A 57,225-nucleotide genomic window follows, 5' to 3' on the forward strand; every position below is an offset into this window, starting at 1 on the left:
GAATCCATCAGCGAGATGGCATCACGGCCCGAACCACCGTTCAATGTTTCGATCTGGGAAAGAAAAAGGGTTATGCCACTGGCGCTGACTGTGACGACATCGACGCCCACACCACCAACCAGTGTTTCAAGCGCCGAGATCAATACCGTGCTGCCGGCCGACCCGAAGGTCACGACATCCGTGCCGGTGGCACCGATGACGCTTTCCACGGCGGAGAACAGCACTGTGTTGCCGGCGGTACCGAACGTCACGACGTCGGTGCCGGCCCCGCCGACCATGGTCTCGATGCCTTGCACCTTCACCGATACGCCGGTGGTGCCCACCGTTACGACGTCGGTGCCGCTGTCTCCCGTCACCGTTTCAATGCGGGAGATCTGAAGCGTGTTGCCGCCGGTGCCGAGAATGACGACATCGGTGTTGACACCGCCGGTCAACGTCTCGATGACGGAAACCAGTGTCGTGTTGCCGCCGGAGGCGAACGTCACGAGGTCGGTGCCGGCACCGCCGACCAGGGTCTCCAGCAGCTTCACCGTCATGGTGCTGCCGATGGTGCCGATGGTGATGACATCGGTGCCGGTGCCGCCGGTCAGGGTTTCCAGCCGGGAGACCAGCATGGTCGTGCCGGCGGTTCCGATGGTGACGGCGTCGGTGCCGACGCCGCCGGTCAGCGTCTCCAGATCCGACACCTTCGTGGTGACGCCGGCCGATCCCAGGGTGATCAGGTCGGTGCCGGTCCCGCCGACGATGGTCGTTATCAGCGACACCGTGGTGGTGTTGCCCTGCGCCCCCAAGTTCAAAGACGTCGTGCCGCCCGCGCCGCCCGCAGTGACGAATTCCAGGCCCCACGCTGCGACCTGCACGCCATTGGAGCCAAGCGTGACGGTGTCCGTTCCGGCACCGCCGATGACGGTTTCAGTGCTATAGACCGCTATCGTGTTGCCGACATCGCCCAGGGTGACGATGTCGACACCAATACCGCCCAACAGGGATTCCAGTCCGGACACCAGCACGGTGTTGCCCGCCGAACCCAGCGTGATGATGTCGGTTCCAACCCCGCCGGTCAGGGTTTCCAACTTTACCATCGTCGTGGTGTTGCCCGCCGAACCCAGCGTGACGACGTCGGTTCCAACCCCGCCGGTCAGGGTTCTCAGCCACGACACCATCATGGTGGTGCCGGCCGTGTCACCCAACGTGATCACATTGGTGCCGCCGGTGCCGGTCAGCGTTTCGATTGCCGCGACCGTCAGAGTGTTGCCCGCGGTGCCGAGCGTGATGATGTCGGTGCCGAGGCCGCCGGTCAGCGTTTCGATGCGCGAAGCCAGCATCGTGTTGCCAGCGGTGCCGAGTATCACGACATCAGTGCCGGTACCGCCGGTCAATGTCTCGATGCCGGTGACGCTCAGCGTATTGCCGCTGGTGCCGAGTGTCACGACATCGGTGCCGGCCCCGCCCGTCAGCGTCTCCACTGTCGAGAGCAGCAGGGTATTGCCCGTTGTGTCGAGCGTGACGACGTCGATGCCGCTGCTGCCGAGCACGGTTTCCAGCCCGGAAACCAGCATCGTGTTGCCGGAGGTGCCCAGCGTAGCGACGTCGGTGCCGGCGCCTCCCGTCAGCGTTTCGACGCCGGCGACGCTGAAGGTCGCACCGATATTGCCCAGCGTGATGACGTCGGTGCCGGTGCCACCCGTCAGCGTGTTGATCTGCGACAGTGTCAGCGTGTTGCCGGAATCGGCCAAGGTCCTGACGACCGGCGCGATGTCCCGGAGATACAACAGGGAGCCGACTTGGATACCGTAAATCGCGTCAAGGTCGCCGTCGCCGTCGAGGTCGGCCAAGGCCGGCATCGGATAGGCTCCGGTGTTGAGGCCGTAGACAGCCGTCCCGACGAGCGAGAATGTGGGGGAGGACGTCGTCCCGATGTTGATGGAAACGACATCCTTGTTCACGAGGTCGAGATCGCCATCGCCGTCGAGATCGACAAGGACCGGAGCATTGTGACTGACACCCGCCGTCATGCCGAAGAGGTTCGTTCCCTCCAGCGAAAAGGTCGGTGACGACGACGTTCCATTGTTGCGGTAGAAAAGCAGGCCGTTGTTGGTGGTCCCCATCAGCAGATCGGCATCGCCGTCGCCGTCCAGATCGGCGAAGGTCGGAACGACATAGCTGCCGGTGACGATGCCGAAGAGGTTGGTCCCCTCAAGGGAGAAGGATGGAGAGGCCGACGTTCCGGTGTTGCGGAAGAACCGCGTGCCGCCGTCCTTGCTGCCGATGAACAGATCGAGGTCGCCGTCTCCGTCGATATCGACGAAGCTCGGTGTCGCATAGGTGTCGGCACTGGAAAGGCCGAACGGGTTCGTGCCTTGAAGCGAATAGGTCGGTGCCAGCGTCGTCCCGACATTGGCGAAATACACCGTCTCGCCAAGCTTGTTGCCAACCAGAAGATCCAGGTCGCCGTCGCCGTCGAGGTCAGCGAACGTGGGTGCGGCATAATTGCCGACGCCGCTGAGACCGAAAGAATTGGTACCGACCAGAGTAAAGGTTGGAGTAGCCACGATCTGTCAGCCCCTCGGATATATCTGTCGACGTCGCACCCGTTCACCGTCCGCCATGTGGCGTCCGGTCAATTCGGAACGTCTGTTGGAGTGGTCACCGCTTCGGCCAGCGCCCGCGCGTCGAGCAGCCCCACCGCCTCCGCACGGCGCACACCGGGAAGGATGGCGACGTCGTACAACTCGTTGACGGTGTGATGGAGCCACAGCATGTGCGCCACGGTTCCGCTGTCGGTGTCCACCACGGCCAAGCCGCATTGAGCGGAGACTCCGGCCCGGTTCAGGGCCGCCTCAAGCGGCAGCGCGCTCAGCGTTCCGTGATCGCCGCGTGGACGCGACAGCCCGACAACCGCCCATTTCCCATGAAAGGCCAATCCGCGCGCAAAACCGGGGCAGAAGCAGGCCGGCTCGAAGCGGCCGTTCCGGTCCACCGTTCCAAGCTCGCCGGTGCCGGAATTGAGCAGCCAAAGCCGGCCGCGGTGCCAGCGGGGGGAATGGGGCATCGACAGTCCGGTGCAGGCGACCTCACCCGACGGGACGTCGATCAGTACGCCGCCGTCGGTCCGGCGCTCGCGCCAGCCTTCGATGACGTCGCAGCGGCCCAATGCGGTCGTGAACATCGGTCGGCCGTCCTCACCGAGCGCCAATCCGTTCAGATGGCAGCGATCCTCGTTGCGCAGGGCAGAAATGAAGGCGGGCTTCCAAACGGGACGGAAGCCCTGGTCGGCGTCAGGGACGGAAAGACAACTGAAGCGCGTATTGACGAAGATCGGGACACCGTCATGTCCGACGGCGATGTCATGGATATCCACATCGCCGATCATATAACCGAGTCGCGGCACATAAAGACGGTCTGCGCCCGACGGCGTGCGGTCGGACGGTCGCAGTGTGTTGGCGAAGCGCCAGAGGTGCGACTGTCCGCCGACCCATAACGCGGCTCGGTCGACACACAACCCCTGACAACGCTGCACGATCCGTTCATGGGCCTTCAAACGCCCGTCTTCCCCCAACCCCAGGAAAAAAAGCCGGTGCGCCTCATAGGTCGAAAAAGCGATTGCGCAGCCGGCGGTCTCCAGCCAATCAGCCAAATGCGGCGTGCCTTCCAGCATGGGACGGGATCGTTCTTCGGCTGCCATCCGACCGCTCTCCATCGCGCTTCTTGACCATCATCCCGGATGCTTCGTTAACATTAGCTGCTATATAATTTGAAATCACCGCAAAGAATGGAAAAATTCTCGAAATGGACGCGCATTGCATCTAAAAATAGAAAACACGCAAAGGAGGAAGCGCAGAAAAATGGTTCAATATTACAGTTCTTAGGACGTGACACGGACCTCGGTTGGTCAAATCGAATGGAAGCCCGGCGGCACGCACCAGAATCCACTCCACAGCCACACCGCGCGGGTCCGCTGCCATCCGAAGAAAGCTTTTTTCATGTGCGCACTGACCACTGGTTTCTCCGATCAAGCCGTCGCGCTTACCCATCGAGGCGCAGCAGCCCTGGCTGACGGGCAGGAAGCGCTTGCTGACTGCTGTTTCACGGCGGCAGCCATACTTGCGCCGCATCGGGCCAGCATCTGGCACAATCTTGGTGAGGCGCGACGCATCCAGGGCCGGGTGGAGGATGCGGAACAGGCTTACAAACACGCCTTGCGATTGCGTCCGGCCTATCCGAAGGCCTGGGCCGGATTGGCCTCGCTCCTGCATAAAACCCGGCGCTTCAAGGCTGCGGCACGGGCGGCGATGCGGGCATTGGCTCTCGATCCGGGCTTTGCCGAAGGCTGGTCGATTGCCGGTTCGATTCTGCATGAGCGACGGGCGATGGAGCGCCTGCCGATGATCTTCCTTCGCGCGGTGCGGCTGGCCCCTACCAGCCCGTCTGCGTGGCTCGCACTGGCCGGTGGCCTCGGTGAAGCGGCGGAATTGGCGCTTGCCTGCACACAGCGTTCGGTTGCGTTGTCGCCCGACCGACCAGGCGGCTATGTGAGTCATGCGGGACTCCTGATCCGGCATGGCAAGCTCGACGCAGCCCAGGCAATGCATGATCGGCTGCGTCAGCTGGCTCCGCTGGAGGGCCATGCGGAAGCCGGCGACAGTCTGGTGGCGAGCTTGCGCGGCGACTTTGCGACGGCGGTATCGCTGGGCCGCCGATCTCTCGCTCTGCAACCGGCGTCCCTTTCGGCCCTCATCAACCTATCCCTGGCCGAACACGACAGCGGGCAGATGGAGCGGGCGCGCCGCGGCAACGAGCGCGCCCTTGCGCTCCATCCCGAAAGCGATGTCGCACGCTTCAACCTGTCCATGGTGCTTCTGGCACAGGGTGACTTCGCCAACGGATGGCGTCTCTACGAATCGCGCTGGCGGATGGAAAATAGGGCCTATCCGGCCCATGCCCCGCGTTGGCGTGGCGGCGACCCGGCCGGACGCTCGTTCCTTCTGGTGGCCGAGCAGGGACAGGGCGATACGCTGCACTTCGTCCGCTATGCTCCGATGCTGGCCGCGCTCGGCGCCCACGTTCATCTGATGGTGCAGCCGTCACTGGTCCGGCTGCTGTCGACGCTCCCGGGCATCGCCTCCGTCCGGTCGCTCGCGGACCCGCCGCCGGTATGCGACGCCTGCATTCCGCTGCTAAGCCTGCCGCTGGCGTTCGGCACCACGTTGGCAACCATCCCGGCAGCGGTCCCCTATCTGCACACGTCCGAACAGGATCGCGCCACCTGGAAACGGAGGCTTGGCGGTGAGCGCCGCCGAAGGGTCGGCCTGGTCTGGGCTGGTTCGGCGCATGACGAGCAGTTCATTGCGCATATGGTCGACCGGCGGCGGAGCTTCCCGCTGGCTGCGCTGGCTCCGCTGGCCGATGTTCCGGGCGTGACCTTCTACAGTCTGCAGAAAGGGCCACCGGCGAATGAGGTGCGGCCGCCCGGTCTGGATCTTGTCGACTGGATGGAGATGGTTGGCGATTTCGCCGACACCGCGGCTTTTGTCGCGGAACTTGACCTCGTCATCAGCGTCGACACCTCGGTGTGCCATCTGGTCGGAGCACTGGGCCGGCCGATCTGGATGCTATCGCGTTACGACTCCTGCTGGCGTTGGCTGTGCAACCGATCGGACAGCCCCTGGTATCCGACCATGCGCCTGTTCCGCCAGGGCCGGCCGGGCGACTGGACACCCGTCATCGATCGCGTCCGTATCGCCCTGGAGCGTTGGGCGATGCGGGGGCCATGCTCGACATATGAGGCGTAACGGCGCCAAGAATGATCTTGCCCCACCGAACCGGGGCAAGATCACTACTCGTCTCCTCACTTCTTCGACCGCTCGCTGATGGCGGCGTGGCGGCGGCGGATGTCTTCCGGCCAGGAGCTTTTGATGAAGGCGAGAACCGCCCAGATGTCGGCGTCGCTCAACTTGCCGCCGAACGCAGGCATGTCGCTGCTGTAGCCGGGCGGTGCGAACGCCGCGATGCCCTGCTTGGTGATCCTGAAGAGATCCTCGTCCGGATGGTGCCACGTATGGCCGGTGGCATCGTGAGGCGGCGCGGGCAGACGGCCGTCGGCCTTGCGGCTCTGCCAGTTCGTCTGGCCCTCGAGCCGGCTCCCGTGGCATGACGCGCACTGCTCGGCGTACACCATTTTCCCTCGGGCGACCTGTGCGGCATCGGTCGGGTCGGCACTCACCGTCGGACCGGCGACCATGACCGCGCCGGCCAGCGCGACCGTGGCGGCCAAGGCCAAGCCGATGCCGACCTTCAACGCCTTTTTCACGACCATTTTCCCCGGCGCGTCATGACTGGAACGGCCTCCAGGCGTCGAGCCGGGATCAGCCAAGCCGCCGCCGGCGTTGCGGGTTTCCTCCTGGCGCTCATCGCGCGTCTCCTTGTTCGGGACGGCATGAGGATCACCGCCTCATGCCGCCCATACGGGTTCAGTGGCCGGCGTGGCCCAGTTCGAAACGGGCCTGGACCGGTTTCTGGCCGGGCATGGTCAGGGCGGTGACGACCTTCACGCTGTCGTGGGCCTCGCCCAGGCTGGCCTTTCCCTTGAGCGCATTGGCGCCCGCGGGTTCCAGCGCGACCTTCTGGGTCTGCCTGTTGGCCAGGATGGTGGCCTCGGCCTTGGCGCCGGTCACGTCGACCGGCTTGTCCGCGCCGTCGGTCACGTACAGGACGACGTCATTGCCCTGCAGCACGAGTTCGGCGTGATACGGGCCGGCGTCGGTGCGGGGGCCGCCATGGCTGCCGGTCTTGGCACCGTCGGCGAAGGCCGTCGCCGGGGCGGCGAACAGGGTGGCGGCAACGAGGAGGGTCGAGACCTTCACGATAGGCATTCCTTCTGAATTGAACAGGGTGAACGGTTGGATCAGTAGGCTTCGGCCGGACGCGGCGAGCCGGCTTGGGCGTCGACCAGATGCCTGAGCGGCTTCTCGCCGAGCCTGAGGAAGAGGACGGGGGTCAGGAGCGTGTCGAGCAGGGTGGCGCTGACCAGACCGCCGAAGATGGTGACGGCGACCGGATGCAGGATCTCCTTGCCCGGCGCGTCGGCGCCGATCATCAGCGGCACCAGGGCGACGCCGGCCGACAAGGCGGTCATCAGCACCGGGGTCAGCCGCTCCTGGCTGCCACGGATCACCATGGCCCGGCCGAAGCTCTCGCCCTCATGCAGGACGAGGTTGATGTAATGGCTGACCTTCAGGATGCCGTTGCGCGCGCTGATGCCTGTCAGGGTGATGAAGCCGATCATCGAGGCGACCGACAGCGGCTGTCCGGCGATCCATAGGGCGGCCACGCTGCCGATCAGGGCCAGCGGCACGTTGCCCATGATGATCAGCGTCAGCACCGCCGAGCGGTAGCGGCTGTAGAGCACCAGGAAGATCATCGCCAGCGACACCATCGACAGCACCGCGATGGTCTTGGACGCCTCCTCCTGCGCCTGGAAGGTGCCCTCCAGGCTGGTGAAGTAGCCGGGCGGCAGCGACGAGCGGCCGACCACGTCGCGAATGCCCGCCACGATCCGCGCCATGTCCGTCTTGCCGTCGCTGTTGCCGAGGATGACGATGCGGCGCTTGCCGTTCTCCCGCAGGATCTGGTTCGGCCCGTCGGTCTCCTCGATCGTGGCGAACAGGCTGAGCGGCACCCGCCCGGCCGGGGTCTCGACCAGCAGGTTGGCCAAGCCGCTGGTGGTGCGATCCTCGTCGGACAGGCGCAGCACGACGTCGAAGCGCCGCGTGCCGTCGACGATCTCCGACACCACCCGCCCGTTGGACAGGCTTTCCAGCGCGTCCGTCGCCATCGCCGGGGTGACGCCGTAGAGCGAAGCCCGCTCGTAGTCGATCACGACCTGCACCTGCGGGATGCGGACCTGCTTCTCGATCTGCAGGTCGACCAGCCCGGGGATCGCCGTCAGCGTCTGTTGCAACTGTCCGGCAAGGCTGCGCAGGGTGTCGAGATCCTCGCCATAGATCTTCAGGGCGATCTGGGCGCGGACGCCCGACAGCATGTGGTCGAGCCGGTGCGAGATCGGCTGGCCGATGTTCACCGACACCGGCAGGGCAGCCAGCCGCGCCCGCACGTCGGCCAGAACCTCGGCGCGGCTGCGGGCGGAGGGCATCAGGTCGACGTCGATCTCGCTGGAATGCACGCCTTCCGCGTGTTCGTCCAGTTCGGCACGGCCGGTGCGGCGGCCGACAGACGCCACCTCCGGCACCTGCATGATCAGCTTCTCGGCAGCCAGGCCGACCCGGTTGGACTCGGCGAGCGAGATGCCGGGGTTGAGGGCCATGGAGATGGTCAGCGTGCCCTCGTTGAAGGGCGGCAGGAAGGCGCGCGGCAGGCTCGGCACCGTGGCCGCGGCGATCACCACGGCGGAGCCGACGACGGCGAAGAGGGTGCCGGGGTTGGCGAAGGCCCAACCGAGCAGCCGCGCGTTGCCGGCCTTCAACCGCCGCACCAGCCGGCTGTCATGCTCGTCGAGCCGCTTCAGCTTGGGCAGCAGGTAGTAGGACAGCACCGGCGTGACGGTGATGGCGGTGAGCAGGCTGGCGAGGATGGAGACGATGTAGGCCACGCCCAGCGGCGCGAACAGCCGCCCCTCGATGCCGGACAGGGCGAACAGCGGCACGAACACCAGGATGATGATGATCGTGGCGTAGACGATGCCGGAGCGCACCTCCTGCGAGGCCGCCGCCACCACCTCCAGGATTGGACGCGGGTTGCCGGCCCGGCGGTTCTCGCCGAGGCGGCGGTAGATGTTCTCCACGTCCACCACGGCGTCGTCGACCAGTTCGCCGATGGCGATGGCGAGGCCGCCCAGCGTCATGGTGTTGATCGACATGCCGAACGCCTTGAACACCAGAACGGTGATCAGGATCGAGATCGGAATGGCGGTCAGCGAGATCAGCGTCGTGCGGACGTTGAGCAGGAACAGGAACAGGATGACGGCGACGACCACCACCGCCTCCTGCAGCACCGTCATGACGTTGTGGATCGAGGTGTCGATGAAGTTGGCCTGCTTGAACAGGATCTCGTTCGCCTTCACCCCCTTCGGCAGGAACTGCGCCAGATCGGCCAGTGCCTTCTCGACGTCGGCCGTCAGCCTCGTCGTATCGCTGCCCGGCTGCTTCTGCACGGACAGGATGACGGCGGGCTTGCCGTCGACGCCGGCGTCGCCGCGCTTTACACGGGCGGCGAAGTCGACGTCGGCAACCTGGCGCAGATGGATGGGCTGCCCGGCCTTGTAGGCGACCACCAGGGTGCGCAGGTCCTCCAGCCGGGTCGTCCGGCCGATGTTGCGGATCAGGTACTCCTCGCTGTGCTGGTCGATGAAGCCGCCGCCGGTGTTGGCCGAGAACTGCCGGAGCGCGTTCACAAGCTGGTCGGTGGTGATCTCCAGGTCGTGCAGGCGCGCCGGATCGGGGGCGATGCGGTACTGGCGGATCTCCCCGCCGATGGGAATGACCTGGCTGACGCCGGGAATGGCGAGCAGGCGGGGACGGACCACCCAGTCCGCGAGTTCGCGGACCTCCATCGGCCCGACGCCGCTTCCCGGTTCGGCGGACATGGCGAGCAGCATGATCTCGCCCATGATGGAGGAGATCGGCCCCATCTGCGGGCGGACGTTCGGCGGCAGCTGGCCCTGGACGATGGCCAGACGCTCGGCCACCTGCTGGCGGTTGCGGTAGATGTCGGTGCCCCAGTCGAACTCGACGAAGACGATGGACAGGCCGACGCCGGACACCGAGCGCACGCGCGTGATGCCCGGCATGCCGTTCATTGAGGTCTCGAGCGGGAAGGTGACCAGCTGCTCGACCTCCTCGGGCGCCAGCCCCTCGGCCTCGGTCATCAGCGTGACGGTGGGCTTGTTGAGGTCGGGGAAGACGTCGACCGGCAGTCCCTTGAGGACGAAGGAGCCGTAGACGACCAGCAGCACGGCGGCGGCCAGCACGAACAGGCGGTTGCGCAGGCTGGTGTTGACGAGGACGTTGAACATGGCCGCCTCACCGGACCTGGTTCAGCAGGCCGGCGCCGTCGGTGACGATGCGCGCCTCGGGCTCGATGCCTGCCAGGACCAGAACCGTGTTGCCATCGACCGGCTGCGTGCGCACGGGCCGGGCGACGAAACGCTGCGGGGACTCGTGCTGCCAGACGATCGGCTGGCCGCCGGCGCTGCGCACCACGCTGTGGCGCGGCAGGACGATGCCCGACGCGGTGCCCTGCACCTGGGCGACGAGCCGGACCGGCTGGCCGACACCGAGTCCCGACGGCGGATTGCCGATGCGGAAGAGCAGCGGGATCGCCTGCTGACGCAACGCCAGGCTGGAGCCGAGCAGTTCCAGCGACAGGCTGGTGCCGTCGGCGGTCGTCGCCGTGGCCGCCTTGATGGCGTTCGCCACCCGGGGATCGAAGGCGACCGCCTCGACCATCAGCCGCGACGGATCGACGATCTCGAACAGGACCTGATCGCGGGCCTCGATGACCTGACCGGCCTTGACGTTGTTGGCGGTGACGACCCCGGCGATGGGCGCGCGCAGGGCCTCCTTGGTGGTCAGGGTCGGCGACAGGGCGGCGCGGCGCTTGCGCAGGCCGTTGAGGTTGGCCTCCGCCTCCTCGATGTCGCGTTGCGGCACGCTGCCTTCCAGCTTGCGGAGACGCTGGACGCGGGACTCTGCGATGACCAGTTCCTGCTCGACCATGGCGATCTGCTGCTGGATGCCGCTGCGGTCCACGACGTTCACGGCGGGCGTGATGGTGGCCAGGATCTGCCCTGCCTCGACCCGCTGGCCGACATAGGGCAGCCCCTGCTCGCCCGGCTCGATGCGGCCGCTCTGTGTCGCCTGGACGTGGCCGCCGCCGTTCGGATCGGCCACGACCTGACCGATCAGCTGGACCGTCTGCGCCGCCTGCTGCGTCTTCGCGACCATGGTGCGGACCGACAGCAGGCGCTGCGACGTCTTGGGCACATACAGGCTGCCGTCCGGCAACCTGCGCGGGCCCTCCACCGCGCCGGTCACCGCCATCGGCATGGCCGCCGCTCCCGGAGTCCCGTCCTTCGCCTCGTCGCCGTGGCTGTGGTCCTCGCCGCCATGGGCGAAGGCGGCGCCGCCTGCCAGCAATAGACCGAGGCCGAACAGAGCCGCCCCGGCAACCGTGCGCGCCCGGCCCCGCCGGGTCAGCACCACCGCGGTCAGCATGCCGAGCAGGAAGACCATGACGGCCCCCAGCATCAGGCCGGGGTCATGTCGCACCTGACCGAGGATGGCGGACACGCCGCTCCCATCCTCCGGCTCGGCGGGCCGGGCGGTCGCCGGGATCTCCAGCGTGCCGATCAGCAGGTCGGCGGCATCGGCCGCCGTCACCGACACGGTCAGCTCGTGCGGCCCCGGCTTCGACAGCCACGCGGCGTCGAGGCGGTAGATGCCCTCCTCCCCGGAAACGGGGGAGGCGGTCACGGCTTCCCCGCCGGCGCCGACCTCGACTGTCGCGCCGGTCACCGGTTCGTTGGTGGCGAAACGGTCCAGGGTGACGAGCAGGCTTTTCCCCTGGACGACCGCCACCAGTTCGAAGTCCGGCGAGGCCGTCTCCATGGTCGGCATCGCGGCAGCGACCACCGGCTTGGAAGCGTCGCCGTGCCCGTGCCCTTCATGGGCCAGCGCCGGAAGGGCGACCGGCGCGGCAAGGCTCGCCGCGATCGAGGCCGCGGCGAGAAGGCGTCGGTGGATTGGTCCTGTCCTCACATCATCCCCATCGGGCTGGCCAACAGCTGGTCGGCGGTCTTCTTCTGTTCGTCGGTCAACACGGCGTAGAGCGGCTTGGCGGCAGCCTCCAGGGCCTTCATGGCGTCGAGCCGGGTGGACAGGACCTTCTGCTGGGCGGCCAGACGGTCCGGCCATGCGGACGGCATTCCGCCCTTGGTCATCTGCTCGTGCATGGCCTGATGGGCCTTGGCGTTCGACCGCAGGGTGTCGGCAAAGGCGTTCCACTGCGGCGCCTGGGCATCGGTGATCTTCAGCTCCGCCTTCAGGAAGGCGATGCGGCCCTCGACGTGCTCGAACGGCAGGCCCATGGCGCCCATTGCGCCCATGCCGCCCTGCTGGCCCATCATCATCTGGCGCATCATGGGCATCATCTGGCCCATCATGCCGGATTGGCCGCCCTGCTGGCCCATCATGCCGCCCATCATCGGGCGCATCTGGTCCATGTTCATCATCATGCCGCCGCCCATGCCTTGCCCCATCATGGGCGCAGTGCCGGGCATCGCGGGCTGGACGCCCTGGGACGGCTGGGCGGGCGTCGGGGCCGGAGCGGGCTGGACCTGGGTGGTCGTGGCGCCGCCGGGGTGGTGGGCTTGGTGATCCTGGCTTTGGTCCGGCGTGGCGGCGGTCTGGGCCTGGGCAGCCGACATCATGGCGACGAGCGCGAAGACCGGGAGAATTCTGCGGGTGAGAGACGACATGGCGTCCTCCATCTGATCATCTGGTTCAAGCCATCCCGGACGGACTCCACGCGGGAGCGCCGGGAACAGAAAGGCCGAGCGCACGAGGACTGGAACCGGCAGCCGTTGCCGAGCCGAAGCTCAAGCCGGATGCGGACAGACTCGTGGCGTCAGAGGATCAGAGAGGGGGACGCAGTGCGGGGTCGCTGTCGATGCCTTCGGGCGTCGCCAGGGCAGGCAGGTAGGCCGCCCGGTCGAGGGGCGGAACGAAGGCCGCGACGGCACCGGCGGGAAGGCCGCCATGCATGGTCGCGCACTGGGCGACGCTGCAGCAGGCATCGTCACCGAGCACACCAAGATCCCCGCAGGAATCCTGCCCGTGCTCATGGTCGGCCACGGCAGCGACGGCATCGTCCTGCGTGGCGGCCAGGGCATGCTCATGAGGCGCCGGGGAATGCTGGTGAGGCAGCAGACTGGCGTGGCTCGGCACGGCATAGACGAGCAGCGTGGCCAGCATCAGCAGGCTCACCACCACCCTCCTCACCGTCGACCAAGCCCCACGCCACATGGCGATTGCCTTCCTTGTCCGAGACCGGGCGGCACCTGCGTGCCTATCGGCCTCTCTCATGAGCCTAGGACCATTCCCCGGCCCCTGCAACAGCACGATCATCTTGAAAGTCGGCCGCGCCAGGCGAGCATCGACCCTCCAGCGGTGGGAAGGTCAATACGGAAAATGTCCGACGGCGATGCCGGTTGACGGACATCAATGGCCACGCCCATCGGGGGGACTATGGTTGTGCCGGCCCGGACAGACCCGGGTCGTTCAAAGCAATGGCTGGCATGAAGCGGTTGGGCCACATCTTCGCCATTCTGGCGTTCGCCTTCGCGCTCCTGATGAGCGCGGCGGGCGGAGCCATGGCGCATGTGGAAATGCCGGCCGGCTCGATGGGCCATCACGGCTCACATCACGCGCCGTCGCCCCCATCCCAGACCGACCACCACAAGGCCGCCCTCGCCGTCGCCGCGACCTGCTGTCCGGCGGCCGAGGCCCCGGCCCGGCACGGCGTCGCCATCCCGGTGACCATGGTCGAAACGTCCTGGCACCCGCGGGCCGGTTTCGTCCCGAACGCGCGGGACATCACACCGGACACACCCCCTCCGAAGACCAGCCTCTGATCGGCCGCGCGCTCTGACGCCTGCGTCGGACGCCCGGCCACGCGCCGCCTGACCGGCGGCGTGCGCGAGCGATTCCGACCACGCGATCAGAGGACTCTCAATCATGCCCGAGAGGCATTTCACGACCCGCCGCGGCTTCGTCGCCGCGCTGGGCTTCGGCGCCGTCTCCCTGTACGGCGCCTGGGCAGCCTATGGCGCCGCCCCGCTTCCCTTCGGCGGACATTCCGGACACAAGGACGCCGCCCCTGAAGCCGACGCACACGGTCATGGCGGCCATGACGCGGCGGAGGGCATGGCGCCCGAGGAGTTCCGCTTCGAGCATGACTTCTTCGTCCGGAAATACGCGCAGAAGGACGGCAGCGTGAATCCACACGCCGACGCGGACGCCCACGGCCATGAGGGCGATGCGCATGGCGGGCATGGGCACGCCGACGCCGGTCACGGCCCCGGTGCGGCGACGGCGTCCGGCGAGTCGGTGGAACTCTACCTGATGGCGCAGAAGTTCGCCTACAGCCCGGATGTCCTCCGGCTCAAGGCCGGCCAAGCCTACCGGTTCCGCATGATGGCGGACGACATCACGCATGGCGCGTCGATTCAGCTGGGATCCGCCAGCCGCATCATCCGCCTGCGGCCGAACGTCGTGACCGAGCAGACGATCACCTTCACCAAGCCGGGCGAGTACCTCGTGTACTGCACCGTCTACTGCGGTCAGGCGCATGACGCCATGCACGGCCGCATCGTCGTCGGCTGAGCCGGGGAGGACTCAACGCATGGATACCCTCTCGACCTCCTTCGCCCCGGCCGGCGCGACCTCGCGCCTGACCGCGCGCGTCGCCTCCCTGCCGTCTGCCGACAAGGCCCTCCTCGCGCTGCTGTTCGGCGCCGCCCTGCTGGCGCTCGTGCTGGGGCTGGTTGGCGGCGCCGTGACCGCGCTCGCCCGCGCCGGGGCGCTCACCTTCTTTCCGGATGACGCCTACCGCATCCTGACCCTGCACGGCGTGTCCGTGTTCTTCTACTGGCTCTACCTGATCCAGGCGGCCCTGCTGCTGGTGCTGGCGGCGGCCGAGAACGGCCAGGGCCTCGCCCTGCGCCCCCTCGCCTGGACCGGTGCCGCCCTGATGCTGGCGGGCTTCGGCGTCAGCGAGTGGATCTCCGCCACCGGCACGCCGCTGCTCTATGACGGCAGCCCCGAACTGGCCGCGGACGACCCGCGCTCCGTTGGGGTCTTCGCCCTCGGCTACCTGCTGCTCTCGGCAGGTCTGGCGGCGTCCGCCGTCTGCGGCATCGCCACCGTGCTCCAGCCCCGGCTGTGCGGCGAGGCCGGCGAGTTCACCTCCATCGGCTTCGCCCTGTTCGCCTGGGCCGGCTTCCTGGTGGTCAGCGCGATCGCCGCGACGAACGCCTTCCTGCCCGGCCTGCTGTGGGCGCTCGGCACCGGTCCGTTCCCGGCCGACCACGGCACCGAATGGCACATCCTGTTCCACAACCTGCATTACCTGCCGCTGATGGCGACCGTGCTGGTGTGGTACGTGCTGAGCGAACACCTGACCGGGGTGACGTCGATCCATGGCGCGCGCCTGTCGAAGATCGTCTTCGCCGCCTATCTGGTCTTCGTTCCGCCGACCAGCCTCTACCACATGTTCCTTGAGCCGAACCTGTCGGAGAGCGTCCGGGTCGTCGGCTCGCTGCTGTCGCTGTTCGTCTCGGTGCCGACCCTGGCGGCCTTCGCGATCATCGTCTCCTCGCTGGAAGCCAGCGCCCGGGCGCGCGGCGCCACCGGCTTCTTCGGCTGGATGCGGGGGCTGCCCTGGCGGAACCCGGCGATGGCAAACATGGGTTGGGCGGTGGTGAACATGATGATCGGCATCACCTTCGCCTTCGTCCTGATCCAGGAGAAGCTGGCGCCGATGTTGTCCGACACCTTCTTCGTGCCCGGCTATTTCCACTTCTTCGCGGTCGGCGTGCTGACCCAGACCTTCCTGGCGGCGCTGATGGTGATCCTGCCGGCACTCGGCGGAGGCAGCCTGTGGCGCCCGGACCTGCTGCGGCGCATGCCGGCCGTCGTCACCATCGGCCTGCTGATCTTCGGCGCGGCCGGCATCACCGCCGGCTTTATGGGCGTGCCGCGGCGCGTCTTCGACGTCAGCTACGGCGGCATGGCCCCGGCGGCATGGCCGGTGCTGATGGCCCTGGTCGGCGTCGGCGCCACGATCTTCGCCATCGCCATCTCGGTCAGCGTCTACGGCGTCGTCCGCACGCTGCTGTCGCTGCGCCCGTCAGGCGGGCAGGCGCCGGTGGTCGATTGGCGGACCGGGTCGCGCGGCGTCGGCGCGGTTCCGGCCTGGACCGGGCCGCTGTCGGTCGCGGCGCTGATCGCCGCCATGTACGTCTTCACCATCGTCGCGTTCCAGCTGATCCAGTCGCTGCCGATCATCGCCATCGGCGGCGGGCACGGCCACTGAGCGACGGCCACTGAGCGCAGGAGAACCGTCATGAGAATGAATGAAGAGCTTTGGCTCGTGGTCGCCATCGCCGCCGTGTGGGCGGCGCTCGCCGCCGTCTACGCGCTGGTCCCCGGTCTTGGCATGCCCGGTTACGTCCGGGTCTGGGGCGGCGGCGCGGTGCTGTTCCTGGGGCTCGCCGGAGTGCTGGTCGCCGTCAGCCGGAAGGCGCCCACGGGCTGAACCGCTGCACAACGGTGCGACAAGGCGGCGCCATGGGGGCATGAGCATCGCTCCGCCCCCATGGCACCCCGATGTCACTTCTTGATGCCGAGGATGGTTTCGGCCTGGGCGAGCGTCGCCTCCGACTCGGCATGCTTGCCCTGCTTATGGAACGCCTCGCCATCGGCGCGGAGCTTCTTCACCTGCGTCATCTGGTCGGCGCTCAGCTTCGGATTGGCCGCCAGGGCCTGGTCGATGGCGGCCATGTGTTTGGGACAGCTGTTGGCGAGTGCCGGACCGGTCAGAGCGACGGCGAAGACGGCAGCCAAAGCGACGTTCCTGAGCATGGTGTTCCTCCCGTTTTGCAGCCCGCGAGAGCGCGGGCTGCTCGATGGACGCCGGGACGGCGCCCAGTATTCCAACACGGGCGGTCCCGGCTGGCGACTGGGCAAACGGTGACGGTGCCATCCGTGCCGCCTGTGCGAACGAAGCAGGGCGACGAGGTCATCGCGGCGCTCGGTTCGTCATCGATCCTTTCGGGCGGCATCCTCGATTGCTTCCGAACCGGGGGAGAGCGTCACCACCCCGTTCTCCCGGACAAGCCGCCCCGTGCGCTCCAAGACGGCCAAGGCCCGGTAGATGGCCTCGTGCGTCAGTCCGATCTCGGCGGCGATCTCCGTCCAAGGCCGGTCGAGCCGCAGCATCGGCGGATCGCCCGATATCAGGGGACTTGGGTTCATCGGCATCATGGCCCAGGGAGGTCACCACCAGATGCACCATCTCGCCATGGCGAGAGGCGAGTTCAGTCACTGACGGCCGAGGGCGCGCTGGTTGTCCGGACTCTCGCAGATGTCCGGATGCGCGGCCTGGGCTTCCATAGGAAATTATAATGAAACCAGAAAATGATCCTATAAAATCCCCGGCAAAAATACCCTTGTTTCCGATTGGGCAGGCTGGGAAGCTCACAATCTATTTGAAATATTCATTGCAAATTTCCCAGCGGATCACCATTTGAAATTCAGTGAAGCCGCTCCAGCCTTGCTTCCTCTTTGCCGATGATCGTGCATCCGAAGCGTTTTCCTGGCGTGACTCCATCCGGACGGCATGACCACCGATCCTGCCGATCATCCGGCCATCGTCGGAAAATACCGTCGGAGAGCCCCCATGAACGCCGGGACACGCATTGCCTTCTTCCTTCTGACATCCCGGCCGGGGTAACGGCCATGACATCCCCGCTCCACTCCATCGAGGGGCAATGCCCCCATGGCGCCGATCTGCTGCGCGAGCAGCTGCGCTGGACCAATGCCGAGCGCCGCTGGCATCCGCTGCATCAGGGCGCGTCGGACGGACGGCTTCTTCCCCCCGCTTTTCCGCCGCCGGGCCACGCCAGCCTGCTGCGGGGCGCCGTGCTGACCCGTCTCACCATGGCCCGTGCCGCCGGCGCGACCGCCTTCAAGGAGCAATGACCTCATGAGCCTTTCAGCCCATTACATCGTGTCGTGCCGAACGGACGGCTGGTTCATCCGGTTTGAGGGGGAGCGCTATGGCCCCTTCGTCAACGGACAGGCCGGCGCGCTGATCGCCGCGGTTCAGGCCGCCAACCAGGCCGGGAAGGACGGGCATGACGCCCGCGTGCTGCTGCGCAAGCCGGATGGCGCCGTCGATGCCGTCTGGGTCTTCGGCACCGACAGCTACCCGTCGCCCTGGGTGGAGGATCTGCATCGGATTGCACAGCTGCCGCGCCGTGAACGGGTCCGTACGCCCGTCCCGCCGTCCTCCCCGGCACTGGACGCCACGGCGGGCCAAGCGGCGGTGGGCCAAGCGGTGACGGGCCGGGCATAACCCGAAAGGCGGAAGGCCGGACGCGGATCAGGCGGTCACCTCGTCCGTCCAGACCTGGAATTCCGTCAGGGTGTTGGGGCCGAAGGTGTGGGTGAGCGGCACGTCGGCCGCATCGCGCCCCTGCGCGATCAGAATGCGCCCGATCCGCGGAGCATTGTTCCGCGGGTCGAAGACATGCCAGCGGCCGCCCAGATACACCTCCATCCAGGCGGCGAAATCCATCGGCGCATAGGGCGGCGGCTGGCCGATGTCGCTGATGTAGCCGGTGCAGTAGCGCGCGGGGATGTTCATGGCGCGGCAGAAGGTGATGGCGAGATGGGCATAGTCGCGGCAGACCCCACGCTTCTCGGCATAGGTCTGGGCCGCGGTCCGCGTCGGCCGCGAATGCTCGTAGCCGAACGTCACATGGCCGTGGACGAAGTCGCAGATCGCCTGCACCCGCGCCCAGCCCGGCGGGGTGCCCGCGAACAGCCGCCACGCCTCGTCTGACAGGACGTCGGTCTCGCAATAGCGGCTTCCCAGAAGGAACAACAGGGTGTCGGCCGGCAACTCGTCCACGCGGTGCTGCACGGCGCCGTGGTCCGCCGGATCATGCGCGCCGCTGTCGCGGATGATGCTGTCGGCACTGATGGTGAGGGGGCCGGCGGGCGCGACCAGCCGACTGCACCAGTTGCCGAAGCTGTCGCGATAGCCCTGGATCGGCGCCGGCACGCTGGTGATGATGTGGTCGGGCCGCTCCAGGTCGCCGACGCGCGTGTAATGCACGTTCAGCATCACGATCATCGGTGTCGGGGCGGGAAAGCTGAAATTCAGCCGGTAACCCAGGTGAATGCGCATGAAGGCCCTCCGATGAAAAAGCATGCCGGTGACGGCGCGTGCCGATGTCGATCCGCGGCAGCAAGGGATCGGGGGAAAGATGGATGTATGGCGCATGGACCGCGCTGTAAATCCTCTGAAAAAGCCTAACAGACTTTGCGCGGACTCATACAGCTTTTCGCGATTTCGCTTCACATCGGATCGCGGCGCGAATGGATTACGCCGGCAACCTTCTGACTGCTCCTTCTATTTCTCTGCCTACTTTTTCAGCAGCAGCGGCCCATGAAAAAGGCGGCGCCATACCGGCGCCGCCTTTTCTACTTTGCGACAGGCTCGCGTGGCCCGGGCGACAGTCCGGTCAGATGATCACGCCATGGTCCTTGGCGAAGGTCTTCAGCTTGTCGCGCAGGCTGTGGTCGGCCCCGGTGTAGAGGCCGCTCATGTAATCCCGCAGCGCCGCGACCTCGAGCGAGCGCAGCATCGTCTTCACCGGACCGACCGACGGCGGCGACATCGACAAAGTGCGGAAGCCGACGCCGATCAGCGCCATGGCGTCGAGCGGCCGGCCGGCCATCTCGCCGCAGATGCTGAGCGACACCTTGTGCCGGGTGCATTCGTCGACCAGCCGGCGCAGCACGCACAGCATCGACGGCGACAGCGGGTCGTAGCGGGTCGAGGTGCGCGGGTTGCCGCGGTCGGCGGCGAACAGATACTGGGTCAGGTCGTTGGAGCCGACCGACAGGAAATCCAGCTTGGGCAGCAGAGCCGGAAGTTGCCACAACAGAGACGGCACCTCCAGCATCGTGCCGACACGCAGGGTGCTGGGCGGCTCGATGCCCTGGGCGGCCAGCCGCTTCAGCTCCAGCTCCAGCAGGCGGCGGGCGCCGTCGAACTCCGCCACCTCGGCGATCATCGGGAACATCACCGACAGCGGCCGGCCGCCGGCGGCCTGCAACAGGGCGCGCAACTGCTGGCGCAGCAGCGACGGGTGGTCGAGCCCGATGCGCACGGCCCGCCAGCCCAGCGCCGGGTTCTCCTCCTCGCCGCCGGTCATGTAGGGCAGCATCTTGTCGCCGCCGACATCCAGCGTGCGGAAGACGATCGGCTTCTCGCCGACTTCGTCCATGATGCGGGAATAGAGGTCGGTCTGCGCCTTCACGTCGGGGTAGGAGGCACGGACCATGAAGGGGATTTCGGTGCGGTAGAGACCGACGCCCTCCGCCCCGCTGGCGGTCAGGTGCGGCAGGTCGATCAGCAGGCCGCAGTTCAGCTGGATGGAGATCGGCACCCCGTCGCGCGTCACCGACGGGAATTTGCGGATCTCCGCATACATCTGCTCCTTGCGGTGCTGCAACGCCACCGCCTCGCCGAAGGCCATCTGGATGTCTTCGGCCGGGCGGATGAAGACCTGCCCATGGTCGCCGTCGACGATCAGCTGGTCCAGCGGCTCGATCCGGTTCAGCGCGTCGGCCGCCTGCACCACCGGGATGTTCAGCGCGCGGGCGACGATGCAGACATGGCTGGCCGGCGAGCCTTCCTCCAGCAGCAGGCCGCGCAGGCGCGAGCGGTCGTAATCCAGCAGTTCCGCCGGCCCCATGGAGCGGGCGACCAGGATCATGTCGTCCGGCAAGGTCGCGCTGTCGGTGCCGGTGGTCTTGCCGGCCAGATGTTGCAGCAACCGGTTGGTCAGATCCTCGAAATCCATCAGCCGTTCCCGGATGTAGGGATCGGTCAGATGGCTCATGCGGGCGCGGGTGTCGTTCTGCACCTGCTGCACCGCGGCCTCGGCGGTCAGGCCGACGCGGATCGCCTCGCGGATGCGCGACAGCCAGCCGCGGTCCTCGGCGAACATCCGGTAGGTCTCCAGGATGTCGCGCGGTTCGCTGAGGCCCGCCAGCGACGCCGCTTCCAGCAAATCGTCGATGGCGCTGTGCATGGTCTGCAGCGCGGTGTTGAAGCGCTCCAGCTCGGCATCGGCATCCTCCGCCACCATCTGGCGGACGGTCAGCTGCGGCCGGTGAATGACGGCGAGGCCCATGGCCAGCCCGGCGCTCATCGCCGTGCCCGACAGGCGGGCCGGCAGCAGCACGGGGTCGCCGGTGGTGGTGACCTCCACCGGGTTGACCAGCTCGCTCTGCGCCACCAGCTCGGCGACGACCATGGCGATGGTCTGGAGGGTTTCCACCTCCTCCTCGACGTAGCGGCGGCGGTCCTTGTGCTGGATCACCAGCACGCCGCGCACCTTGCTGCCGCGCAGGATCGGCACGCCGGCCATCGACTGGAACGGGTCCTCCCCCGTCTCCGGGCGGTAGGCGAAGCTGGGGTGGGAGGGCGCATTGTCCAGCGCCACCGGACGGGCGTGGCCGGCGATGTAGCCGACGATGCCCTCGCCCACGCGCAGGCGGGTGTTGTGGACGGCGGTCTTGTTCAGGCCCTCGGTGGAGAACAGCTCCAGCACCTCGCCGGCGCGCATGACGTAGCAGGAGCAGACGTCGGCCTTCATCTCCGCCGCGATCAGCGTGACGATCTTGTCCAGCCGGTCCTGCCCCGACCCCGACCCGGCCATGATGTCGCGCAGCCGGGCGAGCAGCCGGCGCGACGAGGTTCCGTCGAAACGGACGTCCATTCCCCCCTCCATACCGCCGCCACCGGTTGCCGTGTCGAGGGTGTCGGTCATCGCTACAGCGCTCCCACGGGCGGTTCCGCCATCAGGCTCCCCACTCCCGTCAACGATGCCTCATCCATCGCCCGGCGGGCCAGAGCCGATTCGGCCTGGGCGATCAATTCGGCCAGGATGTCGGCCACCGGCTGTTCGCGGGTGACCAGCCCGACGCTCTGCCCGGCCATCAGGGAGCCGTTCTCCACGTCGCCCTCGATCACCGCGCGGCGCAGCGCCCCGGCCCAGAAATGCTCGATCTCCAGCATGCCCTCGTCGCGGCTCATGACGCCGGAATCGACCCTGGCGATGACGTCGCGCTGGAATTCCATGAAGCGCTTGGACGCCTCGTTCGCCAGCGCCCGCACCGGGATGACGGGAAAGCGCGGGTCGATCTGCACCGACGGCTGGGCGTCGCGGGCCGACGCCCGGATGAAGGCCTGCTTGAAGTTGGGATGGGCCACGCATTCGGTGGCGCAGACGAAGCGGGTGCCGACCTGCACGCCGGCCGCCCCCAGTTCCAGATAGGAAAGGATCGTCTCGCCCCGGCCGACGCCGCCGGCGACGAACACCGGCACCTCGCGCAGCTCGGGCAGGATTTCCTGCGCCAGAACGGTGGTGGAAACCGGGCCGATATGGCCGCCCGCCTCGGTTCCCTCGATCACCAGAGCGTCGGCGCCGTGCTTCGCCAGCCGCCGGCCGGCGGTCAGCGTCGGTGCGAAGGCCATCGCCTTGGCCCCGCCGTCCTTGATGCGGCGCAGGGTGGCGCTGGACGGCAGGCCGCCGGCGATGACCACATGGCCGACGCGCTGCTCGCGGCAGACGTCGATCAGCTGGTCCAGCGCCGGGTGCATGTTGATGAGGTTGACGCCGAACGGCTTGTCGGTCCGCGCCCGGGTGCCGGCGATCTCCACCGCCAGCTGGTCCGGGGCCATGGAGCCGCAGGCCAGCACGCCGAAACCGCCGGCGTTGGAGATGGCGGAGACCAGATGCCGTTCGGACACCCAGCTCATGGCTCCGCCCATCACGGCGGTGCGGGTGCCGAGGAACTCCCGGCCCCGCTTCCAGAGCCGGTCGAGCCGGGCCGATGCTGCCGCCGCGTATGATGTGGCGTCGGTCATGGCCGGCCCTCCCCTGCTGTTGCGGTCCCCGGCGCCCGGGTCGCCACCTGCAATCAGGCGGCGTCCAGGCCGTAGGCGGTGTGCAGGGCGCGCAGCGCCAGCTCCGCATACTCCTCGGCGATCAGGACCGAGATCTTGATCTCCGAGGTCGAGATGACCTGGATGTTGATGCCCTTGTCGGCCAGCGCCTTGAACATGCGCTGGGCGACGCCGGCATGGCTGCGCATGCCGACGCCGATGACCGACACCTTGACCACGTTGGCATCGGAAATGATGCGCTTGTAGTTCAGGGTGGACTGCGCGTCCTCCAGCACCTTCACGGCGCGGGCGATGTCCGCCTTGCCGACGGTGAAGGTCATGTCGGTGGACTTGCCGTCTTCCGACACGTTCTGGACGATCATGTCGACGTTGACGGCGTTGTCGGTCAGCGGACCGAAGATGGCGGCGGCGACGCCCGGCTGGTCGGCGACGCCCACCAGGGTGATCTTCGCCTCGTCGCGGCTGTAGGCGATGCCGCTAACAACTTCCTTTTCCACGATCTCGTCCTCGTCAACAACCAGGGTTCCGGGAAGCGAACTGCCCGCAGCGGCTTCGAAGCTCGACAGCACCTGCACGCGCACGCGGTGGTTCATCGCCATCTCGACCGAGCGGGTCTGAAGCACCTTGGCCCCCTGCGAGGCCATCTCCAGCATTTCCTCGTAGGTGATCTTGTCGAGCTTGCGCGCCTTGGCGACGATGCGCGGGTCGGTGGTGTAGACGCCGTCGACGTCGGTGTAGATGTCGCAACGGTCGGCCTTCACCGCCGCCGCCAGCGCCACCGCCGAGGTGTCCGAGCCGCCGCGGCCCAGCGTGGCGATGCGGCCCTGTTCCGACACGCCCTGGAAGCCCGCGACCACGGCGACTTCGCCGGTCTGCAGAGACTTTTCCATCTCGGTGGTGTCGATGGAGACGATGCGCGCCTTGCCGTGCGTGTCGTCGGTGCGGATCGGCACCTGCCAGCCGGCCCAGGAGCGGGCGGGAATGCCGAGCGACTGCAGGGCGATGGCCAGGAGACCGGAGGTCACCTGCTCGCCCGATGCGACGACCGCGTCATATTCGCGCGCGTCGTGCAGCTTGTCGATGTCGTTGCAGTATTTGACGAGCTGGTTGGTCACGCCGGACATCGCCGACACGACGACGGCGACCTGATGCCCCGCCTTCACCTCTTGCTCGACCTTCCGGGCCACGTTCTTGATGCGGTCGATGTCGCCGACCGACGTGCCTCCGAACTTCAGGACGATCCGCGCCATACCTCACACCATGTCTGGCCGCCCGGTCATGCCATCAGGATCATGCCATCAGGATCATACGGGTCGGCTGAGCGCACCCCCGCTCCACCGTTGCCGGCGCGGGGCGGCGTATCCATACTCCGTCGGTGGAAGCGAGGCAAGTTGCCCGCACCCGTCCCGCCTCACAGTTTACGGATTTTCACCATGACCGCCTCATCCTCCGCCTTCCCGCACGCGTCCGCAACCGCTCCGGCCGGTGGACCCAGTGGCGGAACCGTGGACCCGGAGGATGTCGCCCGCTTCTCCGCGATCGCCGCCGAATGGTGGGATCCGACCGGCAAGTTCAAGCCGCTGCACCGGCTGAACCCGCTGCGCCTGACCTACATCCGCGACAGCGTCTGCAAGCGGCTGGGCCGCGACCCGCTGGTGCCCAACGCGCTGGCGGGGCTGCGGGTGGTCGACATCGGCTGCGGCGGCGGCCTGCTGGCCGAACCGATCGCGCGGATGGGCGCCGACGTGGTCGGCGTCGATGCGTCGGAGAAGAACATCAAGACCGCCGCCACCCACGCCGCCGAGACCGGCACGACCGTCGACTACCGCGCCACCACCGCCGAGGCTCTGGCCGCCAGCGGCGAGACGTTCGACGTGGTGCTGGCGATGGAGGTGATCGAGCATGTCGCCGACGTGAACCTGTTCGTGAAGTCGCTGTCCGACCTGCTGGCGCCGGGCGGCGTGCTGTTCCTGGCGACGCTGAACCGCACGCCGAAATCCTTCGCGCTGGCCATCGTCGGGGCGGAGTACATCCTGCGCTGGCTGCCGCGCGGCACCCACAACTGGCGCCAGTTCCTGCGCCCGTCCGAACTGAACGCCGCCGTACGCACGTACGGCCTGAGCGTACGCGACCTGACCGGCATCACGTACAACCCGCTGAGCGACGAGTTCCGGCTGAACGCGCGGGATCTGGACGTGAACTACATGGGCTGGGCGGAGCGGGTGTGAAGTCGCATAGCCTACGTCATATTGTAGGCATTTCCAGAAAGCGCCAGGAAAACGGTTGTCGTCTCCTGGCGCATAGTATTAAATAAGGAGAAATTTACCTCACATTCTCCCTGTGGCTTCATATATGGAAAATTCAACTCATATCAAAAATCGGGCAGCCTTGAGGATATGGCTGAACAATAAGTCTGCCGCATGGTCGCGCGCTATCGCATTGCGCGCATCCATCCGTGTTCTTCCTGTGCTTGCTAGAATGGCGGAAGCATCAGAAAGGAACATTAGGCAAAAGAGATATGAACGCACTTTACTTTCGGCACTGCGCATAACTCTTCTTACTTGCACGTCAGAATCAAAGGAATTGCCCCTATTATTTGGCAGAGAAATACGAGGTTCATATCCAGCAGCCTTAAGAGACTCTCTTGAATCATTTGGCCTTGCCGTCGACACGGCTAATTCAAAAGACGATATACTGGCCGCATCTAACGCAGCTGCAACTGTTGATGCAGCTTCGAAAGCACTAGGGCCAGCATTAACTTCTAATAATTTATGGCTAGCAGTTCAGAGTGATATTAATTTTTTAGAAACTGATTTATCCGTCTCTCCTGATAAACAGGCGAAAAAATTAATTCTCCAACCTATCTGGCATGATGCCCAGCCTGCCAGGCTAAAATATGCTTGGAATATTTTTTCGCGCAGCGACACTGCAAAGAATGCATTGTTTTCTCCATGGATTACTTGGTACAACGCATTAGCATTTCCGAAGGAACACAATGATCCCATAAATATATTTGGTGAAGAAATAGCTGATTACATCAATTCCCAGGAAAACTCTTGGTGGAGTCGGCCAGTATTTGATATTAATGAAGAAATAAATCTTTTGATTGCAGCTCGACCTGATTATTTCGATAAAAACGAATTCATTCAGAATGATATTCTGTATGCATTAGATAGCCTACCCCCACAACAAGCTGCCCCCTATCTGTTCGACTGGCGCGACGGGCGCATGGAGGTTCTTCCGCCCGACGTTCTGCCCGAGGATGGCGGGATTGCCCAGGATTACCTCGACGAGACGCGGGAGAAGGCCAACGACCTGCTCGATGCCCTGGCCCGTAGCAACACCGATCCCAACATTGCCCGTAAGGTCGGTAGGCTGCGGGAGGTTCTGACCGAACGCGCCGCCGATCTGCGCCCGGCGCTGGTGGACTCACGCAGCATTTCCGTCGAACGGCTCGCCAAGGCGCTCGACAACCCGCAGGACGCAGCGGAAATGCCGGCCCGCATCTTGGCGGATTTGGGCGACCTCGCCGACACAGCGCGCCGCCTGTGCAACTGTCTGCCCGCTCTGTGGCAGCGCGATGTCGAGCGGTTGGCGAACAGCCTGTCACCAGACAGCGCATCCACCCTGCTCCATCACCTCGACGCACTACGCGACGGGATTAAGGACGCGGATATCATCGGGCCGGACGTGCAGGCGGCCTTCGCTAGCCTCTCGGAAGATAGCGCCGAGCCGGATGCCGACGATATGCGTCGGCGACGCATCGCGATGTTCGGCCTTACAGCCCGTAACCTACTGACCACTCTGCTTCGCGCCAGCAAGGACGCGGCGGACAAATTGGTGGGCTTCGCAACAGGAGCAGGAGACAAGATAACCGGCTTTTCAAAAGAAGCTTTAGAAAAGCCGGTGGACTTTGCAAAGGATGTCCGCAAAGAGATTTACCCTGAGCTGGTCAAGGGAACTGCAAAGTTCATAATCGGTTCAGGTATCAGTATCGCAGCAGCGTACCTAATTATCACCGTCCTTGGACCGGCCACCGGTATCGCGAAATTCTTCCCGGAGATTGACAGAATCATCCGAATCCTCGAAGCCCTGAAGGCCGGCGAAGGCAAGCCCCCCACGCCGTCGGCAGGTACCGAACCGCCGCTCAGTCCTCGTACACCGCGTCCAACGGCAGAGAGAGGTCCAACGCGGCCAGCATGACCGGACCCTCGCGCGCCATATCGACGGTCCAGCCGGCACCGTCGCGGCGGTACACCTCGACCAGACGTTCGGTCTGGGAAACCAGCACGATCTCGCAGAGGGATGGGATTTTCTGGTAGTTGGTCCGCTTCTCCCGCCGGTCGATGGCCTCGGTGCTGTCGGACAGCACCTCCACCACCAGGACCGGATCCTTGACGACATAGGGATCGTCGTCGTCGCCGGCGCAGGTCGCGACGAGATCGGGGTAGTAGAAGGCATTCGCCGCCTCGACCCGGACCTTCACATCATTGGCGTAAGCTTGGCATCCGCGGGCGCGGGCAGCCTGCCGCAGGGCGACGAACAGGTTGCCGACGATGGTCGCGTGACGGCGGCTCGCCCCGACCATGGCGAAGATCTCGCCATCGACATACTCATGGCGCACTTCGGCCGTCCGCTCGGCGGCGAGATAGTCCTGCGGCGTAATCCACGGCTTGCGCTGTGCGTTCCCCATGGCCTTGGCCCCCGTCGGTCGTGTCGGCTTGCCGGTATCCTACCAGCCCGTCCGGCCCCAAACCACTTGGTGCATCCGCCGCCAAAGAAAAAGGGCCGCGCACGATCCCGTGCGGCGGCCCTTTCGGCATGCTGTGCCCCTCACCGGCGGCCCGTCAGTTGGACGGCGTCGGCTCGTGCTGGGTCAGGAGCGCGTACATCGCGTCGCCGGATTCGGCTCCGCGCAGCTTCTCGCACATGGACTGGTCGCGCAGAAGGCGCGACACGCGGGCGAGCGCCTTCAGATGGTCGGCTCCCGCCTGCTCCGGGGCGAGGAGGAGGAAGATCAGATCGACCGGCTGCTCATCGATCGCGTCGAAATCGATGGGCCGCTCCAGGCGGGCGAAGACGCCATGGACGCGGTCCAGGCTGGACAGCTTGCCGTGCGGGATGGCGATGCCATGGCCCACGCCGGTCGTGCCCAGCCTTTCGCGCTCCAGAAGCACGTCGAAGATCGCCCGCTCGTGCTGACCGGTCAGCTCGGACGCTTTGCGCGCCATCTCCTGCAGGGCCTGCTTCTTGTTGCCGGCCTTCAGGTTCGGGAGGATGGCGTGCGGAGAGATGAGGTCGAGCATGACGCTTCTTGACCAGCGAGACGGGTCGGCGCCGTCAGGCGCCGGCCTTCTCCGCCGGATCGACCCAGCCGATGTTCCCGTCGGCGCGGCGATAGACCATGTTCAGGCGGCCATGCGCACCGTTGTGGAACATCAGGGCGGGGGCCTGCGCCAGTTCCAGGCGCATCACCGCCTCGCTGACCGACAGGGTGGCGATGCTCGTCTCCATCTCGGCCACGACCATCGGGTTGGCGACGCCGTCGGCGGCAGCCTCGACCTCGTCGTGATGCTCCTCGGCCTCGGCTTCCAGCACGCGGTAGCTGGCCGGGACGGCGGCGCCGTTCTCGGCGGCGTGGTGGTCGCGCAGGCGGCGCTTGTAGCGGCGCAGGCGCTTGGCCAGCTTCTCGCAGGCGATGTCGAAGGCCGGGTAGGGTTCGGTGGCGTCGCCGGCACTCTGCAGGACGATGCCGCGGCCCACATGGACCTGGATATCGGCCTTGTAGAGATGCGCGTCCTTGGTCAGGACGACGTTCGCCTCGATCGGCTTGTCGAAGTACTTGCCGACGACGGCGTTCAGGCTATCGGCCACATGGGTGCGCAGAGCGTCGCCCACATCGAGCTGCTTGCCTTTGACGGAGAGTTGCATGGTGGAACGTTTCCAAAAATTGGTCCGCTGGGGACGGTGTAGACACGACGTTCTAAGATGCCCGCATTCTTAAGATGCTGATCCGCCGCTTGCGGGCCGGGACGATAGGCAAGGGTCACCGGACTGTCAATCGAGCCCTCCCCCGTCCGACCCACCTACATGCGTGACATCTTGGCACGTCGTCGCTGCACCGATGACGGTATTTTCATCGCTTCACGATACTTCGCGACCGTCCGCCGCGCAATGTCGATCCCTTCCGCACGGAGAATCTCCACCAGTTTGTCGTCCGAAAGCACGTCGTCCGGCTTTTCCGCATCGATCATGGTCTTGATGCGGTGCCGAACCGCTTCCGCGGAATGGGAGGCCTGGCCGTCCGCACCCTGGATGGCGGAGGTGAAGAAGTATTTCAGCTCGAAGACGCCGCGCGGGGTCGCCATGAACTTGTTGGTGGTGACGCGGCTGACGGTGCTCTCATGCATGCCGATGGCCTCGGCGATGTCGCGCAGGATCAGCGGCCGAAGATGCGAGACGCCGTGGATGAAGAAGGCGTCCTGCTGGCGGATGATCTCGCTCGCCACCTTCAGGATGGTGGTGGCGCGCTGGTGCAGCGACTTGACCAGCCAGTTCGCCGACTGGAACCGCTCGGAGATGTATTCCTTGTCGGCCTTGTTGCGGGCGCTGTCGGAGATGCGGGCGAAATAGCGGTGGTTGACCAGCACCCGCGGCAGCGTGTCCGGGTTCAGGTCGATCAGCCAGCCGCCGCCGGGATTGGCGCGCATCAGGATGTCGGGGGTGACCAGCTGGGCCGGCGTGTGGTCGAAGGCCAGCGCCGGCTTCGGGTTCAGCTTGCGGATGTCGACGACCATGTCGGCGACGTCCTCGGCATCGACGCCGCAGACCTTCATGATGGCCGGCAGGTTGCGCGCGGCCAGAAGCTCCAGATTGTCGAGCAGCGCCGCCATCGCCGGGTCGAGCCGGTTCTTCTCGCGCAGCTGGATCGCCAGGCATTCCTTCAGCGACCGCGCGAAGATGCCGGGCGGATCGAAGCGCTGGCAGGCGGCCAGCACCCGCTCCACCCGCTCCACTTCGCAGCCCAGCTGTTCGGCCATCGCCCGGGCGTCGAATCCGACCAGCCAGCCGGCCTCGTCCAGCATGTCGATCAGGGCCAGCCCGATCAGCTGGTCGCCGAGGTCGGGCAGGTCGATCTTCAGCTGTTCGGTCAGGTGGTCGCGCAGGTTCTTTTCGCTGGTCAGCGTCGCTTCGAGGTTGCTGTCGTCATCGTCGAAGCCGCTGCGGCCGCCGCGCTCGCCATAGGAGCCGTAGACCTCGCTGCCGCCGTCCGAGCCGTCGGAAAAGCGGTCGTCGCCATAGACATTTTCGAAATCGGTGTCGAGCGGCGCCTCCGACGAGGAAGCCATCGTGTCCGACGAGGTCATCTCCACGGTGTCGCGGGTGCGCCCGTCGGTCGGCGCCAGGGCCGGGCCGTCGTCGCGGCCGTTCAGCCCGTCGATGCTGAGGCCGTTCGCCTCCATGCCGCCGGGGCCGTCCAGCCCGCCCGGCGCCTCGCCGCCGGCACCGTCGCCGACAACGGGGTCGCTGCCGCCGTCGCTGGGGCCGCTGTCGCGCTCCAGCAGCGGGTTCTGCTCGATCTCGCGGTCGACGAAGTCCGACAGTTCGATGTTCGACAGCTGCAGCAGCTTGATCGCCTGCTGCAGCTGCGGCGTCATCACCAGTGTCTGGGCTTGTCGAAGGTCGAGACGTTGAGCAAGCGCCATGGCTGTTGAACCGGGACCAGTGGGAACGGAGGGCTACAGACTGAACCGGTCGCCGAGATAGACCCGACGCACGCCCTCGTGCGCCACGATCTCGTCCGGCCGTCCCTCCATTAGTACCACACCATCGTGCAAAATGTATGCCCGATCGACGAGGTCGAGCGTTTCACGCACGTTGTGGTCGGTGATCAGCACGCCGATGCCGCGGTCGCGCAGGTGGCCGACCAGCTCGCGGATGTCGTTCACGGCGATGGGATCGATGCCGGCCAGCGGCTCGTCCAGCAGGATGAAGTGCGGCTGCCCGGCGAGCGCGCGGGCGATCTCCACGCGCCGCCGCTCGCCGCCCGACAGCGCCAGGGCGGGGGAGCGGCGGAGATGCGTGACCGAGAATTCGGCCAGCAGCTCGTCCAGCATCGCCTCGCGCGCGTCGCGGTCGCTTTCCACCACCTCCAGCACGGAGCGGATGTTGTTCTCCACCGTCATGCCGCGGAAGATCGAGGCCTCCTGCGGCAGATAGCCGATGCCGAGCCGGGCGCGGCGGTACATCGGCAATGCCGTGATGTCCTGCCCGTCCAGCGTGATCGTGCCGGAATCGGCGGCGATCAGGCCGGTGATCATGTAGAAGCAGGTGGTCTTGCCGGCGCCGTTGGGGCCGAGCAGCCCGACCGCCTCGCCGCGCTGGACGCTGATGGAGACGTCGCGCACCACCGGCCGCTTCTTGAACGACTTGCCGAGATGCTGGGCCACCAGCCCTTCGGTCGGGACGGATGCCGTGGGGCTGCTGCCGGCGGGCGCGGCGCCGGGTCCGTTCGCGGTCAGCACGGTCACGGCTTCTTGCCCGCGGCGGCGGCGCTCTTGCCGCCCTCGGTCTTCTCACCGGGAATCAGCAGGCCGCTGACCCGGCCGCCGGCATCGCGGCCGGCGATGACGCGGTTGATCTTGGTGTTCATGTTCATCTCGGCGGCTTCGCCGTTCAGCTGGTTGTCGCCGCGGGTGATCTTGACGTTGCCCATCAGCACCGCGACGTTGTCGGCGACGGAATAGACCAGCTTGTCGGCCAGCGCCACGTCGGTGGGGGTGGTGACGACGATGTTGCCGGATCCGTCGATCCGCTCCATCTGGGTGGTGCCGTCCGGCATCTTCTTCAGCCGGCCGATCAGCACGTCGGCGCGCAGCCGGTCGTTGCCGCGCACCGCCACCGCGTCGCCGCGCGCCACGGTCAGGTCCTGCGCCTCGTAATATTCCAGGCTGTCGCGGGCGGTGACCACGTCCTTGGTCGTGACCAGCTTCAGGTCCTTGCCGGTGACGACGGCCACCTGCTTGTCGACGTCATAGACGCCATGGTCGCCGAACACCTGCTGGGTCGGGCTGACGATGCGGACATTGCCGTCGGCCACCAGCTGGAACACCTCGTTCCCCTTGCCGGGAACCTCGCGGTAATAGGCGGTCAGCACGTCGGCGAAGACGGTCGAGTCGTTGCGCTTGGCCGACGCGTTGCCGCGCGCCACATAGGCGCGGACGTCCTGGTGCCATTCGATCGCCTGATCGGCGTTGATCTCCACCGGCTGCTTGCCGCCCATGCCGGGCAGCCCCTGGGCGAAGGCCGAGGTGGAAAGCGGAGATGCGAAAGAGAAAAACCCGCCGGCCAGGATGGCCGACAGGGTCAGGGCAATACGGAGTGTGGGGGGACGGAATGGCGACCGTTTGGACGTCACGGCTTCTTGCTCCCGGGGCGCTCGGCGGCCTGGACCTCGGCCTTCGACTGGTTGAGGAAGACGACGTTCTTGCCGCGGTCCGTCATGCGGAAGCCCTTGGCGTTGATCTCGCCCTGCGGACCCTGGCCGGTCACCGCCTGCTCGCCCCAGGCGTTGCCCTTGCGGATGTCGGCCTCGGCCTCGCTGGTGGTGAACTCGTTGCCGTCGTCGCGCAGGACATGGACGTTGCCGCGCATCAGCAGGATGCCGGTGCTCTGGTTGTACCAGCCCTTGTCGGAGCGCATGGTCACCCAGGTGCCGGTGCTCTCGGTCATTTCCGCCTGCGGGTCGTCCAGCAGGACGATGTCGGGCTGGTCGGCCGACTTGTCGGCCTTGGCCGCCACCAGCGAGAAGGGCTGGTTGTGTTCGTCCAGGCTGAAATAGCGCGGCTTCAGCATCTCGCTCTGCCCGGCGTCGGCGGAGACGCGCGGGGTCGGCGGGCTGTTCAGCGACGGCCAGGCGGCCAGCAGCGCCACCATCGCCAGCGCCGCCGCCGGCAGCACGAACTTCATGGCCGAGACGAAGCGGCTGTAGAACCGGCCGACCGGCCGCGTGCTCCGCCGCCGGTGCGCCCTGAGCGCGGTCGGCGGCTCCGCCGGCGCCGGGACGCGGGCGTCCCGGCCGACGGCGGTCGGGGCGGGTGCGGTGCGGCCGGCTGCCGTACGGTCGGGGCTGCGCAGGTCGTCCAGGCTCAACTCTTCGTCCCTCCGGCTCGGCGCTTGGCTTCCATGATGGGCGGGAACGGCGTCAGGCGGCGCCGGCGCGCAGGACATCGTGGATGTGCACGATGCCGAGCGGCCGATCCGCCTCGATCACGAACAGGGTGGTGATCTTCTTGTCGTTCATCTCGCGCAGCGCCTCGACGATCAACGCCTTCGGGCGGATGGTCTTGGGCCGCGGCGACATGATGCTGTCCGCGCGTTCCGCCAGAAGCTCCGGCGTCAGATGACGGCGCAGGTCGCCGTCGGTGATGATCCCGACCAGCGCCCCGGCTTCGTCGGTCACCCCGACGCAGCCCAGCCGCTTGGCCGTCATCTCGAAGATGACGTCGGACAGCGGCGAGTCAAGGCGGCACAGGGGCAAATCATCGCCCTTGTGCATGATGTCGGTGACCTTCAGCAATGCGCGGCCCAACTGGCCGCCGGGGTGGAACTCGCGGAAATCGGCGGCGGAGAAGCCGCGCCGCTCCAGCAGGGCCACCGCCAGCGCATCGCCCAGCGCCAGCATCATCGTGGTGGAGGTGGTGGGCGCCAGCCCCAGCGGGCAGGCTTCCGGCTCCGGCGGGACCACCAGCGCCACGTCCGACTGTTCGGCCAGCGAGGAGGCGGCACGCCGAGTCATGCCGATCAGCGGGATGCCGAAGCGGCGGGTGTAGGCGATGATGTCCGCCAGTTCGTGCGTCTCGCCGGAGTTGGACAGGGCCACCACCGCGTCGATCCTGGCGATCATGCCGAGGTCGCCGTGGCTCGCCTCGCCCGGATGGACGAAGAGGGCCGGCGTGCCGGTGGAGGCCATGGTCGCGGCGATCTTGCGGGCGACATGTCCCGACTTGCCCATACCGGTGACGACGACGCGGCCTTCGATGCCCTGGAGGATGTCGAGCGCCCGCAGGAACTCGCCGTCGAGGCTGCCGGCCAGCGCGACCAGCGCATCGGCCTCGGTCCGCAGGACGCGGGTGGCGCAGGCGAGATCGCGGTTCTCCACGGCGGTCGACCCGGTGGGGCTCGACTCCATCGAAGCGGTGGAGCTGTCGGTCAGGCTGGACGTGATAACGCTGGTCAAGGCTGTCATGCCTTCCATTCAAGAGGCCCGTCCGCGGGCCGTTCACACCACAGGCCCCGCAAGGGGCCGTTCGCACCATAGGCCCCGCATGGGGCCGTTCACAAACACGGCGCCTGCCCGGAGGGCTCCCGGCAGGCGCGTCGTGCAGTATGCCCCCCGGCGGACGCCGGGTCAAATCCACGGCCGGTCAGGGGAAGAGGTGTCGCAGGTGGCCGCCTCTCCCGCGGCGCCGAGCGACACACCCCCTTCCGGGTTCCCGTACCGCATCCGGACCAACATCCCTCTTCGGCCGTCATTCCCGCGAAGGCGGGAATCCAGCCGGCTCAGCGGCACGACCGCGGAGTTTCCTGGATCCCCGCCTTCGCGGGGATGACGCGAAGTCTCATTGGTCCCAGAGATTCCGCAGCGTGGGACGTGGTCGTACGCAACCACACAGGGCGGGAGAGGGCTTGATCGTGCGATCAGTGCGCCAGAATGTCCGGGGTTTCCCAGCCGCCGAGGTCCAGCTCGCCGCGGGCGGGCAGGAAGTCGAAGCAGGCCTGGGCCAGATGGGTGCGGCCCTCGCGCGCCAGCATGACGTCCAGCTTCGCCTTCAGGTCGTGCAGGTGCAGCACGTCGGATGCCGCATACTTCATCTGGTCGGTGGTCAGCTCGGGCGCGCCCCAGTCGGAGGACTGCTGCTGCTTGGAGATCTCGACGCCGAGCAGATCCTTGCACAGGTCCTTCAGGCCATGGCGGTCGGTGAAGGTGCGGACCAGCTTGGAGGCCACCTTGGTGCAATAGACCGGCTGGCAGCTGACGCCGAGATAGGCCTTCATCACCGCCACGTCGAAACGGGCGAAGTGGAACAGCTTGGTCACGTCGGGGCGGGTCAGCAGGCGCTTCAGGTTCGGCGCCTCGTACTGGCCGGGGCGGAACTGGACCAGATGGACGGCACCGTCGCCGGCCGACAGCTGCACGAGACAGAGGCGGTCGCGATGGGGGTTCAGCCCCATGGTCTCGGTGTCGATGGCCACGCAGTTGTCGCGGGCGCCGGCGGCGAGGTCGAGGCCGTCGGGGAGGTCGCCGTCATGAAGGTCGATGGGCATGGTCGCGTCCCGGGGTGGTCAGGCCCCCGGCCACGGACCCTAGAAACGACGAACGCCGCTCTGCACTTTCCCCTTCTCGATCGAAGGAGCTGTGCATGCGGCGCAGCCGGGTAGAAAGAAATGGTGCCCAGGAGAAGACTCGAACTTCCACGACATTTCTGCCACAGGTACCTGAAACCTGCGCGTCTACCAATTCCGCCACCTGGGCTCGGTGCTCGGTGTGTGGGCGGTTGTTTAATGATCCGGCCGGGGGGCGTCAACAGCTTTTTTCCGACCCCTTCATTTTTTTGTCGCACGACACCCGGCGCGGCGATGCAGCCCCTGGCTTGGCGGCGGTCCATTCGCTATAAGCATGCCCGCAGTTCCAGCAGTCATCCAGGCGACACACAGTCGGACGACGCGCGGGGGGGCGCGAGGCGGGCCATGGAAAGGCCGCAGCGCGGAAACCCCGGTTCCCCCCTGGATTTGGCGCGCAACGACACGGGAGACGGTCGATGTCCTATCGCACTCAGGTTATCACGGTGTTCGGCGGTTCGGGCTTCATCGGCCGCCACCTGATCCGGCGCCTCGCCAAGTCGGGCGCCCTCATCCGCATCGCCACCCGCAATCCGGGCAAGGCCACCTTCCTGAAGACGGCCGGCGCCGTCGGCCAGATCGTGCCCTTCGCCACCGACTGCACCGACGACGTGTCGGTCGCCCGCGCCCTGCAGGGGGCGGACGTCGCCATCAACCTGCTGGGCGTGCTGTACGAGCGCGGGAGCCAGAGCTTCCAGGGCGTGCATGTCGATGCCGCCTCGCGCATCGCCCGGCTGGCAGCATCGGCCGGCGTCAGCCGCCTGGTCCATGTCTCCGCCATCGGCGCCGACGCCGCCTCGCCGTCGGTCTATGCCCGTTCCAAGGCGGCGGGCGAGCAGGCGGTGCTGTCCGCCTTCCCGGCGGCGACGATCCTGCGCCCCAGCATCGTCTTCGGGCCGGAGGACAACTTCTTCAACAAGTTCGCGGCGATGGCGCAGAAGGCCCCCGCCCTGCCGCTGATCGGCGGCGGCAAGACCCTGTTCCAGCCGGTCTATGTCGGCGATCTGGCCGACGCCATCGTCGCCGCGCTGGCGACCGACGGCGCCCGCGGCAAGACCTATGAGCTGGGCGGCCCGCGCGTCTACACCTTCCGCGAACTGCTGGAGCTGACCCAGAAGGACATCCAGCGCCACCGTCCGCTGGTGACCATCCCCTGGAACTTCGCCGACTCGCTGGCCGGCATCCTGGAGAAGGTGCCGGTGCTGGCCCCGGCGCTGACCCGCGATCAGGTCGCGCTGCTGAAGCAGGACAACGTCGTCTCGCCGACCGCGCTGGGCTTCAAGGACCTCGGCATCACCGAACTGGCGACCTGCGAGGTGATCCTGCCGACCTACCTGTCGCGCTTCATCGTCGGCGGCAAGTACAGCGGCCTGACCAACAACGCCCATTAAAGGCGGGTCCGGTTCCGTGACTCCCGAAAGCCCCGGCCCCCGCGCCGGGGCTTTTGCGTTCTCCAGGCTGCGCGCGCCGGCTGCCTTCGCCTGCGGCGCGGTCATCGGCACGCTGGGCGGCCTGATCGGTCTGGGCGGGGCGGAGTTCCGCCTGCCGCTGCTGATCGGCGCTTTCCGCTTCGCAGCACTGGACGCCGTCATCCTGAACAAGGCGATGAGCCTCGTCGTCGTCGCCGCCGCCCTGCCGTTGCGCGCCGGGACGGTCCCGCTGGGCCTCGTCGCCGCCAATGGCGGGGTGGTCGCCACCCTGCTGGCCGGCAGCCTGCCGGGTGCCTGGATCGGCGCGGGATGGGCGATGCGGATGGATGCCGCCCGGTTGCAGCGGGTGATGGCCGCGCTGCTGGTGCTGATCGCCGCCGTGCTGCTGTTCGGGCATGGCCTGACGGGAGGGGCGGGGCCGCTGCTGGAAGGGCCGGCGCTGACCGTCGCCGGGACGGTGGCCGGCTTCGCCATCGGGGTCGTCGCCTCGCTGCTGGGCGTGGCCGGGGGCGAACTGCTGATCCCGACCCTGGTCCTGCTGTTCGGGGTGGACGTGAAGCTGGCCGGCAGCCTGTCGCTGGCGATCAGCCTGCCGACCATGATCGTCGGCTTCTCCCGCTACGCCCGCGACCGCAGCCTGGTCCTGCTGGTCCGGCAGCGCGGCTTCGTCCTGCTGATGGCGGCGGGGTCGCTCGCCGGCGCCTTCATCGGCGGGCTGCTGCTGGGCGTGGTGCCGGACTGGCTGCTGCTGCCGGGGCTGGCGACGATCCTGCTGCTGTCGGCCGTCCGGATGTGGCGGCATTGACGTCGTTTCAGTCTCTTTTGCTCGTGAGCGTCGAGCCCTCCGAGAAGAGAACTGAAAAAGAAAACGCCTCCGGCCATAAGACCGGAGGCGCTGTCCCGACGTTTCCGTCTGGCACCAAAGTCGCCAACAGGAAGCAGCTACTCACCATCGATCAGGGTCGCACCACCCCATCTCACCGAGCTTCGCCTTATCGGCTGAGCAACAACTGAATGAGCATGTAAGCAGACAACACAATCAAGGCGTTGAGCTTCCAAAGGAGGATCTTTCGGAAATTTTCGATGACCAGTTCTTCAAGATCATCAATGAATTTCCTTATGATCAACCACTTGGTCCAGTTCTCCCCATACCACTTCCGCACTGCGTATATCGCAGCGCAGAGCGGAAAAGTGGCATAGTAGAGCCACGAGTAGAAATTGGTGGTCACGCTCCAGCTCCGTGCCTGTTCGGCGCGAAGTTGGATTGCTTCGAACACCATATCTCCCCCCATGGTGACGACCTCAGCCTGTGCCTCTCCAGTCATTGCCAATACTAAGATGGAGAGAAGCGCGATACTCTGGGGGACTGCTCGATCTATCAAGATTGGCCTCCATGAGTAAGGTGGCTTTCGGTGTCACCCCTCGAACATAAGGGGCAGAAAGACTATGCATTTTGATAGAAATGCTTACGAGTCATATTTTAATATGCGTACATCTCTGCCAAACCTTTTTACCGCATACATTTATATTATATCTTCTTTAGCTCAATATATAAGTCAATGATTTTTATATGGTTTTCCTCCACGCGACTTTGTGAAAGTCAAAGAGCATACGAGACATCACAATCTTGCATAAGTGCATCAACGATTTTTTCCCGTTAGTCAGATGGCTTCGGGAAGACAGCCATCATTTCGAACTTGGCTGGATAGGGTTCAGCGGATCCGAGACTTGGCTTGGTCCTCCTCTCCTCCCACCTGCGCTATCCCTCACAATCGGGTCGAACCTTCTGGGGAATTGATGTCCGACGTCACAAAAGACCGCGAAGCCGGCTATTCGGCCACAGCTGATGCCGCCGCGCGCTGGGCCACCGTCGCCGCCTTCTTCCTGAACGGCACCGTCTTCGGCGTGTGGGCGACGCAGATTCCGCTGCTGAAGAACCGGTTGGATCTCAGTCCGGCGGTGCTGGGCGTTGCTCTGCTCTGCCTTGCCGTCGGCGCCCTGACGGCGATGATCGCCAGCGGCCCGTTGTTGGGGCGGATCGGCAGTGCACCGGTGACGCGGGTGACCGCCCTGCTGTTCGCCGGGTTGCTGCCGCTGCCGGCGCTGGTGCCGGACGTGGTGATGCTGTGCATCGTGCTGGCGGCGTTCGGCGCGTCGGGCGGCACCATGGACGTCGCCATGAACGCGCAGGGCGCCCTGGTGGAGCGGCGGCTCGGCCGGCCGATCATGTCGTCGCTGCACGGGATGTGGAGCCTGGGCGGGCTGGCCGGGGCTGGCCTAGGCGGTCTGCTGCTGCCGCTGATGCCGGCGGCGGCACAGGCGGGGCTGGTGTCGGCCGGTTTGCTCGTGCCCTTCCTGCTGCTGCAGGGGCGCTTCCTGCCCGACCGCAATGCCGGCGGCGGCGGGCTGGTTCTGCCCGACCGCAAGACCCTGCTGCTGGGGCTGCTGGCCGCCCTGTCCTTCATGAGCGAGGGCGCCATCCTGGATTGGAGCGCCATCCACCTGCGCGACGACCTCGGCGCGCCGGCCTCGGTCGCCGGCATGGGGTTCGGCGTGTTCTGCGCCGCCATGGCGGTCGGACGGTTCAGCGGCGACCGGCTGCGCCACCGGTTCGGCGGGGCGACGCTGATGCGCGGCGGCGGGCTGTTGGCCGCGGCCGGGCTGGGACTCGTGCTGGCTGGGGGAGCGGTCGGGGACGGGCTGCCGCTGCTGGCGATAACCGGATTCGGGCTGACCGGGATCGGCCTGTCGAACGTCGTGCCCGTGCTGTTCAGCACGGCCGGCGCGACGGAGACCGGCCATGCCGGCCATGCGGTCGCCGCGGTGTCCACCATGGGCTATGCCGGCGTGCTGACCGGTCCGCCGCTGGTCGGCTTCATCGCCGAAGCGACCAGCCTCGCCACCGCCTTCGCGCTGATCGCGCTGCTGGCGCTGGGGATGGCCGCCGCCGCGGCCCGTGCGGTGCCGCGGCCGCGCTGATCCGAAGGGCTGAGGCCGCGACAAAAGTAAAGTAGTAGCGTTGCCTATTTGACAGGCGCCGATACCATTTCCTATTGTTTGAGAATCATCCGCTTTTCGGAGCGGCCCGACCGACGACGATCATCGCCCCTCGGGTATCCGTAACGCATGGAGGAGTTGGCTGTGGTTTGGAACAAGCAGCGCGACGATGTGGTGCTTTGCTTCCAGGGAAGCCCGGCCGGCCATGAAAGCTCAAGCACTCGGGATGCCTTTGGGTCTTCGGCGTCGACGCTTGTCCGCCCTTCGAAGCCGCTGAAGGGTCAACCCGTCGTTCTGGGCAAACGCAGCCTGCGTCAGGCGCAGGACAATTCTCCCGCCATTCCCTCCGGCTACCGCTTGGCAACGCGGGATGAGCTTTACGACACCGGTCGCGGTCACTTCGACCTGAGCGAGGTTACTGTTTGTCCACCGGAAAGCCGCGAGGAGATGGAGGCGCTTGACTGTGTCGTCGCCATGCTTGAGGCGCGGCACCGTTGACGATGACGTGAGAGGCTCGACCTCTCAGCTTCGCCTTTCGGTTCTGGCAGCACGTTGGACGTGCAGAACAAGGCCCTGATGCGGCCGTTCGTCGCCAACATTGATGCCCATTGCAATTCGCTGGAACTTTCGGGAGAGTCGTTGCAAATCTCCCGCTATCCGCATGCGTGATGATCAGACCTGTCCTTGTCGACTACAACGGCATCGCGTTTCCGGCGGACGATGACGACGCGGCGGCCCTGCATGCGGTTCTGCTGAAGACGATCCGCAATCCGTTCAAGCCGGACCATGTGCAGCCACTTGCCGGAGAGCCGGTATTGGTCATGTCGATCAATCATGGCCGACGCGCGGCCGGGGTGGCCTATCGCTTCGATGTCAGATCGCCACCTCCGGGAACGGTTTACCGTGTCGGAAACCGCCTGACCGATGAACCTTACGTTCTCCTGTCGATACGGCACATGGTGGTCGGGACACGCTGAACCCGGCGGCCTTCCGCCGCCGGGCAGCATCACGGACATATGCGCGATTTCACAGATACAGAAAGGCCAGCATGCCGGTGCCGATGGCGATGCGGTACCAGCCGAAGGGGGTGAAGCCGTAGCGGCCGACGAAATCGACCAGCGTCTTCACCACCAGGGCCGCGGCGATGAAGGCGGTGACGAAGCCGACCAGGATCAGCAGGCCGCTGTCCAGGCTCATCACCGACCAGTTCTTGTAGAGGTCGTAGGCGGTGGCGCCGGCCATGGTCGGCACTGCGAGGAAGAAGGAGAATTCGGCCGCCGTCTTGCGGTCGACGCCCATCAGCAGGGCGCCCAGGATGCTGGCGCCCGAGCGCGACACGCCCGGCACCAGCGCCAGGCACTGGCAGAAGCCGATCTTCAGCGCCAGCGGGGCCGGAAAATTCTCGATCTGGTGATAGCGGGCGACCGGAATCAGGCGCTCCACCAACAGGATGGCCACACCGCCCAGGATCAGCGCGATGCTGACGACGGTGGGGTTGAACAGCACCGCCTTGATGACTCCGTGCAGCCCGGCGCCGAGCACCATCGCCGGCAGGAAGGCGATCAGCACGGCCATGACGAAACGCCGCGCCGCCGGATCGTCCTTCAGCCCTGTGGCAACACGCCACAGCCGGTGGAAATAGACGACGCAGATCGCCAGAATGGCGCCAAGCTGGATCACCACCTCGAACACCTTGCCGGGCGGTCCCTGGAAGCCCAGAAGCTCGTCCAGCATGATGAGGTGGCCGGTCGAGGAGACGGGCAGGAACTCGGTCAGCCCCTCCACCAGCCCCATGAGTGTGGCGTCCAGATATTGATCGATCATCATCGCGGCACGCAGCCTTCGGCAGGTTGGATGTTGCAGCGCTTATAGCAGGGCGCGGCCGGGCTTGGCGATGGCGAGGGTTCGGTACTCCTATTCGAGCGATAGTCCTGTTTCGAGACTAATTTTCTGTCTCGTTTTTGTGACACCCTACCGCCACGCCTACGCATTCCAGCCTTGCGAAGGAAAAGGTCAACAAACCGGACCTATCGGCGCTTTTGTGCTTCCGCAGGCCCGTCTCATGCGTTATATGACGAGCGTCCGCCACTTTGCGGACGTTCGATTTCAACCCAGCCGGTCGGTGTAGGCCAACGCCGCAGCCCCCGGTCAGGCCCAGCAAGGCGATGTCCCCGGAACAGACGGCGGGGCCGCGAAGCGAAGGAGCAGACGTCATGGCGAACCAGAAAATGTTGGGCTTCGTGCACACCGCGCAGAAGATGCCCGACAAGCGGTCTGCCGCCGACCGCCGCCAGGACTTCGCGGAGATCTACGCCCGCTTCAGCGACGAGCGCGCCGGCGAGCAGGCCAATCGCTGCTCGCAGTGCGGCGTTCCCTTCTGCCAGGTGCATTGCCCGGTCTCCAACAACATCCCGGACTGGCTGAAGCTGACCGCCGAGGGGCGTCTGGAGGAGGCTTACGAGGTCTCCCAGGCCACCAACAACTTCCCCGAAATCTGCGGCCGCATCTGCCCGCAGGACCGCCTGTGCGAGGGCAACTGCGTCATCGAGCAGTCGACCCACGGCGCCGTCACCATCGGCTCGGTCGAGAAGTACATCAACGACACCGCCTGGGAGAACGGCTGGGTCAAGCCGCGCAAGCCGGCCCGCGAGCTTGGCCTGTCGGTCGGCGTGATCGGCGCCGGCCCGGCCGGCCTCGCCGCCGCCGAGGAGCTGCGCGCCAAGGGCTACGAGGTCCATGTCTACGACCGCTACGACCGCATGGGCGGCCTGCTGGTCTACGGCATTCCCGGCTTCAAGCTGGAGAAGGACGTCGTCGCCCGCCGCGTCCAGCGTCTGGCCGATGCCGGCGTCATCTTCCATTCGAATTTCGAGGTCGGCCGCGACGCCACCCTGGCCGAGCTGCGCGAACGCCATGTGACGATCCTGGTCGCCACCGGCGTCTACAAGGCCCGCGACATCAAGGCTCCCGGCTCGGGTCTGAAGAACATCGTCCCGGCGCTGGAATACCTGACCACCTCCAACCGCGTCGGCCTTGGCGACTCCGTCGAGGCTTACGAGGACGGCTCGCTGAACGCCGCCGGCAAGAAGGTGGTGGTTCTGGGCGGCGGCGACACCGCGATGGACTGCGTGCGCACGGCGATCCGCCAGGGTGCGACGTCCGTCAAGTGCCTGTACCGCCGCGACCGCAAGAACATGCCGGGCTCGCAGCGCGAAGTGGCGCATGCCGAGGAAGAGGGCGTCGAGTTCGTCTGGCAGGCAGCGCCGGAAGCCTTCACCGGCGACGACGTGGTGACCGGCGTCCGCGCCGTCCGCATCCATCTGGGTGTCGCCGACGCCACCGGCCGCCAGACCCCGCAGGTGATCGAGGGCTCCGAGTTCACCGAGCCGGCCGACCTCGTCATCAAGGCGCTCGGCTTCGAGCCGGAGGATCTGCCGGGCATGTTCGGCTCGCCGGACCTGACCGTCACCCGCTGGGGCACGCTGCTGGTCGACCACCGCACCAAGATGACCAGCCTGGACGGCGTCTTCGCCGCCGGCGACATCGTCCGCGGCGCCTCGCTGGTGGTGTGGGCCATCCGCGACGGCCGCGACGCCGCCGACGCGATGCACGCCTACGCCCAGACCGTCGGCGCGCCCAGGCTGGCCGTCGCGGCGGAGTAAGGCGCTTACGTCGCCAAGCCGCTTGCCCCCTCCCCGCCCCTCCCCCGCTTCGCGGGAGAGGGTGCCTTACGGGAAGGCGGCGGCAGTCCCCTCTCCCACCGCAGGTGGGGGAGGGTTAGGGAGGGGGCAATACGCCTTCTCCACATCAGAACCACCGTCTACCCCAGGGGGCCTTCCCTTCGGCCCCCCAGGTCAACGTCCAGACTGTGAAAGGGTCGTTCCATGACCACCGAGTTGAACCAGGGTGAGCAGTTCGTCGCCGATTTCCGCGCCAACGCCGCGGCGCTGACCACTGCGCACGCCTACAATCCGGCCGACGAGCACGACGCCTGCGGCGTCGGCTTCATCGCCGCGATCGACGGCAAGCCCCGCCGTTCGGTGGTCGAGAAAGGCATCGAGGCCCTGAAGGCGGTCTGGCACCGCGGCGCGGTGGACGCCGACGGCAAGACCGGCGACGGCGCCGGCATCCATGTCCAGGTGCCGCAGAAGTTCTTCAAGGACCACGTCAAGGTCATCGGCCACACCCCGCCGGAGAACAACCTGGCGGTCGGTCAGGTCTTCCTGCCGCGCATCAGCCTGGACGCCCAGGAAGCCTGCCGCTGCATCGTCGAGACCGAGATCCTGGCCTTCGGCTACTACATCTATGGCTGGCGTCAGGTGCCGATCAACGTCGACATCATCGGCGAGAAGGCCAACGCGACCCGGCCCGAGATCGAGCAGATCATCATCGGCAATTCGAAGGGCGTGTCGGACGAGCAGTTCGAACTCGACCTCTACATCATCCGCCGCCGGATCGAGAAGGCGGTGCATGGCGAGCAGATCAGCGACTTCTACATCTGCTCGCTGTCGGCGCGCTCGATCATCTACAAGGGCATGTTCCTGGCCGAGCAGCTGTCCACCTTCTATCCGGACCTGACCGACGAGCGTTTCGAGTCGTCCTTCGCCATCTACCACCAGCGCTATTCGACCAACACCTTCCCGACCTGGCCGCTGGCCCAGCCCTTCCGCATGCTCGCCCACAACGGCGAGATCAACACGCTGAAGGGCAACGTCAACTGGATGAAGGCGCACGAGACGCGGATGGAGCATCCGGTGTTCGGCGCCAACATGGGCGACCTGAAGCCGGTGATCGGCGTCGGCCTGTCCGACTCCGGCGCGCTCGACACCGTGTTCGAGGTGATGGTCCGCGCCGGCCGCAGCGCGCCGATGGTCAAGATGATGCTGGTGCCGCAGGCGCTGACCAGCTCGCAGACCACGCCGGAGAACCACAAGGCGCTGATCGCCTACTGCAACTCGGTGATGGAGCCGTGGGACGGCCCGGCCGCGCTCGCCATGACCGACGGCCGCTGGGTCGTCGGCGGCATGGACCGCAACGGCCTGCGCCCGATGCGCTACACCATCACCACCGACGGCCTGATCATCGGCGGCTCCGAGACCGGCATGGTCAAGATCGAGGAGAACCAGGTTGTCGAGAAGGGCCGCCTCGGCCCGGGCGAGATGATCGCCGTCGACCTGCAGGCCGGCAAGCTGTTCAACGACCGTGAGCTGAAGGACCATCTGGCCGCCCAGAAGCCCTGGGGCCAGTGGGTCAAGAACACCACGCACCTGGACGAGCTGGTGAAGTCCGCCGCGCTGAAGGGCGAGGCGTCGGAGATGGAGAAGGAGGAGCTGCGCCGTCGCCAGATGGCCTTCGGCCTCGCCATGGAGGACATGGAGCTGATCCTCCACCCGATGGCGGAGGACGGCAAGGAAGCCGTCGGCTCGATGGGCGACGACAGCCCGATCGCCGTGCTGTCGGACAAGTACCGCGGCCTGCACCACTTCTTCCGCCAGAACTTCTCCCAGGTCACCAATCCGCCGATCGACTCGCTTCGCGAGCGCCGGGTGATGAGCCTGAAGACGCGCCTGGGCAACCTCGGCAACATCCTGGACGAGGATGAGAGCCAGACCCGGTTGCTGCAACTCGACAGCCCGGTGCTGACGACCGCCGAATTCCGCGCCATGCGCGCCTATATGGGCGAGACGGCGGCGGAGATCGACGCGACCTTCCCGGTGGATGCCAATGGTGGGGGCGGCCCCGACGCGCTCCGCGACGCCCTGCGCCGCATCCGCCAGGAGGCGGAGGACGCCGTGCGCGGCGGTGCCAACCACGTCATCCTGACCGACGAGGCGATGGGTCCGGCCCGCGCCGCCATCCCGGCCATCCTGGCGACCGGTGCGGTCCACACCCACCTGATCCGCTCCAACCTGCGCACCTTCACCTCGCTGAACCTGCGCACGGCGGAATGCCTGGACACCCATTACTTCGCGGTGCTGATCGGCGTCGGCGCCACCACCGTCAACGCCTATCTGGCCCAGGAAGCGGTGGCCGAGCGCCAGCGCCGCGGCCTGCTCGGCTCGCTGTCGCTGGAAAAGGCGATGACGAACTACAAGAAGGCGATCGACGACGGCCTGCTGAAGATCATGTCCAAGATGGGCATCTCGGTCATCAGCAGCTACCGCGGCGGTGGCAACTTCGAGGCGATCGGCCTCAGCCGCGCCCTGGTCGCCGAGCATTTCCCGGCGATGGTCAGCCGCATCTCCGGCATCGGCCTGAACGGCATCCAGAAGAAGGTTCTGGAGCAGCACGCGCTGGCCTATGCCGGCGAGGCGCTGCCGCTGCCGGTCGGCGGCTTCTACCGCTTCCGCAAGTCGGGCGACCGCCACGGCTGGGAGGGTGGGATCATCCACACCCTGCAGCAGGCCGTCACCAACGACAGCTACACCACCTTCAAGAAGTATTCGGAGCAGGTGAACAAGCGGCCGCCGATGCAGCTGCGCGACCTGCTGGAGTTCCGCACCACCAAGGCCGCCGTTCCGGTGGACGAGGTGGAGAGCATCACCGCCATCCGCAAGCGCTTCATCACGCCGGGCATGTCGATGGGCGCCCTGTCGCCCGAGGCGCACGGCACGCTGAACGTCGCCATGAACCGCATCGGCGCCAAGTCCGACTCGGGCGAGGGCGGTGAGGATCCGGCGCGCTTCCGCCCGGACAAGAACGGCGACAACTGGAACTCCGCCATCAAGCAGGTGGCATCGGGCCGCTTCGGCGTCACCGCCGAGTACCTGAACCAGTGCCGCGAGCTGGAGATCAAGGTCGCCCAGGGCGCCAAGCCCGGCGAAGGCGGCCAGCTCCCCGGCTTCAAGGTGACGGAGATGATCGCGCGGCTGCGTCACTCGACGCCGGGCGTCATGCTGATCAGCCCGCCGCCGCACCACGATATCTACTCGATCGAGGATCTGGCCCAGCTCATCTATGACCTGAAGCAGATCAACCCGGACGCCAAGGTCACGGTGAAGCTGGTCAGCCGGTCGGGCATCGGCACCATCGCCGCCGGCGTGGCGAAGGCCAACGCCGACATCATCCTGATCTCCGGCAACTCCGGCGGCACCGGTGCCAGCCCGCAGACTTCGATCAAGTTCGCCGGCCTGCCCTGGGAGATGGGCCTGTCGGAGGTGCATCAGGTCCTGACGCTGAACAAGCTGCGCCACCGCGTGCGGCTGCGCACCGACGGCGGCCTGAAGACCGGCCGCGACATCGTCATCGCCGCCATGCTGGGCGCGGAAGAGTTCGGCATCGGCACCGCCAGCCTGATCGCCATGGGCTGCATCATGGTCCGGCAGTGCCATTCCAACACCTGCCCGGTCGGCGTCTGCGTCCAGGACGAGAAGCTGCGCGAGAAGTTCGTCGGCACGCCGGAGAAGGTCGTCAACCTCTTCACCTTCCTGGCCGAAGAGGTCCGCGAGATCCTGGCCCGCCTGGGCTTCCGCTCGCTGACCGAGGTGATCGGCCGCACCGATCTGCTGCATCAGGTCAGCCGCGGCGGCGCCCATCTGGACGACCTCGACCTCAACCCGCTGCTGGCCCAGGTCGATCCCGGCGAGAACGCGCGCTACTGCACGCTGCAGGGCCGCAACGAGGTGCCGGACACGCTGGACGCCCGCATCGTCGCCGACGCCCGCCCGCTGTTCGAGGAAGGCGAGAAGATGCAGCTCGCCTACAACGCCCGCAACACGCAGCGCGCCATCGGTACGCGGCTGTCGTCGATGGTCACGCGGAAGTTCGGGATGTTCGGGCTGCAGCCCGGCCACATCACCGTCCGCCTGCGCGGCACCGCCGGCCAGTCGCTGGGCGCTTTCGCCGTCCAGGGCATCAAGCTGGAAGTGATGGGCGACGCCAACGACTATGTCGGCAAGGGGCTGTCGGGCGGCACCATCGTCGTCCGTCCGGCCACCAGCAGCCCGCTGGAGTCGAACAAGAACACCATCATCGGCAACACGGTGCTGTACGGCGCCACCGCCGGCAAGCTGTTCGCCGCCGGCCAGGCCGGTGAGCGGTTCGCGGTGCGCAACTCCGGCGCCACCGTGGTGGTGGAGGGCTGCGGCTCCAACGGCTGCGAATACATGACGGGCGGCACGGCGGTGATCCTGGGCAAGGTCGGCGACAACTTCGCCGCCGGCATGACCGGGGGCATGGCCTACCTCTACGACCCGGAAGACTCGCTGCCGCTGCACATCAACGAGGAAAGCGTCATCTTCCAGCGGATCGAGGTGCCCCATTACGAGGCCCAGCTCCGCGCCCTGATCGAGGAACATGTCGCCGAGACGCAGAGCCGTTTCGCCGCCGAGATCCTCAACGACTGGCAGCGCGAACTCGGCCACTTCTGGCAGGTGGTTCCGAAGGAGATGCTGCACCGTCTGGCCGTGCCGGTGACCCTGCCGCGCGCCATCCCGGCGGAGTGATAACTTCCGCGTGGAGCGGATAATCCCCTCTCCCCCCGCTCACGCGCAAACTTCGTTTGCGCTGACGCGACAGGCGGACCAAAGGTCCGCCGAAAGCGGGGAGAGGGAGTATTAAAGACCAGACATGAAAAAGGCGCGCCATCCGGCAGGACGGCGCGCCGTTTTTCATTTGCCGTAGCGTCAACCGGCGGTCGGGGGCAGCTCCAGCGCCATGACGATGCTGTCGAACTGCACGCCCGGCGCCAGGATCACCGAGCGGCGGCCGACGGGACGGAAGCCGGCAGACGCATAGAAGCGCTCGGCGACGAGGCTCGACAGGCACTCCAGCCGGCGGACACCGGCAACCCTGGCCTCCTCGATGCAGCGGCCGAGCAGGGCGGTGCCGACGCCACGGCGCAGGTAGCCGGGATGGGTGGCGAAATGCCGGATGTGGCCGACCGTCGGGTCGACCGGCTGGCAGGGCGGCCCCGGCGGCTCGCGGGTCCAGCCGCCGCAGCCGACAATGGCGCTGTCCGCGGCACCGTCGGCGGTGACCGCCAGATGGTAGGTGCCCGACCGCAGCAGCAGCGGGTTGGCCTTCATCATCGCCGGCAGGGCGCGGTCCAGCACGTCGGCCGGATAGCCTGCGGCCATCAGCGGCGGGTAGGACGCCCGGAGCAATTCGCTGACCGCCTCGGCATCCTCCGGCTGCGCCGGCCTGATTGTGAAGCCTGCATCCCTCATGGCTCGAATTCCCACGGCTCCGCCTTGGCCGCCGCGATCCACTCCCGCATCGCCGGCAGGGCCAGAACCGCGTCCATATAGGCGCGCGACTCGGGCGATACCGCGACGCCGTAGGTCTCCAGCCGCGTCACCACCGGGGCGAACATGGCGTCGGCGATGGTGAAGGCGCCGAACAGGAACGGCCCGCCCGCCGGTTTGCCGAAGCGGGTGCGGGCGTCGGCCCACAGCGCCTCGATCCGGGCGATGTCGGCGGCGGTCGCCTCGGTCATGCCCTCGCCCTTGCGGTCGCGCTTGAGGTCCATCGACATGGTGCTGCGCAGCGAGACGAAGCCGGAATGCATCTCCGCCGACACCGCCCGCGCCACCGCCCGCGCAGCCCGATCCGCCGGCCACAGTTGGGCCTCGGGCGTCAATTCCGCCACATATTCGCAGATCGCCAGCGAATCCCAGACGGTCAGGCCATCATGGATCAGGGACGGCACGCGGCCCGACGGCGAATGCGCCGCGATGCGTGCGGCGGTGTCGGGCTGGCGCAGGGGGATGACGGTCTCGGCAAAGCTCAGCCCGGCCTGCTTGAGCGCCAGCCAGGGACGTAGCGACCAGGACGAATAGGTCTTGTTCCCAATCACCAGGGTCAGGTCGGACATCGCTGAAAAATCCTATCGGGCGTAAAGTTCGGCGAATGAGGATGCTGCTCCGGCTACCCGGACACAAGCATGGTTTTCTCGCCGGACGAGAACATCACCGGCCCTGCCACGCGGTCGAACCCGCGCTATTCTGACCGTAAGCCGGCATCGGGCGGTTGGGGCGCTTAGCGCCGTTACCGCTGATAGCGACGCTGGGGCGTTGCCGAAAACCCGAAGCGAGCGTATATCTAGGGAGCTTCGTTAGTCGGTCAGTGAATGCTGGCCTCCAAAGCCAGAGGCCCGCTGTCCACCACCGGCGGGCCTCATTCCTTTTCCGGAGGTGGAAGGGCGCCTTCCCTCGAAAGCGCCCTTCCGGCCTAGATCACCGTTTCGCCGCCCAGATAGCGACGACGATCTGGACGATCATCAGCACAACGACCACAGCTTCGTTAGTCGTCATTCCCGGCCTCCTTTCCGCCGCCGGGTGTGGATTTCCGGAGCACGGCCACCACGCCGACACACCGGTTCCCTCCGACATGGCGTACCAGTCGCGGATCGAGGGCTCAGCGAAGGTCGGTTGTCCATATCGGCTGCGGCGTTACGCAGGGTGGCAAGGCTCCACCCACAAGACAAGCAATTTGGCTCTTCACAATTTGCAGATGTTGCCTGCTTGACACCCGCCCATGCCTGCCCGGCGCATGCCACCCCTTTCCAGCCGGCGCCCGGCGCGCCATCCTTGGGGGATGGGCATCCGTTCCGGATGCGTGACGTGATCTCGTGAGAAGGATCCCCAGTCTTGCTCGCCACCCTGCTTGCCGTTGACGGTCCGGACACCGTCGCCCTCACCCCCGTGACCAAGGCCGGGCTGGCCGACTGGCTGGCCGGGCAGCCGCCGGCCGTCGCCTCCTGGGTCAAGGCGGTGGGCTTCACCGGCGAGGCCGGATCGACCGTCTTCCTGCCGGGACCGGACGGCGCCGTCACCCATGTGCTGGCCGGCGTATCGGCCATCGACGACCTGTGGGCCTTCGCCGGCCTGCCCGCCTCGCTGCCGGCCGGTTCCTACCGGATCGACACGGCGCTGGACGCGCGGGCGGCGACGCGGGCGGCTCTGGGCTGGGCGCTCGGCAGCTATCGCTTCAGCCGCTACAAAAAGCCGCCGGAGAAGGGCTTCGCCAACCTGGTCTGGCCGGCGGAGGCCGACCGCGGCGAGGTGGAGCGGGCGGCGACCGCCACCTGGCTGGTGCGCGATCTGGTCAACACCCCGGCCTGCGACATGGGACCGGCCGAACTGGCCCAGGCAGCGCAGGATCTGGCGGCGGAGTTCGACGCGGCGGTCGAGGTGATCGTCGGGCAGGACCTGCTCGACCGCGACTATCCCGCCATCCATGCCGTCGGCCGTGCCAGCCCGCGGGAACCGCGGCTGATCGACCTGCGCTGGGGCAACCCGGAACACCCCAAGGTCACCATCGTCGGCAAGGGCGTGTGCTTCGACACCGGCGGTCTGGATCTGAAGCCGTCGTCCGCCATGCTGATCATGAAGAAGGACATGGGCGGGGCGGCGCATGCGCTGGCGCTCGGCCGGATGATCATGATGGCCGGTCTGCCCGTGCGGCTGCGCGTGCTGGTGCCGGCGGTGGAGAATGTCGTGTCCGGCGACAGCTTCAAGCCGCAGGACGTGCTGAAGACCCGCAAGGGCCTGACGGTGGAGGTCGGCAACACCGACGCCGAGGGGCGCCTGATCCTGTGCGATGCGCTGGCCGAGGCGGATGCGGAGAAGCCGGAGTTGCTGATCGACTTCGCCACCCTGACCGGCGCGGCGCGCGTGGCGCTCGGCCCCGACCTGCCGGCGCTGATGTGCAACGACGACGCGTTGGCCAACGACCTGACGGAGGCCGGGACCGCTGTCGACGACCCGATGTGGCGGCTGCCGCTGTGGGCGCCCTACCGCAAGGGCCTGGACAGCAAGGTGGCGGACATCAACAACGTCACCACCAACGGCTTCGCAGGCGCCATCACCGCCGGGCTGTTCCTGCAGGAATTCGTGTCGAAGGGCACGCCCTGGGCGCATCTCGACACCTATGCCTGGAACGGTTCGGCTCGCCCCGGCCGTCCGGAGGGCGGTGAGGCGCTTGGGCTGCGCGCCGCCTATGCGGTGATCGCCAAGCGGTTCGGCTGACGGTACAGCCGGCGGAGGCGGAGTATGGGATGAAGGGCGGGGAATCGGCTGAATTTGTCCCCGCCCTTCGCCCCCGAAGGGATGGAATGCACAAGCGGATCATATTAAAACGGAAGAACAGCAAACCAAACGTGTAAGAATGAACCGCCCGCCCCGACGCGAGGTGGGCGGCGACGTGGCGGAGGCGGACAGATGGCGTTGAAGGTTCGCGAGGATTACCGGACCCTCACCGGCCCGGAAAAGGCCGCCATCATGATGCTCGCTCTGGGTGAAGAACATGCCACCAGGCTGTTCTCGCTGATGGACGACGAGGAGATCAAGGAGCTGTCCCAGGTGATGGCCAACCTGGGCACGGTGTCGGCCAACCTGATCGAGCGCCTGTTCGTCGAGTTCGCCGAGCAGATGTCGGCCACCGGCTCCCTCGTCGGTTCCTTCGACTCGACCGAGCGGCTGCTGCTGAAGACCCTGCCGAAGGACAAGGTCGACCAGATCATGGAGGAAATCCGTGGTCCGGCCGGCCGCACCATGTGGGACAAGCTGGCGAATGTGAACGAGTCGGTGCTGTCCAACTACCTGAAGAACGAGTATCCGCAGACCGTCGCGGTCGTCCTGTCCAAGATCCGTCCCGAACATGCCGGCCGCGTGCTGACCCAGCTGCCGGAAAGCTTCGCGATGGAGGTCATCATGCGCATGCTGCGCATGGAGGCGGTGCAGAAGGAGGTTCTGGACGACGTCGAGCGCACGCTGCGCACCGAGTTCATGACCAACCTCGCCCGCACCAGCCGGCGCGACAGCCACGAGATGCTGGCGGAGATCTTCAACGGACTGGACCGCACCACCGAGCACCGCTTCATGGCGGCGCTGGAGGAACGCAACCGCGACAGCGCCGAGCGCATCAAGTCGCTGATGTTCACCTTCGAGGACCTGTCGAAGCTCGACCCCAGCGGCGTCCAGACCCTGCTGCGCACGGTCGACAAGCAGAAGCTGGGCACCGCGCTGAAGGGCGCGTCGGAAACGCTGAAGGACCTGTTCTTCTCCAACATGTCCGAACGCGCCGCGAAGATCCTGCGCGAGGACATGGCCGCCATGGGTCCGGTGCGCGTCCGCGACGTGGACGAGGCGCAGATGTACATGGTGCAGCTGGCGAAGGACCTCGCCGCCCGCGGCGAGCTGGTCCTGGCCGAAGGCAGCGGCGAGAACGAGTTGATCTACTGATCGGGAGGATGGGGTGCCCGGCGGAAAGGACGACTGGGTGGCGGTGCGCCGCGATGCGGAGACCGGCATCGAAACCATCCGCGCCCATTTCCGCGGCCATGCCTATGACCTGCACGACCATGACGAACTGCTGGTCGGGGTCACCGAGCAGGGGGTGCAGGCCTTCCGCTGCCGGCGGCGGCTGCACACCAGCGTTCCCGGCCGCGTCATCCTGATCGAACCCGGCGAGGCCCATGACGGCCACAGCCCGGGCGAGGATGGCTTCACCTATGCCATGCTCTATCTGCCGGTGCCGCTGCTTTCCGCCCGCAGCGATGCCTTGAACGATATGGTGCCGCGCGCCGCAGGCTCTTTGGGATTCCGCGACACGCTGGCCGACGATCCGGGCCTTGCGGCGGCGATCCGCTCCGCCTTCCTGGCCCTGCACCAGCGCGAGGGGCGGCTGGCCCGCGACCTGTCGGTAGACCGGCTGGCGGCGAGGCTGGCCGGCCATCTCGCCCCACCGCCGGACCGCCAACGCCTACGCCCCGACCGTGCCGCCGCCCTGGCGCGCGAGCTGCTGCATGCGCGGATGGCCGAGGATGTCGGGCTTGACGAGCTGGCGGCGGCCACCGGCGTCGACCGCTTCCGGCTGAACCGCGCCTTCCGCGCCGCCTTCGGCCTGTCGCCGCACGCCTATCTGGTCCGGTTGCGCCTGCGCGCCGCCCGGCGCCGGCTGGCCGACGGCGAGGCGCCGGCCCTGGTCGCGGCGGAGGTCGGGTTCGCCGACCAGAGCCATCTCGGCCGCTGGTTCCGCCGCGCCTATGGCCTGACGCCGGCCGCCTATCGCGATCTGTGCACGAACGTTCCAGACTGAGACGCGATCATCCGGCATCTGGTCGGGCAAAGGAGACAACCGCCATGCCCGATAGCCCGATGCCCAGCAGCCCGACGAACGAAACCCTGCCCGCCGACGCCCCCGTCCGCTTCGAGACCCCCATTCGTTTCGACACCAAGGTCGCGCTGGTCATCCGCGCCGATTTGGCCGTATGGCAGAAGTTGAACGTCGCGGCCTTCCTCGCCACCGGGATCGCCGCCGCGGCGCCGGACGCGCTGGGGGAGGAGTATGTCGACGGCGCCGGCCGCCGCTATGGCCGGATGCTGGGCCAACCAATGCTGATCTTCGCCGCCGACGGCGGGCAGCTGCGCGCCGTCCGCGATGCCGCGCTGGAACGGGGGCTGACGCTGGTGCCCTATGTCGCCGCAATGTTCGGCACCGGCCATGACGCCGCCAACCGCGCCGCCTTCCGGGCCGAAGACCCGGACGCCCCCGATCTGGTCGGTCTGGCCCTGCGCGGACCGAAGAAGGCGATCGACAAGACGGTGAAGGGCCTGACCCTGCACGGCTGAGGAGGTCCCCCTCCTGCCCGTCACAGCTCCTGCGGCACCGTGATCGTCACGGCGGTGCCGGCACCCGGCTTGCTGTCGAAGGCGAGCCGGCCGCCGAGCGGCCCGGTCACCGTGTTGAACACCACCGCCAGCCCCAACCCCTTGTGGCCGCGGCCGCGGGCGGTGGTGAAGAAGGCGTCGGTGAGGGTCGGCAGGTTGCTGGCCGGGATGCCGGCGCCGCGGTCACGGACGGTCAGGCTCCAGGCCGGCACGGCATCCAGCGTCGCCGGCTGGATCGTCACCTCGACGTCGCCCGGACCGCCGCCATAGCCATGGGCGGCGGCGTTGGCGAACAGGTGGTGCAGCACCCGCTCCAGATGCGGGGCACAGCCGATCCAGGGGCAGGCGGGACCCGGTGCGACCCGGATGACCAGCGGCAGGTCGGGATGCTGGACGGCGAACAGGGCCGCCGAGTCCTCCGCCATGCGGCGCAGCTCCAGCGCCTCCAGCGGTTCGGAGTTCTGGCAGGCGGCGATGGCCGAAAACGCCTCCACCAGTTCCACCGCGCGGGCGAGATTGGCGTCGAGCAATGCTGCCGGTTCCCGCAATTCCTCGGACGACAGCGGGCCGTTGCCGGGCCGGGCCAGATCCTGCAGGTGGCTGGCGGTGGTGACGCAGACGCCGAGCGGCGTGTTCAGCTCATGCGCCAGCCCGGTCACCGCCTGGGTGATGGCACGCTGGCGGGCCAGCGCCGATTCGGCGATGCGGGCGCGGCGTTCCAGATCCTCGCGCACCACCCGTTCCGACACCTCGCGGATCATGCGGCTGAGTTCGCGCAGCAGTTTCGCCAGCAGGTCGGGCGATGGGGAGATCAGCGCCAGGAACAGCTCGCGCTCCAGTTCGAACACCGTCACCGGCGTGGCGGCGATGACGGAGGCGGAGCGGGCGCCGCCGTCGATCAGCGCCATCTCGCCGAAACAGTCTCCGGCGCGGCGGAAGCCGACCTCCACCTGACCGCCGAAGGGATCGTTGCGCACCACCCGCACCGTGCCGTCGAGCAGGACATAGAGCGAGTTGGCGATGTCGCCCTCGCGCATCAGCACGGTGCCGGCCGGGGCGTCGAACACCCGCCCGCGCGAGGCCACGGCGGCGCGCTCCTCCGGCGTGAACGCCTCGAACAGGACGATGCCGTCGAGGATCCCGCCGGGCGTGGTGATGCCGGTGGCTGCGCTGGTCATGGCGGACGGATGCTCCGAATGGGCTTTGTCCCGGCAGCATAGACCAAGCGGCCGGGGAACGGGGAGACGTTAACCGATGCTTTCGCGAATCGGGAACCTGCTTTCCCGCGACAGGCGGTCCAGCAGGCCGCGCGATCCGGCCTCGCACAGGTCCAGCACCTGTTCGAACCCGTCGGGACCGCCGTAATAGGGATCGGGCACCTCCCGCCCTTCCAGACCCGGCGCGTCGTCGAGGAACAGGCGCAGCGCCGCAGTGGCGCCCGGCGGGGCGATGCGGCGCAGCTGGGCCAGATGGCCGTGGTCCATCGCCAGGATGTGGTCGAAGCGGGTGAAGTCGGCCGCCACCACCTTGCGGGCGCGCAAGGCTGAAAGATCGACGCCGCGGGCCAGCGCCGCGCTTTGCGTGCGCGGGTCGGGCGGCTCGCCGACGTGATAGCTGTGGGTGCCGGCGGAGTCGGCGACCACATGGCCGCCGAGGCCGGCGCGTTCGGCCAGATGACGGAACACCCCCTCGGCGGTGGGCGAGCGGCAGATGTTGCCCGTGCAGACGAACAGGACCTTGACCACCTGCGGTATCCCCCTTCTTTCTTTTCAGCGGCTTTACTTCCGGGCGCGACGAGCGTACGCCGCAGCAGTTTTCCACATGACCGGTTTCCGAACCGCTAAGGGAATGCCATGCCCTCACCCGCGCTGACCAACCGACTGCGTCCGACCGACTCGATCGTCATCCTGACGGGGGCCGGGATCTCCAAGGAATCGGGGCTGGACACCTTCCGCTGCGCCGGCGGCATCTGGAGCCAAGTCGATCTGGAGGATGTGGCGACGCCGGAGGGATTCGCGCGCAATCCCGACCTCGTCCACCGCTTCTACAACGACCGCCGCCGCGGCCTTGCCGATCCGGCGGTGCAGCCCAACACGGCGCACCGGGCGCTGGCGGAGCTGGAGCGGCGCTGGAAGGGCGAGGTCCTGCTGGTGACGCAGAACATCGACGACCTGCACGAACGCGGCGGATCGAAGGCCCCGCTGCACATGCATGGCGAGCTGCTGAAGGCCTTCTGCCTGCATTGCCGCACGGTGACGGAGGTGCAGGGCGACCTGTCGGTGCACGACCATTGCCTGACCTGCGGACGCAAGGGCGGCATGCGGCCCGACGTGGTGTGGTTCGGCGAGATGCCCTATCAGATGGAACGCATCCAGCGGGCGCTGGAGGAATGCGACCTGTTCGTGTCGATCGGCACCTCCGGCCATGTCTATCCCGCCGCCGGTTTCGTCGCGGAGGCGCGGTCGGCCGGCGCCTATACGGTCGAGCTGAACCTGGAACCGTCGGAGGGCGCCTCCTATTTCCACAGCTCGATCCACGGTCCGGCGACCCGGGTGGTGCCGGCCTTCGTCCAGGATTTGCTGACGCTTGTCTGATGAACCGGTGTCTGTTGACATTGTGGAGGGCGGCTCGGAACTCGACCGCCTGTTCGCGACGGTGCGCGCCTGCACGCTGTGTGCGGGGGTGCTGCCCCATGGCTGCCGCCCGGTCGTGCGCGGCAGCCCGACCGCCCGCCTGCTGATCGTCGGGCAGGCGCCCGGCGCGCGGGTGCATGCCAGCGGCATCCCCTGGGACGACGCCTCCGGCGACCGGCTGCGCAAGTGGCTGGCGATGGACCGCGCCGCCTTCTACGACGAATCCCGCATCGCCGTGGTCCCGATGGGGCTGTGCTATCCCGGGACCATGCCGAAGGGCGGCGACTACCCGCCGCGGCCCGAATGCGCGCCCTTGTGGCACCCGCCGCTGCTGGAGGCTCTGTCGGACGTGCGGCTGACCCTGCT

General features: G+C 67.0%; 51 protein-coding genes and 1 tRNA gene (1 of these 52 cut by a window edge). 22 read left to right on the forward strand and 30 right to left on the reverse strand.

Annotated elements, in window-relative coordinates; all coding sequences use genetic code 11:
- Both FZ029_RS24940 and FZ029_RS24945 read right to left on the reverse strand, forming a co-directional pair.
- A partial coding sequence (locus FZ029_RS24940) for a calcium-binding protein (RefSeq protein ID WP_149272408.1) occupies positions 1-2,552 on the reverse strand: 2,552 nt, incomplete at its 3' end.
- Positions 2,553-2,620: 68 nt separating this feature from the next.
- Entirely contained in the window at positions 2,621-3,685 is a 1,065-nt protein-coding gene (locus FZ029_RS24945) for a TIGR03032 family protein (RefSeq protein WP_211104206.1), read from the reverse strand.
- A gap of 298 nt (positions 3,686-3,983) precedes the next feature.
- Between FZ029_RS24945 and FZ029_RS24950 the strand changes: the two genes are divergently transcribed.
- Entirely contained in the window at positions 3,984-5,792 is a 1,809-nt protein-coding gene (locus tag FZ029_RS24950) for a tetratricopeptide repeat protein (protein WP_149272410.1), read from the forward strand.
- 56 nt (positions 5,793-5,848) lie between these two features.
- On the opposite strand, the gene FZ029_RS24955 is transcribed toward FZ029_RS24950, so the two are convergent.
- The 6 genes from FZ029_RS24955 to FZ029_RS24980 form a co-directional block, all read right to left on the reverse strand.
- Positions 5,849-6,310, reverse strand: a complete 462-nt coding sequence (locus tag FZ029_RS24955; protein WP_247892487.1) for a c-type cytochrome — start codon at positions 6,308-6,310, stop codon at positions 5,849-5,851.
- Positions 6,311-6,470: 160 nt separating this feature from the next.
- A complete protein-coding gene (locus tag FZ029_RS24960; RefSeq protein ID WP_149272412.1) occupies positions 6,471-6,872 on the reverse strand; it encodes a hypothetical protein in 402 nt (133 codons plus the stop codon).
- Positions 6,873-6,904: 32 nt separating this feature from the next.
- On the reverse strand, positions 6,905-10,030 hold the full coding sequence (locus FZ029_RS24965; RefSeq protein WP_149272413.1) for an efflux RND transporter permease subunit: 3,126 nt from the start codon (positions 10,028-10,030) through the stop codon (positions 6,905-6,907).
- Between the two features lie 7 nt (positions 10,031-10,037).
- On the reverse strand, positions 10,038-11,774 hold the full coding sequence (locus tag FZ029_RS24970; protein WP_149272414.1) for an HlyD family efflux transporter periplasmic adaptor subunit: 1,737 nt from the start codon (positions 11,772-11,774) through the stop codon (positions 10,038-10,040).
- A complete protein-coding gene (locus FZ029_RS24975) occupies positions 11,771-12,493 on the reverse strand; it encodes a Spy/CpxP family protein refolding chaperone (protein ID WP_211104207.1) in 723 nt (240 codons plus the stop codon). The genes FZ029_RS24970 and FZ029_RS24975 overlap by 4 nt, the downstream gene beginning before the upstream one ends.
- Positions 12,494-12,650: 157 nt before the next feature.
- Positions 12,651-13,040: a hypothetical protein gene (locus tag FZ029_RS24980; RefSeq protein WP_149272415.1), complete on the reverse strand. Its 390-nt coding sequence runs from the start codon at positions 13,038-13,040 to the stop codon at positions 12,651-12,653.
- A 272-nt stretch (positions 13,041-13,312) separates the two neighbouring features.
- On the opposite strand from FZ029_RS24980, the gene FZ029_RS24985 reads away from it, so the two are divergent.
- The 4 genes from FZ029_RS24985 (at position 13,313) to FZ029_RS25000 (ending at position 16,332) form a co-directional block, all read left to right on the forward strand.
- A complete protein-coding gene (locus tag FZ029_RS24985) occupies positions 13,313-13,648 on the forward strand; it encodes a hypothetical protein (RefSeq protein WP_149272416.1) in 336 nt (111 codons plus the stop codon).
- A gap of 103 nt (positions 13,649-13,751) precedes the next feature.
- A complete protein-coding gene (locus FZ029_RS24990; RefSeq protein WP_149272417.1) occupies positions 13,752-14,399 on the forward strand; it encodes a cupredoxin domain-containing protein in 648 nt (215 codons plus the stop codon).
- 19 nt (positions 14,400-14,418) lie between these two features.
- Positions 14,419-16,110 carry a cbb3-type cytochrome c oxidase subunit I gene (locus tag FZ029_RS24995; protein ID WP_188052047.1) on the forward strand — a complete coding sequence of 564 codons (1,692 nt, stop codon included), beginning with the start codon at positions 14,419-14,421 and terminating at the stop codon, positions 16,108-16,110.
- A gap of 30 nt (positions 16,111-16,140) precedes the next feature.
- On the forward strand, positions 16,141-16,332 hold the full coding sequence (locus FZ029_RS25000; protein WP_149272419.1) for a hypothetical protein: 192 nt from the start codon (positions 16,141-16,143) through the stop codon (positions 16,330-16,332).
- A 74-nt stretch (positions 16,333-16,406) separates the two neighbouring features.
- Here FZ029_RS25000 and FZ029_RS25005 read toward each other — a convergent pair whose 3' ends face one another.
- Both FZ029_RS25005 and FZ029_RS33140 read right to left on the reverse strand, forming a co-directional pair.
- Positions 16,407-16,658, reverse strand: a complete 252-nt coding sequence (locus tag FZ029_RS25005) for a hypothetical protein (protein ID WP_149200723.1) — start codon at positions 16,656-16,658, stop codon at positions 16,407-16,409.
- A 177-nt stretch (positions 16,659-16,835) separates the two neighbouring features.
- Positions 16,836-17,060: a hypothetical protein gene (locus FZ029_RS33140; protein WP_188052048.1), complete on the reverse strand. Its 225-nt coding sequence runs from the start codon at positions 17,058-17,060 to the stop codon at positions 16,836-16,838.
- Positions 17,061-17,534: 474 nt separating this feature from the next.
- Between FZ029_RS33140 and FZ029_RS25015 the strand changes: the two genes are divergently transcribed.
- Positions 17,535-17,777 carry a hypothetical protein gene (locus FZ029_RS25015; RefSeq protein ID WP_149272420.1) on the forward strand — a complete coding sequence of 81 codons (243 nt, stop codon included), beginning with the start codon at positions 17,535-17,537 and terminating at the stop codon, positions 17,775-17,777.
- A gap of 4 nt (positions 17,778-17,781) precedes the next feature.
- Positions 17,782-18,153: a hypothetical protein gene (locus FZ029_RS25020; RefSeq protein WP_188052049.1), complete on the forward strand. Its 372-nt coding sequence runs from the start codon at positions 17,782-17,784 to the stop codon at positions 18,151-18,153.
- Between the two features lie 27 nt (positions 18,154-18,180).
- Here the strand turns inward: FZ029_RS25020 and FZ029_RS25025 are convergent, their stop codons facing one another.
- From FZ029_RS25025 to FZ029_RS25040, 4 genes are all read right to left on the reverse strand, one after another.
- Positions 18,181-18,990, reverse strand: a complete 810-nt coding sequence (locus tag FZ029_RS25025) for a transglutaminase family protein (protein WP_149272421.1) — start codon at positions 18,988-18,990, stop codon at positions 18,181-18,183.
- A 337-nt stretch (positions 18,991-19,327) separates the two neighbouring features.
- A complete protein-coding gene (gene ptsP, locus FZ029_RS25030; RefSeq protein ID WP_149272422.1) occupies positions 19,328-21,646 on the reverse strand; it encodes a phosphoenolpyruvate--protein phosphotransferase in 2,319 nt (772 codons plus the stop codon).
- A 2-nt stretch (positions 21,647-21,648) separates the two neighbouring features.
- Positions 21,649-22,746: a nitronate monooxygenase gene (locus tag FZ029_RS25035; RefSeq protein WP_149272423.1), complete on the reverse strand. Its 1,098-nt coding sequence runs from the start codon at positions 22,744-22,746 to the stop codon at positions 21,649-21,651.
- A 53-nt stretch (positions 22,747-22,799) separates the two neighbouring features.
- A complete protein-coding gene (locus tag FZ029_RS25040; RefSeq protein ID WP_085087122.1) occupies positions 22,800-24,035 on the reverse strand; it encodes an aspartate kinase in 1,236 nt (411 codons plus the stop codon).
- A 183-nt stretch (positions 24,036-24,218) separates the two neighbouring features.
- Between FZ029_RS25040 and ubiG the strand changes: the two genes are divergently transcribed.
- Both ubiG and FZ029_RS25050 read left to right on the forward strand, forming a co-directional pair.
- Complete coding sequence (gene ubiG, locus FZ029_RS25045) at positions 24,219-25,013, forward strand: bifunctional 2-polyprenyl-6-hydroxyphenol methylase/3-demethylubiquinol 3-O-methyltransferase UbiG (RefSeq protein WP_247892488.1); 795 nt, start codon at positions 24,219-24,221, stop codon at positions 25,011-25,013.
- Between the two features lie 124 nt (positions 25,014-25,137).
- A complete protein-coding gene (locus tag FZ029_RS25050) occupies positions 25,138-26,988 on the forward strand; it encodes a hypothetical protein (protein WP_149272424.1) in 1,851 nt (616 codons plus the stop codon).
- On the opposite strand, the gene FZ029_RS25055 is transcribed toward FZ029_RS25050, so the two are convergent.
- The 10 genes from FZ029_RS25055 to FZ029_RS25100 form a co-directional block, all read right to left on the reverse strand.
- On the reverse strand, positions 26,933-27,478 hold the full coding sequence (locus FZ029_RS25055) for a Uma2 family endonuclease (RefSeq protein ID WP_149272425.1): 546 nt from the start codon (positions 27,476-27,478) through the stop codon (positions 26,933-26,935). The two genes, FZ029_RS25050 and FZ029_RS25055, sit on opposite strands and share 56 nt — an antisense overlap.
- Before the next feature lie 154 nt (positions 27,479-27,632).
- Positions 27,633-28,091, reverse strand: a complete 459-nt coding sequence (ptsN, locus tag FZ029_RS25060) for a PTS IIA-like nitrogen regulatory protein PtsN (protein WP_109074398.1) — start codon at positions 28,089-28,091, stop codon at positions 27,633-27,635.
- A gap of 34 nt (positions 28,092-28,125) precedes the next feature.
- Positions 28,126-28,716, reverse strand: coding sequence for a ribosome-associated translation inhibitor RaiA (raiA, locus tag FZ029_RS25065; RefSeq protein WP_149200731.1), 591 nt, complete (start codon positions 28,714-28,716; stop codon positions 28,126-28,128).
- A gap of 155 nt (positions 28,717-28,871) precedes the next feature.
- Positions 28,872-30,491, reverse strand: a complete 1,620-nt coding sequence (rpoN, locus tag FZ029_RS25070) for an RNA polymerase factor sigma-54 (RefSeq protein WP_149272426.1) — start codon at positions 30,489-30,491, stop codon at positions 28,872-28,874.
- 33 nt (positions 30,492-30,524) lie between these two features.
- Positions 30,525-31,316, reverse strand: a complete 792-nt coding sequence (gene lptB / locus FZ029_RS25075; protein WP_149200733.1) for an LPS export ABC transporter ATP-binding protein — start codon at positions 31,314-31,316, stop codon at positions 30,525-30,527.
- Positions 31,313-32,203, reverse strand: coding sequence for an LptA/OstA family protein (locus FZ029_RS25080; RefSeq protein ID WP_149272427.1), 891 nt, complete (start codon positions 32,201-32,203; stop codon positions 31,313-31,315). The genes lptB and FZ029_RS25080 overlap by 4 nt, the downstream gene beginning before the upstream one ends.
- On the reverse strand, positions 32,200-32,937 hold the full coding sequence (gene lptC / locus FZ029_RS25085; RefSeq protein WP_247892489.1) for an LPS export ABC transporter periplasmic protein LptC: 738 nt from the start codon (positions 32,935-32,937) through the stop codon (positions 32,200-32,202). The genes FZ029_RS25080 and lptC overlap by 4 nt, the downstream gene beginning before the upstream one ends.
- Before the next feature lie 52 nt (positions 32,938-32,989).
- Entirely contained in the window at positions 32,990-34,033 is a 1,044-nt protein-coding gene (locus FZ029_RS25090; protein ID WP_188052050.1) for a KpsF/GutQ family sugar-phosphate isomerase, read from the reverse strand.
- 452 nt (positions 34,034-34,485) lie between these two features.
- Positions 34,486-35,112 carry a ribonuclease H-like domain-containing protein gene (locus FZ029_RS25095; RefSeq protein WP_149200736.1) on the reverse strand — a complete coding sequence of 209 codons (627 nt, stop codon included), beginning with the start codon at positions 35,110-35,112 and terminating at the stop codon, positions 34,486-34,488.
- Positions 35,113-35,233: 121 nt separating this feature from the next.
- Positions 35,234-35,320, reverse strand: a tRNA-Leu gene (locus tag FZ029_RS25100).
- A gap of 286 nt (positions 35,321-35,606) precedes the next feature.
- On the opposite strand from FZ029_RS25100, the gene FZ029_RS25105 reads away from it, so the two are divergent.
- Positions 35,607-36,578, forward strand: a complete 972-nt coding sequence (locus FZ029_RS25105) for a complex I NDUFA9 subunit family protein (RefSeq protein ID WP_149272429.1) — start codon at positions 35,607-35,609, stop codon at positions 36,576-36,578.
- A 16-nt stretch (positions 36,579-36,594) separates the two neighbouring features.
- The gene (locus FZ029_RS25110) at positions 36,595-37,422 is read left to right on the forward strand and encodes a sulfite exporter TauE/SafE family protein (protein WP_149272430.1); all 828 of its coding nucleotides are present in this window, start codon (positions 36,595-36,597) and stop codon (positions 37,420-37,422) included.
- A 187-nt stretch (positions 37,423-37,609) separates the two neighbouring features.
- Here FZ029_RS25110 and FZ029_RS25115 read toward each other — a convergent pair whose 3' ends face one another.
- Positions 37,610-37,999: a hypothetical protein gene (locus FZ029_RS25115; protein ID WP_149272431.1), complete on the reverse strand. Its 390-nt coding sequence runs from the start codon at positions 37,997-37,999 to the stop codon at positions 37,610-37,612.
- Between the two features lie 415 nt (positions 38,000-38,414).
- Here FZ029_RS25115 and FZ029_RS25120 point away from each other — a divergent pair, with 415 nt between their 5' ends.
- The 3 genes from FZ029_RS25120 to FZ029_RS25130 all read left to right on the forward strand — a co-directional run bounded on the left by FZ029_RS25120 (position 38,415) and on the right by FZ029_RS25130 (position 40,591).
- On the forward strand, positions 38,415-39,596 hold the full coding sequence (locus FZ029_RS25120; protein WP_149272432.1) for an MFS transporter: 1,182 nt from the start codon (positions 38,415-38,417) through the stop codon (positions 39,594-39,596).
- Between the two features lie 147 nt (positions 39,597-39,743).
- Positions 39,744-40,112, forward strand: a complete 369-nt coding sequence (locus FZ029_RS25125; protein ID WP_149272433.1) for a hypothetical protein — start codon at positions 39,744-39,746, stop codon at positions 40,110-40,112.
- A gap of 170 nt (positions 40,113-40,282) precedes the next feature.
- Positions 40,283-40,591 carry a hypothetical protein gene (locus tag FZ029_RS25130; protein ID WP_149272434.1) on the forward strand — a complete coding sequence of 103 codons (309 nt, stop codon included), beginning with the start codon at positions 40,283-40,285 and terminating at the stop codon, positions 40,589-40,591.
- 49 nt (positions 40,592-40,640) lie between these two features.
- Here the strand turns inward: FZ029_RS25130 and FZ029_RS25135 are convergent, their stop codons facing one another.
- Positions 40,641-41,441: an undecaprenyl-diphosphate phosphatase gene (locus FZ029_RS25135; protein ID WP_149200740.1), complete on the reverse strand. Its 801-nt coding sequence runs from the start codon at positions 41,439-41,441 to the stop codon at positions 40,641-40,643.
- Between the two features lie 386 nt (positions 41,442-41,827).
- On the opposite strand from FZ029_RS25135, the gene FZ029_RS25140 reads away from it, so the two are divergent.
- Together FZ029_RS25140 and gltB are read left to right on the forward strand one after the other, a co-directional pair.
- Positions 41,828-43,276, forward strand: a complete 1,449-nt coding sequence (locus tag FZ029_RS25140; RefSeq protein ID WP_149272435.1) for an NAD(P)-dependent oxidoreductase — start codon at positions 41,828-41,830, stop codon at positions 43,274-43,276.
- A 222-nt stretch (positions 43,277-43,498) separates the two neighbouring features.
- On the forward strand, positions 43,499-48,058 hold the full coding sequence (gltB, locus tag FZ029_RS25145) for a glutamate synthase large subunit (RefSeq protein ID WP_149272436.1): 4,560 nt from the start codon (positions 43,499-43,501) through the stop codon (positions 48,056-48,058).
- 180 nt (positions 48,059-48,238) lie between these two features.
- On the opposite strand, the gene FZ029_RS25155 is transcribed toward gltB, so the two are convergent.
- Both FZ029_RS25155 and FZ029_RS25160 read right to left on the reverse strand, forming a co-directional pair.
- Positions 48,239-48,781 (reverse strand): GNAT family N-acetyltransferase, encoded by a 543-nt coding sequence (locus FZ029_RS25155; RefSeq protein WP_149272438.1) that lies wholly within the window; start codon positions 48,779-48,781, stop codon positions 48,239-48,241.
- Entirely contained in the window at positions 48,778-49,428 is a 651-nt protein-coding gene (locus FZ029_RS25160; protein ID WP_149272439.1) for a glutathione S-transferase family protein, read from the reverse strand. The genes FZ029_RS25155 and FZ029_RS25160 overlap by 4 nt, the downstream gene beginning before the upstream one ends.
- 775 nt (positions 49,429-50,203) lie before the next feature.
- Between FZ029_RS25160 and FZ029_RS25165 the strand changes: the two genes are divergently transcribed.
- The 4 genes from FZ029_RS25165 to FZ029_RS25180 all read left to right on the forward strand — a co-directional run bounded on the left by FZ029_RS25165 (position 50,204) and on the right by FZ029_RS25180 (position 54,187).
- Positions 50,204-51,583 (forward strand): leucyl aminopeptidase family protein, encoded by a 1,380-nt coding sequence (locus FZ029_RS25165; RefSeq protein ID WP_149272440.1) that lies wholly within the window; start codon positions 50,204-50,206, stop codon positions 51,581-51,583.
- A 192-nt stretch (positions 51,584-51,775) separates the two neighbouring features.
- The gene (fliG, locus tag FZ029_RS25170) at positions 51,776-52,798 is read left to right on the forward strand and encodes a flagellar motor switch protein FliG (protein ID WP_149272441.1); all 1,023 of its coding nucleotides are present in this window, start codon (positions 51,776-51,778) and stop codon (positions 52,796-52,798) included.
- A gap of 13 nt (positions 52,799-52,811) precedes the next feature.
- The gene (locus FZ029_RS25175) at positions 52,812-53,654 is read left to right on the forward strand and encodes an AraC family transcriptional regulator (protein ID WP_149272442.1); all 843 of its coding nucleotides are present in this window, start codon (positions 52,812-52,814) and stop codon (positions 53,652-53,654) included.
- Positions 53,655-53,698: 44 nt separating this feature from the next.
- The gene (locus FZ029_RS25180) at positions 53,699-54,187 is read left to right on the forward strand and encodes a DUF2000 domain-containing protein (RefSeq protein WP_247892490.1); all 489 of its coding nucleotides are present in this window, start codon (positions 53,699-53,701) and stop codon (positions 54,185-54,187) included.
- A 20-nt stretch (positions 54,188-54,207) separates the two neighbouring features.
- Here FZ029_RS25180 and FZ029_RS25185 read toward each other — a convergent pair whose 3' ends face one another.
- Together FZ029_RS25185 and FZ029_RS25190 are read right to left on the reverse strand one after the other, a co-directional pair.
- A complete protein-coding gene (locus FZ029_RS25185; RefSeq protein ID WP_149272443.1) occupies positions 54,208-55,404 on the reverse strand; it encodes a cyclic nucleotide-binding domain-containing protein in 1,197 nt (398 codons plus the stop codon).
- 69 nt (positions 55,405-55,473) lie between these two features.
- Positions 55,474-55,971 (reverse strand): low molecular weight protein-tyrosine-phosphatase, encoded by a 498-nt coding sequence (locus tag FZ029_RS25190; protein ID WP_149272444.1) that lies wholly within the window; start codon positions 55,969-55,971, stop codon positions 55,474-55,476.
- A 108-nt stretch (positions 55,972-56,079) separates the two neighbouring features.
- On the opposite strand from FZ029_RS25190, the gene FZ029_RS25195 reads away from it, so the two are divergent.
- Both FZ029_RS25195 and FZ029_RS25200 read left to right on the forward strand, forming a co-directional pair.
- Complete coding sequence (locus tag FZ029_RS25195) at positions 56,080-56,820, forward strand: NAD-dependent deacylase (protein ID WP_149272445.1); 741 nt, start codon at positions 56,080-56,082, stop codon at positions 56,818-56,820.
- A 7-nt stretch (positions 56,821-56,827) separates the two neighbouring features.
- A protein-coding gene (locus FZ029_RS25200; protein ID WP_149272446.1) for a uracil-DNA glycosylase family protein crosses the window boundary here: on the forward strand, positions 56,828-57,225 show its 5' portion. 214 nt of this gene lie beyond the right edge of the window; only the first 398 of its 612 coding nucleotides appear in the window; it begins with the start codon at positions 56,828-56,830; its stop codon lies off the right edge, out of view.

Source organism: Azospirillum sp. Sh1, assembly GCF_008365135.1.
Taxonomy (GTDB): Bacteria; Pseudomonadota; Alphaproteobacteria; order Azospirillales; family Azospirillaceae; genus Azospirillum; species Azospirillum oryzae.

Excerpts from the sequence above, each read along its gene's own strand:
- FZ029_RS24945 (WP_211104206.1), bottom strand. The coding sequence starts at position 3,685 with ATGGCAGCCGAAGAACGATCCCGTCCCATGCTGGAAGGCACGCCGCAT.
- FZ029_RS24950 (WP_149272410.1), top strand. The coding sequence starts at position 3,984 with ATGTGCGCACTGACCACTGGTTTCTCCGATCAAGCCGTCGCGCTTACC.
- FZ029_RS24960 (WP_149272412.1), bottom strand. The coding sequence starts at position 6,872 with ATGCCTATCGTGAAGGTCTCGACCCTCCTCGTTGCCGCCACCCTGTTC.
- FZ029_RS24965 (WP_149272413.1), bottom strand. The coding sequence starts at position 10,030 with ATGTTCAACGTCCTCGTCAACACCAGCCTGCGCAACCGCCTGTTCGTG.
- FZ029_RS24975 (WP_211104207.1), bottom strand. The coding sequence starts at position 12,493 with ATGTCGTCTCTCACCCGCAGAATTCTCCCGGTCTTCGCGCTCGTCGCC.
- FZ029_RS24980 (WP_149272415.1), bottom strand. The coding sequence starts at position 13,040 with ATGTGGCGTGGGGCTTGGTCGACGGTGAGGAGGGTGGTGGTGAGCCTG.
- FZ029_RS24985 (WP_149272416.1), top strand. The coding sequence starts at position 13,313 with ATGAAGCGGTTGGGCCACATCTTCGCCATTCTGGCGTTCGCCTTCGCG.
- FZ029_RS24990 (WP_149272417.1), top strand. The coding sequence starts at position 13,752 with ATGCCCGAGAGGCATTTCACGACCCGCCGCGGCTTCGTCGCCGCGCTG.
- FZ029_RS24995 (WP_188052047.1), top strand. The coding sequence starts at position 14,419 with ATGGATACCCTCTCGACCTCCTTCGCCCCGGCCGGCGCGACCTCGCGC.
- FZ029_RS25000 (WP_149272419.1), top strand. The coding sequence starts at position 16,141 with ATGAGAATGAATGAAGAGCTTTGGCTCGTGGTCGCCATCGCCGCCGTG.
- FZ029_RS25005 (WP_149200723.1), bottom strand. The coding sequence starts at position 16,658 with ATGCTCAGGAACGTCGCTTTGGCTGCCGTCTTCGCCGTCGCTCTGACC.
- FZ029_RS33140 (WP_188052048.1), bottom strand. The coding sequence starts at position 17,060 with ATGATGCCGATGAACCCAAGTCCCCTGATATCGGGCGATCCGCCGATG.
- FZ029_RS25015 (WP_149272420.1), top strand. The coding sequence starts at position 17,535 with ATGACATCCCCGCTCCACTCCATCGAGGGGCAATGCCCCCATGGCGCC.
- FZ029_RS25020 (WP_188052049.1), top strand. The coding sequence starts at position 17,782 with ATGAGCCTTTCAGCCCATTACATCGTGTCGTGCCGAACGGACGGCTGG.
- FZ029_RS25025 (WP_149272421.1), bottom strand. The coding sequence starts at position 18,990 with ATGCGCATTCACCTGGGTTACCGGCTGAATTTCAGCTTTCCCGCCCCG.
- ptsP (WP_149272422.1), bottom strand. The coding sequence starts at position 21,646 with ATGACCGACACCCTCGACACGGCAACCGGTGGCGGCGGTATGGAGGGG.
- FZ029_RS25035 (WP_149272423.1), bottom strand. The coding sequence starts at position 22,746 with ATGACCGACGCCACATCATACGCGGCGGCAGCATCGGCCCGGCTCGAC.
- FZ029_RS25040 (WP_085087122.1), bottom strand. The coding sequence starts at position 24,035 with ATGGCGCGGATCGTCCTGAAGTTCGGAGGCACGTCGGTCGGCGACATC.
- ubiG (WP_247892488.1), top strand. The coding sequence starts at position 24,219 with ATGACCGCCTCATCCTCCGCCTTCCCGCACGCGTCCGCAACCGCTCCG.
- FZ029_RS25050 (WP_149272424.1), top strand. The coding sequence starts at position 25,138 with ATGGAAAATTCAACTCATATCAAAAATCGGGCAGCCTTGAGGATATGG.
- FZ029_RS25055 (WP_149272425.1), bottom strand. The coding sequence starts at position 27,478 with ATGGGGAACGCACAGCGCAAGCCGTGGATTACGCCGCAGGACTATCTC.
- ptsN (WP_109074398.1), bottom strand. The coding sequence starts at position 28,091 with ATGCTCGACCTCATCTCTCCGCACGCCATCCTCCCGAACCTGAAGGCC.
- raiA (WP_149200731.1), bottom strand. The coding sequence starts at position 28,716 with ATGCAACTCTCCGTCAAAGGCAAGCAGCTCGATGTGGGCGACGCTCTG.
- rpoN (WP_149272426.1), bottom strand. The coding sequence starts at position 30,491 with ATGGCGCTTGCTCAACGTCTCGACCTTCGACAAGCCCAGACACTGGTG.
- FZ029_RS25090 (WP_188052050.1), bottom strand. The coding sequence starts at position 34,033 with ATGACAGCCTTGACCAGCGTTATCACGTCCAGCCTGACCGACAGCTCC.
- FZ029_RS25095 (WP_149200736.1), bottom strand. The coding sequence starts at position 35,112 with ATGCCCATCGACCTTCATGACGGCGACCTCCCCGACGGCCTCGACCTC.
- FZ029_RS25105 (WP_149272429.1), top strand. The coding sequence starts at position 35,607 with ATGTCCTATCGCACTCAGGTTATCACGGTGTTCGGCGGTTCGGGCTTC.
- FZ029_RS25120 (WP_149272432.1), top strand. The coding sequence starts at position 38,415 with ATGTCCGACGTCACAAAAGACCGCGAAGCCGGCTATTCGGCCACAGCT.
- FZ029_RS25125 (WP_149272433.1), top strand. The coding sequence starts at position 39,744 with ATGGAGGAGTTGGCTGTGGTTTGGAACAAGCAGCGCGACGATGTGGTG.
- FZ029_RS25130 (WP_149272434.1), top strand. The coding sequence starts at position 40,283 with ATGATCAGACCTGTCCTTGTCGACTACAACGGCATCGCGTTTCCGGCG.
- FZ029_RS25135 (WP_149200740.1), bottom strand. The coding sequence starts at position 41,441 with ATGATGATCGATCAATATCTGGACGCCACACTCATGGGGCTGGTGGAG.
- FZ029_RS25140 (WP_149272435.1), top strand. The coding sequence starts at position 41,828 with ATGGCGAACCAGAAAATGTTGGGCTTCGTGCACACCGCGCAGAAGATG.
- gltB (WP_149272436.1), top strand. The coding sequence starts at position 43,499 with ATGACCACCGAGTTGAACCAGGGTGAGCAGTTCGTCGCCGATTTCCGC.
- FZ029_RS25155 (WP_149272438.1), bottom strand. The coding sequence starts at position 48,781 with ATGAGGGATGCAGGCTTCACAATCAGGCCGGCGCAGCCGGAGGATGCC.
- FZ029_RS25160 (WP_149272439.1), bottom strand. The coding sequence starts at position 49,428 with ATGTCCGACCTGACCCTGGTGATTGGGAACAAGACCTATTCGTCCTGG.
- fliG (WP_149272441.1), top strand. The coding sequence starts at position 51,776 with ATGGCGTTGAAGGTTCGCGAGGATTACCGGACCCTCACCGGCCCGGAA.
- FZ029_RS25180 (WP_247892490.1), top strand. The coding sequence starts at position 53,699 with ATGCCCGATAGCCCGATGCCCAGCAGCCCGACGAACGAAACCCTGCCC.
- FZ029_RS25185 (WP_149272443.1), bottom strand. The coding sequence starts at position 55,404 with ATGACCAGCGCAGCCACCGGCATCACCACGCCCGGCGGGATCCTCGAC.
- FZ029_RS25195 (WP_149272445.1), top strand. The coding sequence starts at position 56,080 with ATGCCCTCACCCGCGCTGACCAACCGACTGCGTCCGACCGACTCGATC.